54 protein-coding genes and 1 riboswitch (1 of these 55 running past the window's edge) are annotated in these 55,330 nt (G+C 73.1%); of the genes, 12 read left to right on the top strand and 42 right to left on the bottom strand.

The window, feature by feature from the left end:
• Nucleotides 1-505: the 5' portion of an SseB family protein gene (locus AC4BG9_RS06145; RefSeq protein ID WP_490570193.1), read on the bottom strand. It extends 14 nt beyond the left edge of the window; only the first 505 of its 519 coding nucleotides appear in the window; it begins with the start codon at nucleotides 503-505; the stop codon falls past the left edge of the window.
• Nucleotides 506-546: 41 nt separating this feature from the next.
• Here AC4BG9_RS06145 and AC4BG9_RS06140 point away from each other — a divergent pair, with 41 nt between their 5' ends.
• The 5 genes from AC4BG9_RS06140 (at nucleotide 547) to AC4BG9_RS06120 (ending at nucleotide 5,784) form a co-directional block, all read left to right on the top strand.
• Entirely contained in the window at nucleotides 547-1,020 is a 474-nt protein-coding gene (locus AC4BG9_RS06140) for a hypothetical protein (RefSeq protein ID WP_490570192.1), read from the top strand.
• A complete protein-coding gene (locus tag AC4BG9_RS06135; protein WP_490570191.1) occupies nucleotides 1,020-2,237 on the top strand; it encodes an amino acid deaminase/aldolase in 1,218 nt (405 codons plus the stop codon). Before AC4BG9_RS06140 ends, AC4BG9_RS06135 begins: the two co-directional genes overlap by 1 nt.
• An 11-nt stretch (nucleotides 2,238-2,248) precedes the next feature.
• Nucleotides 2,249-2,869 (top strand): nucleoside/nucleotide kinase family protein, encoded by a 621-nt coding sequence (locus AC4BG9_RS06130; RefSeq protein WP_490570190.1) that lies wholly within the window; start codon nucleotides 2,249-2,251, stop codon nucleotides 2,867-2,869.
• A gap of 69 nt (nucleotides 2,870-2,938) precedes the next feature.
• Entirely contained in the window at nucleotides 2,939-4,498 is a 1,560-nt protein-coding gene (locus tag AC4BG9_RS06125; protein WP_490570189.1) for a DUF1800 domain-containing protein, read from the top strand.
• 5 nt (nucleotides 4,499-4,503) lie between these two features.
• Complete coding sequence (locus AC4BG9_RS06120) at nucleotides 4,504-5,784, top strand: DUF1501 domain-containing protein (protein WP_490570188.1); 1,281 nt, start codon at nucleotides 4,504-4,506, stop codon at nucleotides 5,782-5,784.
• A 43-nt stretch (nucleotides 5,785-5,827) separates the two neighbouring features.
• Here AC4BG9_RS06120 and AC4BG9_RS06115 read toward each other — a convergent pair whose 3' ends face one another.
• The 8 genes from AC4BG9_RS06115 to ribD are packed head-to-tail and all read right to left on the bottom strand — an operon-like array spanning nucleotide 5,828 to nucleotide 11,617.
• The gene (locus AC4BG9_RS06115; RefSeq protein ID WP_490570187.1) at nucleotides 5,828-6,271 is read right to left on the bottom strand and encodes a PH domain-containing protein; all 444 of its coding nucleotides are present in this window, start codon (nucleotides 6,269-6,271) and stop codon (nucleotides 5,828-5,830) included.
• Nucleotides 6,255-7,121, bottom strand: coding sequence for an ATP phosphoribosyltransferase (gene hisG, locus AC4BG9_RS06110; RefSeq protein ID WP_490570186.1), 867 nt, complete (start codon nucleotides 7,119-7,121; stop codon nucleotides 6,255-6,257). Before hisG ends, AC4BG9_RS06115 begins: the two co-directional genes overlap by 17 nt.
• 12 nt (nucleotides 7,122-7,133) lie before the next feature.
• Nucleotides 7,134-7,397 carry a phosphoribosyl-ATP diphosphatase gene (locus AC4BG9_RS06105; RefSeq protein ID WP_490570185.1) on the bottom strand — a complete coding sequence of 88 codons (264 nt, stop codon included), beginning with the start codon at nucleotides 7,395-7,397 and terminating at the stop codon, nucleotides 7,134-7,136.
• Nucleotides 7,398-7,425: 28 nt separating this feature from the next.
• On the bottom strand, nucleotides 7,426-7,980 hold the full coding sequence (ribH, locus tag AC4BG9_RS06100) for a 6,7-dimethyl-8-ribityllumazine synthase (protein WP_490570184.1): 555 nt from the start codon (nucleotides 7,978-7,980) through the stop codon (nucleotides 7,426-7,428).
• Nucleotides 7,977-9,200 (bottom strand): bifunctional 3,4-dihydroxy-2-butanone-4-phosphate synthase/GTP cyclohydrolase II, encoded by a 1,224-nt coding sequence (locus tag AC4BG9_RS06095; protein WP_490570183.1) that lies wholly within the window; start codon nucleotides 9,198-9,200, stop codon nucleotides 7,977-7,979. The genes ribH and AC4BG9_RS06095 overlap by 4 nt, the downstream gene beginning before the upstream one ends.
• Nucleotides 9,197-9,919 (bottom strand): nicotinamide mononucleotide transporter family protein, encoded by a 723-nt coding sequence (locus AC4BG9_RS06090; RefSeq protein ID WP_490570182.1) that lies wholly within the window; start codon nucleotides 9,917-9,919, stop codon nucleotides 9,197-9,199. The genes AC4BG9_RS06095 and AC4BG9_RS06090 overlap by 4 nt, the downstream gene beginning before the upstream one ends.
• Nucleotides 9,916-10,548 (bottom strand): riboflavin synthase, encoded by a 633-nt coding sequence (locus AC4BG9_RS06085; RefSeq protein ID WP_490570181.1) that lies wholly within the window; start codon nucleotides 10,546-10,548, stop codon nucleotides 9,916-9,918. The genes AC4BG9_RS06090 and AC4BG9_RS06085 overlap by 4 nt, the downstream gene beginning before the upstream one ends.
• 1 nt (nucleotide 10,549) lies before the next feature.
• Entirely contained in the window at nucleotides 10,550-11,617 is a 1,068-nt protein-coding gene (ribD, locus tag AC4BG9_RS06080; RefSeq protein ID WP_490570180.1) for a bifunctional diaminohydroxyphosphoribosylaminopyrimidine deaminase/5-amino-6-(5-phosphoribosylamino)uracil reductase RibD, read from the bottom strand.
• 84 nt (nucleotides 11,618-11,701) lie between these two features.
• Nucleotides 11,702-11,856: riboswitch (FMN riboswitch) on the bottom strand.
• 148 nt (nucleotides 11,857-12,004) lie between these two features.
• On the opposite strand from ribD, the gene AC4BG9_RS06075 reads away from it, so the two are divergent.
• Nucleotides 12,005-13,375, top strand: coding sequence for a hypothetical protein (locus AC4BG9_RS06075; RefSeq protein ID WP_490570179.1), 1,371 nt, complete (start codon nucleotides 12,005-12,007; stop codon nucleotides 13,373-13,375).
• A gap of 25 nt (nucleotides 13,376-13,400) precedes the next feature.
• Here the strand turns inward: AC4BG9_RS06075 and rpe are convergent, their stop codons facing one another.
• Genes rpe through def form a run of 6 tightly spaced genes read right to left on the bottom strand, consistent with a single transcriptional unit; the run spans nucleotide 13,401 to nucleotide 18,499 of the window.
• Nucleotides 13,401-14,069, bottom strand: a complete 669-nt coding sequence (gene rpe, locus AC4BG9_RS06070) for a ribulose-phosphate 3-epimerase (RefSeq protein WP_490570178.1) — start codon at nucleotides 14,067-14,069, stop codon at nucleotides 13,401-13,403.
• A gap of 20 nt (nucleotides 14,070-14,089) precedes the next feature.
• Nucleotides 14,090-15,052, bottom strand: coding sequence for a non-homologous end-joining DNA ligase (gene ligD / locus AC4BG9_RS06065; protein WP_490570177.1), 963 nt, complete (start codon nucleotides 15,050-15,052; stop codon nucleotides 14,090-14,092).
• A gap of 38 nt (nucleotides 15,053-15,090) precedes the next feature.
• A complete protein-coding gene (locus tag AC4BG9_RS06060; RefSeq protein WP_490570176.1) occupies nucleotides 15,091-16,557 on the bottom strand; it encodes an RsmB/NOP family class I SAM-dependent RNA methyltransferase in 1,467 nt (488 codons plus the stop codon).
• Nucleotides 16,550-17,008, bottom strand: a complete 459-nt coding sequence (locus AC4BG9_RS06055; RefSeq protein ID WP_490570175.1) for an MmcQ/YjbR family DNA-binding protein — start codon at nucleotides 17,006-17,008, stop codon at nucleotides 16,550-16,552. Before AC4BG9_RS06055 ends, AC4BG9_RS06060 begins: the two co-directional genes overlap by 8 nt.
• 1 nt (nucleotide 17,009) lies before the next feature.
• Nucleotides 17,010-17,945 (bottom strand): methionyl-tRNA formyltransferase, encoded by a 936-nt coding sequence (fmt, locus tag AC4BG9_RS06050; RefSeq protein WP_490570174.1) that lies wholly within the window; start codon nucleotides 17,943-17,945, stop codon nucleotides 17,010-17,012.
• Nucleotides 17,946-17,947: 2 nt separating this feature from the next.
• Nucleotides 17,948-18,499, bottom strand: a complete 552-nt coding sequence (gene def / locus AC4BG9_RS06045; protein ID WP_490570173.1) for a peptide deformylase — start codon at nucleotides 18,497-18,499, stop codon at nucleotides 17,948-17,950.
• Between the two features lie 97 nt (nucleotides 18,500-18,596).
• Between def and AC4BG9_RS06040 the strand changes: the two genes are divergently transcribed.
• A complete protein-coding gene (locus tag AC4BG9_RS06040) occupies nucleotides 18,597-19,514 on the top strand; it encodes an ABC transporter ATP-binding protein (RefSeq protein WP_490570172.1) in 918 nt (305 codons plus the stop codon).
• Nucleotides 19,511-20,362: an ABC transporter permease gene (locus AC4BG9_RS06035; RefSeq protein WP_490570171.1), complete on the top strand. Its 852-nt coding sequence runs from the start codon at nucleotides 19,511-19,513 to the stop codon at nucleotides 20,360-20,362. The genes AC4BG9_RS06040 and AC4BG9_RS06035 overlap by 4 nt, the downstream gene beginning before the upstream one ends.
• 49 nt (nucleotides 20,363-20,411) lie before the next feature.
• Here AC4BG9_RS06035 and AC4BG9_RS06030 read toward each other — a convergent pair whose 3' ends face one another.
• The 18 genes from AC4BG9_RS06030 to AC4BG9_RS05945 form a co-directional block, all read right to left on the bottom strand.
• Complete coding sequence (locus AC4BG9_RS06030; RefSeq protein ID WP_490570170.1) at nucleotides 20,412-22,478, bottom strand: primosomal protein N'; 2,067 nt, start codon at nucleotides 22,476-22,478, stop codon at nucleotides 20,412-20,414.
• A gap of 61 nt (nucleotides 22,479-22,539) precedes the next feature.
• Complete coding sequence (gene metK / locus AC4BG9_RS06025; RefSeq protein ID WP_490570169.1) at nucleotides 22,540-23,733, bottom strand: methionine adenosyltransferase; 1,194 nt, start codon at nucleotides 23,731-23,733, stop codon at nucleotides 22,540-22,542.
• Between the two features lie 66 nt (nucleotides 23,734-23,799).
• Nucleotides 23,800-25,062: a bifunctional phosphopantothenoylcysteine decarboxylase/phosphopantothenate--cysteine ligase CoaBC gene (gene coaBC / locus AC4BG9_RS06020; RefSeq protein WP_490570168.1), complete on the bottom strand. Its 1,263-nt coding sequence runs from the start codon at nucleotides 25,060-25,062 to the stop codon at nucleotides 23,800-23,802.
• A gap of 9 nt (nucleotides 25,063-25,071) precedes the next feature.
• On the bottom strand, nucleotides 25,072-25,401 hold the full coding sequence (gene rpoZ / locus AC4BG9_RS06015) for a DNA-directed RNA polymerase subunit omega (RefSeq protein WP_490570167.1): 330 nt from the start codon (nucleotides 25,399-25,401) through the stop codon (nucleotides 25,072-25,074).
• A 33-nt stretch (nucleotides 25,402-25,434) separates the two neighbouring features.
• Nucleotides 25,435-26,049, bottom strand: coding sequence for a guanylate kinase (gene gmk / locus AC4BG9_RS06010; RefSeq protein ID WP_490570166.1), 615 nt, complete (start codon nucleotides 26,047-26,049; stop codon nucleotides 25,435-25,437).
• Entirely contained in the window at nucleotides 26,046-26,366 is a 321-nt protein-coding gene (gene mihF, locus AC4BG9_RS06005; RefSeq protein ID WP_490570165.1) for an integration host factor, actinobacterial type, read from the bottom strand. Before mihF ends, gmk begins: the two co-directional genes overlap by 4 nt.
• Nucleotides 26,367-26,551: 185 nt before the next feature.
• Nucleotides 26,552-27,379 (bottom strand): orotidine-5'-phosphate decarboxylase, encoded by an 828-nt coding sequence (gene pyrF / locus AC4BG9_RS06000; protein WP_490570164.1) that lies wholly within the window; start codon nucleotides 27,377-27,379, stop codon nucleotides 26,552-26,554.
• 20 nt (nucleotides 27,380-27,399) lie between these two features.
• Entirely contained in the window at nucleotides 27,400-28,218 is an 819-nt protein-coding gene (locus tag AC4BG9_RS05995; protein WP_490570163.1) for a tRNA-dihydrouridine synthase, read from the bottom strand.
• Nucleotides 28,215-29,033, bottom strand: coding sequence for an iron-sulfur cluster-binding protein (locus tag AC4BG9_RS05990; protein ID WP_490570162.1), 819 nt, complete (start codon nucleotides 29,031-29,033; stop codon nucleotides 28,215-28,217). Before AC4BG9_RS05990 ends, AC4BG9_RS05995 begins: the two co-directional genes overlap by 4 nt.
• Nucleotides 29,034-29,037: 4 nt before the next feature.
• A complete protein-coding gene (locus tag AC4BG9_RS05985; protein ID WP_490570161.1) occupies nucleotides 29,038-30,120 on the bottom strand; it encodes a quinone-dependent dihydroorotate dehydrogenase in 1,083 nt (360 codons plus the stop codon).
• On the bottom strand, nucleotides 30,093-33,398 hold the full coding sequence (gene carB, locus AC4BG9_RS05980) for a carbamoyl-phosphate synthase large subunit (protein ID WP_490570160.1): 3,306 nt from the start codon (nucleotides 33,396-33,398) through the stop codon (nucleotides 30,093-30,095). The genes AC4BG9_RS05985 and carB overlap by 28 nt, the downstream gene beginning before the upstream one ends.
• The gene (gene carA, locus AC4BG9_RS05975) at nucleotides 33,398-34,525 is read right to left on the bottom strand and encodes a glutamine-hydrolyzing carbamoyl-phosphate synthase small subunit (RefSeq protein WP_490570159.1); all 1,128 of its coding nucleotides are present in this window, start codon (nucleotides 34,523-34,525) and stop codon (nucleotides 33,398-33,400) included. The genes carB and carA overlap by 1 nt, the downstream gene beginning before the upstream one ends.
• 273 nt (nucleotides 34,526-34,798) lie before the next feature.
• Complete coding sequence (locus AC4BG9_RS05970) at nucleotides 34,799-34,957, bottom strand: VOC family protein (RefSeq protein ID WP_490570158.1); 159 nt, start codon at nucleotides 34,955-34,957, stop codon at nucleotides 34,799-34,801.
• 149 nt (nucleotides 34,958-35,106) lie between these two features.
• On the bottom strand, nucleotides 35,107-36,384 hold the full coding sequence (locus tag AC4BG9_RS05965) for a dihydroorotase (protein WP_490570157.1): 1,278 nt from the start codon (nucleotides 36,382-36,384) through the stop codon (nucleotides 35,107-35,109).
• On the bottom strand, nucleotides 36,384-37,310 hold the full coding sequence (locus AC4BG9_RS05960; protein ID WP_490570156.1) for an aspartate carbamoyltransferase catalytic subunit: 927 nt from the start codon (nucleotides 37,308-37,310) through the stop codon (nucleotides 36,384-36,386). The genes AC4BG9_RS05965 and AC4BG9_RS05960 overlap by 1 nt, the downstream gene beginning before the upstream one ends.
• Nucleotides 37,307-37,846 carry a bifunctional pyr operon transcriptional regulator/uracil phosphoribosyltransferase PyrR gene (pyrR, locus tag AC4BG9_RS05955; RefSeq protein ID WP_490570155.1) on the bottom strand — a complete coding sequence of 180 codons (540 nt, stop codon included), beginning with the start codon at nucleotides 37,844-37,846 and terminating at the stop codon, nucleotides 37,307-37,309. The genes AC4BG9_RS05960 and pyrR overlap by 4 nt, the downstream gene beginning before the upstream one ends.
• A gap of 87 nt (nucleotides 37,847-37,933) precedes the next feature.
• On the bottom strand, nucleotides 37,934-38,749 hold the full coding sequence (locus AC4BG9_RS05950; protein ID WP_490570154.1) for a DUF1206 domain-containing protein: 816 nt from the start codon (nucleotides 38,747-38,749) through the stop codon (nucleotides 37,934-37,936).
• A 40-nt stretch (nucleotides 38,750-38,789) separates the two neighbouring features.
• Nucleotides 38,790-40,079 carry an acetyl-CoA C-acetyltransferase gene (locus AC4BG9_RS05945; protein ID WP_490570153.1) on the bottom strand — a complete coding sequence of 430 codons (1,290 nt, stop codon included), beginning with the start codon at nucleotides 40,077-40,079 and terminating at the stop codon, nucleotides 38,790-38,792.
• A gap of 248 nt (nucleotides 40,080-40,327) precedes the next feature.
• On the opposite strand from AC4BG9_RS05945, the gene AC4BG9_RS05940 reads away from it, so the two are divergent.
• Both AC4BG9_RS05940 and AC4BG9_RS05935 read left to right on the top strand, forming a co-directional pair.
• Nucleotides 40,328-41,662 carry a 3-oxoacyl-ACP reductase gene (locus AC4BG9_RS05940; RefSeq protein WP_490570152.1) on the top strand — a complete coding sequence of 445 codons (1,335 nt, stop codon included), beginning with the start codon at nucleotides 40,328-40,330 and terminating at the stop codon, nucleotides 41,660-41,662.
• A gap of 1 nt (nucleotide 41,663) precedes the next feature.
• Nucleotides 41,664-42,512: a MaoC family dehydratase gene (locus AC4BG9_RS05935; protein ID WP_490570151.1), complete on the top strand. Its 849-nt coding sequence runs from the start codon at nucleotides 41,664-41,666 to the stop codon at nucleotides 42,510-42,512.
• A 30-nt stretch (nucleotides 42,513-42,542) separates the two neighbouring features.
• Here the strand turns inward: AC4BG9_RS05935 and AC4BG9_RS05930 are convergent, their stop codons facing one another.
• The 3 genes from AC4BG9_RS05930 to AC4BG9_RS05920 form a co-directional block, all read right to left on the bottom strand.
• Nucleotides 42,543-43,799 (bottom strand): peptidoglycan DD-metalloendopeptidase family protein, encoded by a 1,257-nt coding sequence (locus AC4BG9_RS05930; protein WP_490570150.1) that lies wholly within the window; start codon nucleotides 43,797-43,799, stop codon nucleotides 42,543-42,545.
• Between the two features lie 184 nt (nucleotides 43,800-43,983).
• A complete protein-coding gene (locus AC4BG9_RS05925) occupies nucleotides 43,984-44,841 on the bottom strand; it encodes an acyl-CoA thioesterase (RefSeq protein ID WP_490570149.1) in 858 nt (285 codons plus the stop codon).
• On the bottom strand, nucleotides 44,841-45,776 hold the full coding sequence (locus AC4BG9_RS05920) for a proteasome assembly chaperone family protein (RefSeq protein WP_490570148.1): 936 nt from the start codon (nucleotides 45,774-45,776) through the stop codon (nucleotides 44,841-44,843). Before AC4BG9_RS05920 ends, AC4BG9_RS05925 begins: the two co-directional genes overlap by 1 nt.
• Before the next feature lie 157 nt (nucleotides 45,777-45,933).
• Here AC4BG9_RS05920 and AC4BG9_RS05915 point away from each other — a divergent pair, with 157 nt between their 5' ends.
• Nucleotides 45,934-47,133, top strand: a complete 1,200-nt coding sequence (locus AC4BG9_RS05915; protein WP_490570147.1) for a thiolase family protein — start codon at nucleotides 45,934-45,936, stop codon at nucleotides 47,131-47,133.
• Nucleotides 47,133-49,220: a 3-hydroxyacyl-CoA dehydrogenase NAD-binding domain-containing protein gene (locus tag AC4BG9_RS05910; protein ID WP_490570146.1), complete on the top strand. Its 2,088-nt coding sequence runs from the start codon at nucleotides 47,133-47,135 to the stop codon at nucleotides 49,218-49,220. The genes AC4BG9_RS05915 and AC4BG9_RS05910 overlap by 1 nt, the downstream gene beginning before the upstream one ends.
• 95 nt (nucleotides 49,221-49,315) lie before the next feature.
• Here the strand turns inward: AC4BG9_RS05910 and AC4BG9_RS05905 are convergent, their stop codons facing one another.
• The 6 genes from AC4BG9_RS05905 to AC4BG9_RS05880 all read right to left on the bottom strand — a co-directional run bounded on the left by AC4BG9_RS05905 (nucleotide 49,316) and on the right by AC4BG9_RS05880 (nucleotide 55,297).
• Nucleotides 49,316-50,794 carry an amino acid permease gene (locus AC4BG9_RS05905; RefSeq protein WP_490570225.1) on the bottom strand — a complete coding sequence of 493 codons (1,479 nt, stop codon included), beginning with the start codon at nucleotides 50,792-50,794 and terminating at the stop codon, nucleotides 49,316-49,318.
• A gap of 69 nt (nucleotides 50,795-50,863) precedes the next feature.
• On the bottom strand, nucleotides 50,864-52,768 hold the full coding sequence (dxs, locus tag AC4BG9_RS05900) for a 1-deoxy-D-xylulose-5-phosphate synthase (protein WP_490570145.1): 1,905 nt from the start codon (nucleotides 52,766-52,768) through the stop codon (nucleotides 50,864-50,866).
• 102 nt (nucleotides 52,769-52,870) lie between these two features.
• Nucleotides 52,871-53,521, bottom strand: a complete 651-nt coding sequence (locus AC4BG9_RS05895) for a 4a-hydroxytetrahydrobiopterin dehydratase (RefSeq protein WP_490570144.1) — start codon at nucleotides 53,519-53,521, stop codon at nucleotides 52,871-52,873.
• A 28-nt stretch (nucleotides 53,522-53,549) separates the two neighbouring features.
• Complete coding sequence (locus AC4BG9_RS05890) at nucleotides 53,550-54,479, bottom strand: SMP-30/gluconolactonase/LRE family protein (RefSeq protein WP_490570143.1); 930 nt, start codon at nucleotides 54,477-54,479, stop codon at nucleotides 53,550-53,552.
• On the bottom strand, nucleotides 54,476-54,916 hold the full coding sequence (locus AC4BG9_RS05885; protein ID WP_490570142.1) for an NUDIX domain-containing protein: 441 nt from the start codon (nucleotides 54,914-54,916) through the stop codon (nucleotides 54,476-54,478). Before AC4BG9_RS05885 ends, AC4BG9_RS05890 begins: the two co-directional genes overlap by 4 nt.
• 9 nt (nucleotides 54,917-54,925) lie before the next feature.
• Nucleotides 54,926-55,297, bottom strand: coding sequence for a hypothetical protein (locus tag AC4BG9_RS05880; RefSeq protein WP_490570141.1), 372 nt, complete (start codon nucleotides 55,295-55,297; stop codon nucleotides 54,926-54,928).
• Nucleotides 55,298-55,330 lie beyond the last annotated feature (33 nt).

The following is a 55,330-nucleotide window of genomic DNA, read 5'->3' as shown; positions in this document are numbered from 1 at the left end:
GCAGCCAGCCGTAGCGGTCGCCCACCTGGGCCAGCTTCCAGCCCGCGGCGAACGCCTCGAGGTCCTGTCCCTCCAGCACGAAGGGGCTGGGACCCGCGACGTCGACGACCAGGGCGTCCGCCTGCTCCTGGACCGCGCTGAGCGCGGCCACCTCGGCGGTCACCGGCACCGGACGGGCCTGCGGGTCCCAGGCGGCGAGCGACTGGGTCGAGGTGAAGGCGAGCAGCGCCAGCCTGCCGTCTCCCCCGGTGAGCAGGACGGCGGCCATGTCGCTGGACTTGTCGTGGGCCAGGCCGGCCTCGTCGATCTCCACCTCCCCCAGCACCGCCACCACGGGGACCAGCAGGCGGCTGCCGGCCAGGGCGGAGACGGCCGCGGCGAAGGCGGCCGGCGTGCGGTCGAAGGAGGCCAGCGCCGAGACCACCGCGGGGTCCGCCTCTCCCGTGTCGCCGGGGAATCCGGGCTTGAGGATGCGGGCGCCGTCGAAGCGCGGGGAGTCGGCCATGATGTCGCCCAGCCTAGACAACGGTGTGGGACCCTGGGGCCGTGGACGAGGTGACCTGGAGCGCACTGACGCTGACCCTGACCCTGGTCGGAGCCATCTACACCTGGTGGGCGGCCCGCAACAGGGGCGCCGCCGCGGCCACTCGCGGCGCGGCCTTCACCCTGCTGCCGGCCGCGGCCTGGCTCACCGGCACGTTGGAGATGTTCACCGAGATCGGCGGCTCCGTCGCCGACTGGGCGACCCATCTGGTGCTGAGCCCCGTCGTCTGGTCCGGGGTCGGCCTGGCCGGTCTCTCGGTGCTGCTCTTCCTGGTCTCGGGCTACCTGCGCGGCCGTGAGCTGGCGCGCGGCCCCCGCAGCCGCGAGGAGCTGCCCCGCGCCGCCACCGGCCGGACCCTGCCCCCCGCCGCCGGTGGCAAGGAGACCGGGGGCAAGGGGAAGGGGCGCCGGGCCGAGCCGGTCGACGACGAGCTCGCCGACATCGAGGCCCTGCTGCGCAAGCGCGGCATCACCTGATGAACACCGCCCTGATGGAGCGCAGCCGGCTCTGGAGCCGGTTGCGGGAGGCCACCGCGACCCTGCCCGAGCCGCCCGCCACGCCGCTGGCGGTCGTCGACCTCGACGCCTTCGACGCCAATGCCGCCGACCTGGCGCGCCGCGCGGGGGACACCCCGATCCGGGTGGCGTCCAAGTCGCTGCGCGTCCCCGCACTGATCTCCCGGGCCCTGGCACGACCCGGCTTCCGCGGCGTGCTGGCCTACACCCTGCGCGAGGCGATCTGGCTGCACCGCGAGGGCATCACCGACGACGTGGTGGTGGCCTACCCCACGGTCGACCGGGCGGCCCTCGCGGAGCTCGTCGCCTCCCCGGCGACGGCCGCGGCGGTCTGCCTGATGGTCGACGACGTCGCCCACCTCGACGTGGTCGACTCGCTGCGCGCCTCCAAGGCGGTCCAGATCCGCGTGGCCCTCGACGTCGACGCCGGGCTGCGGGTCGCCGGTCAGCACGTCGGACCCAAGCGCTCCCCCCTGCACGACGCGGCCTCCGTCGCCGCCCTGGCCCACCAGGTGGCCGGGCGCGACGGCTTCCGGTTGGTGGGGGTGATGACCTACGAGGGCCAGGTCGCCGGGGTGCCGGACGACGTGCCGGGTGAGCGGGCCCGCTCCAGCGTGGTGCGCCGGATGAAGGCCGCCTCCGTGCGCCAGCTCGCCACCCGCCGCAGCGAGGTCGCCGACGCCCTCGCTCCCTACGGACCCCTGGAGTTCTGGAACTCCGGTGGCTCCGGCTCGGTGGAGACGAGCGCCGCGGACCCGCACGTCACCGAGGTGGCCGCGGGCTCCGGCCTGCTGGTCCCCGGCCTCTTCGACCACTACCGCTCGTTCCGACCGCGACCGGCGGCCTTCTTCGGCGTGCCGGTGACCCGTCGTCCCGGACCCGGCGTCGTCACGGTCCACGGCGGCGGGCTGATCGCCTCGGGACCTCCCGGCGCCGACCGCCAGCCCGTCCCCTGGTGCCCGCCCGGTCTCGAGCTCACCGGGCTGGAGGGAGCCGGGGAGGTCCAGACGCCGCTGACCGGCCACCCGGTCGGCGGGCTGGCGATCGGCGACCTCGTCTGGTTCCGGCACGCCAAGTCCGGCGAGCTCTTCGAGCACACCCCCACCGTCCACCTCCTGCACGGCGACCGGATCGTCGACTCGGCGCCCACCTACCGGGGCGCCGGCCAGGCCTTCTGAGGGATCGGACGGTGGAGTCGGCCGCCGCTCGCAGCGGCGCGGCAGGGACGGTCGGGACGGTCGACGCGGCGACGCCGCGGCGGGTCCTCGAGCTCGTCGACGCGGCCGCCGTGCGACCGCCCGTCCTCTGCGTGGACGGCCCGGCGGGCGCGGGGAAGACCACGCTCGCGGCCGCGGTGGCCGCGGCACGGACCGGCACCAGGGTGCTTCACCTCGACGACCTGCTCGCCGGGTGGGAAGGCGGCCTGGACCGGCTGGCCGCCGACCTGGTCGCCGACGTCCTGGCGCCCTGGCACGCCGGCCGCAGTGCCCGTCCTCGACGCTTCGACTGGCACGCCGGGCGCTTCGCGGAGCGGATGCTGCTGGCCCCGGCGCCCCTGCTGGTGGTGGAGGGGGTGGGCGCCGGGTCCCGGATCACCGCCCCCTACCGGAGCGCCCTGGTGTGGGTGGAGGCCCCGACGACGCTGCGACACGCCCGGGGGGTGGCCCGGGACGGTGACGACTTCGCGCCGCACTGGCACAGGTGGGCGGAGCGGGAGGAGCGGCACTTCGCTCGGGAGGGCACGCGGGCACGCGCGGACCTGCGGCTGTCCACCGCGGCGCCGGCCGCGGACCAGGTGGGCTCGCGCTGACCTCGGGCACGAGGAGGTCGTATCCGGGTTCGCGGGACATGTCGGCCCGCACCTCCTAGGCTCGCGGACATGTCGTCTCGGACCACCTCCCCCGGTCGTCGCGCCGTCCTGCGCGGAGGCACTCTGGCGGCCGGCGCCACGGTCGCCCTGGCGGCGCCCTCCGCCGCCGCTCCCCGCTACCGGCCGCGCACCTGGGCCGAGCGCCCCCTGCTGGAGAAGCAGGACCGCCACCTGGTGAGCCGGTTCAGCTACGGGATCACTCCCGAGCTGGCCAGGGAGGTACGCCGCAAGGGCGGCGCCCGTGCCTGGTTCGCCTGGCAGCTGAAGCCGTCAAAGGTCTCGGACAAGACCCACGCGCGCACCGCCACGTGGTGGCCGTTGCTCAACCACGGCCCCCTCGCCCTGTGGCAGAACCACTCCGACGGCATCCGCGGCGGCTGGCTGGTGATGGAGGACTACCAGCGCTGGGTGATGGCACGGCGCATGCACTCCCGGCGCCAGGTCCAGGAGACCATGGCCCAGTTCTGGGAGAACCACCTCAACGTGCCGACCAACGGCGAGCAGTGGTTCCTCTACCGCCGCGACTACGGCGAGACGATCCGCCGCAAGGCGCTGGGCCGCTTCGACGACCTGCTGGTCGCCGCCATCACGCACCCGGCCATGCTCATCTACCTCGACAACGCCAGCTCGACCGCCACCCGCCCGAACGAGAACCTCGGCCGCGAGCTGCTCGAGCTGCACACGGTGGGCCGGGGCAACTTCGACGAGGACGACGTCAAGGCGTCGGCCCGCATCCTGACGGGCTGGCACGTCGACATGTGGCGCAGCTGGGAGGCGTCCTACCGGTCGGACCTGCACGCCACCGGGCGGGTCCGGGTCAAGGGGTTCTCCGACCCCAACGCCGCCGCCGACGGGCGGGCCGTCACCCGTGCCTACCTGCGCTACCTCGCCCACCATCCCGACACCGCGGAGCGCATCGCGCGCAAGCTGGCCACCAAGTTCGTCGCCGACGACCCGCCGGCGCGCCTGGTCGCCCGGCTCGCCAAGGTCTACCGCGACCACGACACCGAGATCAGGCCGGTGCTCGAGGCGCTCGTCGACTCCCGCGAGTTCCGGCGCTCCATCGGCGACAAGCTCCGTGACCCCGCCGAGGACGTGGTGGCCACCTACCGCGCCCTGCGGGTGCGGGTCCGGCCGCCCTCCGCCTCGGACTCCGCGGCCAACGCGATGCTGTGGCAGGCCCAGACGGTGGGGGCCATGCCCTTCTCCTGGCCCCGCCCGGACGGCACCCCCCTGACGAACGCGGCCTGGTCGTCCACCTCCCGACTGCTGGCGTCGCTGCGGATGCACTACTCCATGGCCGGCGGCTGGTGGCCCACCAAGGACATCTCCTACCGCCCGGCCAAGGCGTGGGTGCCGAAGTCCGGGATGCGCTTCGACGAGCTCGTCGACCACCTCTCCCGCGAGCTGCTGCACCAGCCTTCGACCGCCTCCCTGCTCAAGGCCTGCTGCGAGGCCACCAACCTGCGCCCGAGCGAGAAGATCACCCACGACCACCCCCTGGTCCGGTGGAGCATGGCCAGGCTGCTCACCACCTTCCTCGACTCCCCGGAATTCTTCGTCAGGTGACCGCCATGACCTCCTCCCCCGACCTCCCCCCGGGCCGCGACGCCTCCTGCTGCGCCGAGTTCTCCGAGATGACCCGGGCCTCGCGCCGCGCCTTCCTGGGCGGCGCACTGGCCGCCGGGGTGGCCACGACGTTCGGCACCGCCGTCGTCCAGCCGGCCGCGGTCGCCGCCTCCGGCAAGGCCCGCGGGGTGGTGGTGGTGCTCTCGCTGCGCGGTGCCGCCGACGGGCTCTCGCTGGTCGTCCCGCACGGCGACCCGGTCTACGCCCAGGCCCGTCCCCGGCTGGCCGTGCCGGCCGCGTCGCTGATCGCCGCGGACGGGTTCTACGGCCTCCACCCCGCCCTCTCGCCGCTGCTGCCGCTGTGGGAGGCCGGAGCGATGGCGTGCGTGCACGCCGCCGGCCTGCCGGCGCGCAACCGGTCCCACTTCGCCGCCATGGAGGAGCTCGAGGACGCCGCCCCCGGCGCCGCGACCCGCACCGGCTGGCTCAACCGGCTGGTCGGCGCGCAGCCGCTCGGCACCCCGCTCCAGGCCATGCACCTGGGCGGCAGCTCACCCGCCTCGCTCTACGGGCCGGCACCCCACCTGACCACCCGGAGCATCGCCGACGTGGGCATCGCCGGAGCCGACCAGTGGGACGTCCACGGCGGCCGGGTGAAGTCGCTGCACACCCTGTGGGACAAGCGGCAGACGCACCTCGCGAGGTCGATGCGCGCCACGTTCACCGCGGTGGGCGACTTCGCGCCGGTCAAGCAGGCCGAGAAGACGCCACAGAACGGGGTCACCTACCCCACCCACGACCTCGGTCGCGCCCTCGGCGAGGTGGCGCGCATCGTGCGCAGCGACGTCGGCGTCGAGGTGGTCACCGTCGATCACGGGGACTGGGACATGCACACGGGCGTCGGCACCGTCGCCAGCGGCGCGATGAAGAGCAACGCCGAGCAGCTGGCCGGCGCCCTCGCCGCCTTCTTCGCCGATCTCGGCGACCTCGGCCAGGGGGTCACCGTCGTCTGCGTCAGCGAGTTCGGCCGCCGGGTGCGGGAGAACGCCAACTGGGGACTCGACCACGGCTACGGGACCGTGATGCTCCTGCTCGGCGCCGGGGTGCGGGGCGGGTACCACGGCACCTGGCCGGGACTGGTCGACGGACCCGACTCCGACCTGCTGGTCACCACCGACTACCGCAGCGTCCTCGCCGAGGTGGTCTCGGTCCGGTTCGGGGCGAGCATCGCCCAGGTGTTCCCCGGCTTCACCCCCGCCCGGGTGGGAGCGATGCTCGGCCGCTGAGCGAGCCGCCACCCGGCCTCACCCGGCGCCGCCGGGACGGGGCTCAGCGGTCCAGGCAGGAGCGCAGCTCGCGCAGCGCCTTCCTGGCGCGGTCCCCGTCGGAGCCCTGGATCGCCATCAGCGGCACGGTCGTGCCGTCGCTGAGGTCGATCGTCGCCCAGGGCGACCCCGGCGGCATCCGGACCGCGACGACCTGCGCCCAGCCCAGCTCGCGGCGCCGGTACCCGTTGACGACCACCAGACCCTCGGCCCGGGCGACCACACGGGAACGGGCCAGCGCGTGACCGACGGAGAGCGCCATCAGCGCCAGGACGAGCATCGTGCTCTTCTGGAACAGCGTGAACCGGGCGCGGATCGACTCGTCGAAGCCGAACCAGGCCGCGGCACAGACCACCAGCAGCATCACGGCGCACGCGGTGGCGGCCAGGCGGACGCCGAGCGGGCGCCAGGTGTGCGGGAGCCGCGGCGGCTCAGAGACGACAGGCATGGACATCGGTGAGCAGGATGCCACGAGCACCCAAGTCGTAGAGCTGGTCCATCAGGCGCTGCGCGCCCTCCCGCGGGACCATGGCGCGGACCGCGACCCAGCCCTCCCGGTGCAGGGGGGAGACCGTCGGGCTCTCGATCCCGGGAGTCAGCGCGACCGCGTCGGTGACCTGCTCGGTGCGGATGTCGTAGTCCATCATCACGTAGCTGCGGGCGACCAGCACGCCCTCGATGCGGCGGCGGAAGACCTCCAGCCCGCTGTGGGGCGTGCCCCGGCGGGCGATCAGCACCGCCTCGGAGGAGAGGATCACCTCCCCGAAGACGGCCAGGCCGGCGGCGCGCAGCGTGGAGCCGGTCTCGACCACGTCGGCGATCACGTCGGCGACGCCGAGCTGGATGCTCGTCTCGACCGCGCCGTCGAGCCGGAGCACCGTGGCCTCGATCCCCTGCTCGTCGAGGAAACGCTGCACCACGCCCACGTAGGAGGTGGCGATGCGCTTGCCCGCCAGGTCGGCCAGGTCGGCGTACCGGCCGGCCGGACCGGCGAAGTGGAACCGCGAGCGCCCGAAGCCCAGGCCACGCACCTCGTCGGCCTGGGCGCCGGAGTCGAGCAGCAGGTCACGCCCGGTGATCCCGACGTCGAGGGTGCCCTCGCCGACGTACAGGGCGATGTCGCGCGGCCTCAGGTAGAAGAACTCGACCCCGTTCTCGGGGTCGACCAGCGCGAGCTCCTTGGTGTCGCTGCGCTGCCGGTAGCCGGCCTCGCGCAGGATCTCCGAGGCGGCGTGGGAGAGGGCGCCCTTGTTGGGCACCGCGACGCGCAGCAGCGCGCCGTCGTGGATCTCGGTCATCGGGTCAGAGCCTCACAGGTGTGCGTAGACGTCGTCGAGGCTGATGCCGCTGGCCAGCATCAGGACCTGGGCGTGGTACAGGAGCTGGCTGATCTCCTCGGCGGCCCGGTCCTTGCCCTCGTGCTCGGCGGCCATCCAGGACTCGGCGGCCTCCTCGACCAGCTTCTTGCCGATCGTATGCACCCCGGCATCCAGGGCTCGCACGGTGCCGGAACCATCGGGACGGGTCCGGGCGAGCTCGTTGAGCTCGTCCCACAGACCTTCGAACGTCTTCACACGCCCAGCCTAGGTGGTGGTCCGGGCGTCAACGACGCCGGTCCACTCCGGCGGCCGGCTCGTCGCCCGCGTCCCGGTGCAGGTCCCGGTGCAGGTCCCGGTGCAGGTCCCGGTGCAGGTCCTTGAGCAGGCGCGCGGTGGCCAGCGCCGCCGAGGCGGCCTCGAGGCCCTTGTCCTCCGAGGACCCGGGCAGTCCCGCGCGGTCCAGGGCCTGCTCCTCGGTGTCGCAGGTCAGGACGCCGAAGCCCACCGCGACGCCGTGGTCGAGGGCGACCCGGGAGAGGCCGTCGGTGGCGGCCGAGCAGACGTACTCGAAGTGCGGGGTGCCGCCCCGGATGACGACCCCCAGGGCCACGACCGCGTCGTACCCCCGGGCGCCCAGCGCCGCCGCGACGACCGGCAGCTCGAAGGTGCCGGGCACCCGCAGCTCCAGCGGCGCCTCCACGCCGGAGTCGGCCAGCGCGCGCCGGGCGCCGGCCAGCAGGCCGTCCATCACCTGGGTGTGCCAGCTGGCGGCGACCACCGCCACCTTCAGGTCACTGCCGTCGACCGGCTCGTGGGTGGGTGCTCCTGCGCCGCTCATGCCTGCTCCTCGAGGTCGGGAAGGTGATGGCCCATCCGGTCCCGCTTGGTCAGCAGGTAGGCCAGGTTGTGGTCGTTGGGGTGCGGGGTGAGCGGCACCCGCTCGGCCACCCGGATCCCGAAGTCCTCGAGGCTGCGGGTCTTCTCGGGGTTGTTGGTCATCAGCCGCACCGCGCCGACGCCCAGGTCACGGAGCACCTGGGTGGCAGCGCCGTAGTGGCGCGCGTCGGCGGGCAGCCCCAGGTCGAGGTTGGCGTCGACGGTGTCCCGGCCGCCGTCCTGGAGCTGGTAGGCCTGCAGCTTGCCCACCAGGCCGATCCCGCGCCCCTCGTGGCCGCGCAGGTAGACCACCACGCCACGACCCTCCTCGGCGATCCGGGCCATCGCCTCGTCGAGCTGCGGTCCGCAGTCGCAGCGCCGGCTGCCGAAGACGTCACCGGTCAGGCACTCCGAGTGGACACGGGTCAGCACCGGCTCGTCCCCGCTGATGTCGCCGCGGACCAGGGCGACGTGCTCGGAGTCGTCGATGGTGATCCGGTAGCCGTGGGCGACGAAGTCGCCGTGCCGGGTGGGCAGCAGGGTCTCGGCCACCCGGTCGACGTGCATCTCGTGGCGGCGCCGGTAGCGGACCAGATCCTCGATGGAGATCATCGCCAGCCCGTGCTTGTCGGCGAACTCGCGCAGCTCGGGGCCGCGCTTCATGGTGCCGTCGTCGTTGACGACCTCCACCAGCACCCCGGCGGGGGTGAGACCGGCCAGCCGGGCCAGGTCGACCGCCGCCTCGGTGTGACCCCGCCTGACCAGCACGCCGCCCTCCCGGTAGCGCAGCGGGAAGACGTGGCCGGGCCGCGTCAGCTCCCACGGCTCCGTCGCCGAGTCGGCGAGCACCTTGGCGGTGTGCGCCCGGTCGGCGGCGGAGATGCCGGTGGAGACGCCGTCACGGGCGTCGACCGAGATCGTGTAGGCGGTGCGCAGCTTGTCCTTGTTGTGCGGCGTCATCAGCGGGATCTCCAGCCGGTCCAGCATCTCGGCCGGCATCGGCACGCAGATCACCCCGCTGGAGTGCCGGATGGTGAACGCCATCAGCTCCGGGGTCGCCTTGCTGGCGGCGAAGATGATGTCGCCCTCGTTCTCGCGGTCCTCGTCGTCGACGACGATCACCGCCTTGCCGGCCGCGATGTCGGCGACCGCCCGCTCGACACTGTCCAGTCGGATGCTCACGCGTGCGCTCCTTCTCCTGCTGCCGGCTCCGGCAGCGAACCGTCCCGGTTCCGGGACTCCTCGTGGTCCTCCGCCCGCCGGGCGGCCCGCCACCAGACGGCGAAGCCGACCACCACGAAGGCGGCGTAGACCAGGTACATGACGGCGGTCGGGTAGTAGCCGGCCTGCATCAGGGTGGTGACCCCGACGACGTCGACCAGCACCCAGACCAGCCAGAACTCCACCCATCCCCGGGCCATCCCCCAGGTCGCCAGCATCGAGCCGGCCAGGATCCAGGCCTCCGTCGCCGGGCCCCAGGAGCCGAGCCGGGTCAGCGCCCAGTACGCCGCGGCGTAGCCGACGAGGCCGACCACGAGCAGCTGGCCGCGCTCGCCCCAGGTCGCCCAGCGCGGGGTGATCGCCCCGCCGTCCGCGGCGCCACCGGCCCGGTGGGCCCGGCTCCAGCGGACCCAGCCGTAGAGACTGACCGCGGCGAAGAACACCTGGCGCCCGGCCTGCCCCCACAGCGGCTCGGAGACCACGTTGCTCAGCTCGCCGGTGGCGAAGACCCCGAAGAGCAGGACGTTGCCGACCAGCCCCACGGGCCAGGCCCAGACGTAGCGACGCATCCCCAGGACGGCGCTCATCAGCCCGAAGACGTTGCCGATCACCTCCGGCGCGCTCAGGCTGCCCCCGGGGACCGGGATGGTGCCGTGGACGAGCCACTCCAGGATGATCATGGCCTCTCCCCCGCCGGCAGGTAGGCGCGGACGAGCTTGGCCACGTGCTTGGCGATCATGTCGGTCTCCAGGTTGACCCGGTCACCGGGCTGCCGGAAGCCGAGCGTGGTGCGGGCGAGCGTCTCGGGGATCAGGCTGACGGTGAAGCTGGACTCGCCGACGTCGACCAGCGTGAGGCTGACCCCGTCGACCGCGATCGATCCCTTCTCCACCAGGAAGGGCGCGAGCTCGGCGGGCAGCGAGACCTCGACCACCTCCCAGTGCTCGCTGGGGGTGCGGGAGAGGACCTCCCCCACCCCGTCGACGTGGCCCTGCACGAGGTGACCGCCCAAGCGGGTGGCCGCGGTGACGGCACGCTCCAGGTTGACCCGGTCGCCGGGCGCCACGCCGGCCAGGCTGGTGCGGTCCAGCGTCTCCTGCATCAGGTCGGCGGTCCACAGGTCGACGGCGCCGCCGGGTCCGCTGGACCCGGTCTCGCTGACGGTGAGGCAGCAGCCGTTGACGGCGATGGAGTCGCCCAGGTGCACGTCGTCGAGCACCGTCGCCGCGGCGATGGTCAGGCGCAGGGCGTCGCCCTGGTCGAGCACGGCGTGCACGGTGCCGAGCTCCTCGACGATTCCGGTGAACATCTCAGGAGTCCTCTCGGGCGGGGTCCCGGGGAGCCGGGACCTCTCGCGGGGTCATGGTGAGGCGGAGGTTGGTCTCGGGGCCTTCCCCGAGGACGGTGACGTCGAGGACGTCGAGGTGGAGCGCGTCACCGATCGTGGTGATGCCCAGGTCGCCCAACGCGCAGCGTCCGGCGCCGAGCAGCATCGGGGCCACGTAGGTGACGACCTCGTCGACCAGGCCGGCCGCCAGGAAGGCGGCGGCCAGGGTGGGACCCCCCTCGAGGAAGACGTGCTGGCGGTCGAGGGCCCGCAGCCGGGCGAGCGCCTCGTGCGGGTCCCGGGTGCGGAGCCGGACCGTCTCGGCCGCGTCGTCGAAGACCCGGCGATCCTCCGGCAGGTCGCGCAGGCCCATCACGGCGCGGAGCAGCTGGCGGGGCAGTGGCCGGTCGTGCTCGTCGCGGACGGTCAGCTGCGGGTCGTCCACGGCGACGGTGCTGGTCCCGACCAGGATGGTGTCGCAGAGCGCACGGAGCCGGTGGGTGTCGACCCGGGCGGCGGGCGAGCTGACCCAGCGGCTGGTGCCGTCGGCGGCGGCGCTCCGGCCGTCCAGGGTGGTGGCGAACTTCCAGGTCACGAAGGGTCGACCGTGCTCCACGGCGAAGCTCCACACCCGGTTGACCGCGCGGGACTCCTCGGCGAGCACGCCGCCGAGCACCTCGACGCCGGCCGTCCGCAGCGTCTCGGCGCCGCCGCCCGCCACCGGATTGGGGTCGGCCTGGGCGTAGACGACGCGGCGCACGCCCGCCTCGACCAGTGCCTGGGCGCAGGGGCCGGTCCGACCGGTGTGGTTGCAGGGCTCCAGGGTGACCACGGCCGTGGACCCGCGCGCCGACTCCCCTGCCCGGTCCAGGGCATCGGCCTCGGCGTGCGCGGTGCCCGCGCCACGGTGGAAGCCCTCGGCCACGACACCGCCGCCCCCGTCGAGCAGCACGCACCCGACGCGGGGGTTCGGTCCCAGCGGGACGCCGGGGGTGACGGCGAGCGCGAGCGCGCGCTGCATCGCCCGCTGCTCAGCTGCTGTCGCCCTCATTCGCCTCTCCCAGGTCCGTCACGGACATCTGGGGGCGCGGTCTCACGGAGGCTCCCCCGACGAAGGGGGTCTGCTCTGCGAGACCTGCGTGCGTCTTCTCATCCGGACTTTGACCGTCGGTCCAGGAATCTCACCTGGTCAACCGGCCACTGGCAGTGGCCGGGTCGCGGACTTCCGGACGAGGCGCACCTCGTCCAGTCACCGCCGGTGCGGAGTTTCACCGCCCCCAGAGCACGCGAGCTCTCATTCTTGCTCTTGCGGACCCAACTGTGCCACACACCCGGAGCGGCGAGGCGCGCGCGTCCAGGGCTGCGGGGCGAACGGACGCGTGACCGGGGCGCGGACCGCTACCGTTCAGGCTCGCTGCACGACCACCCTGGGGGACCCATGCGCCGTACGCCCGTCCTGCTGACCGCCGCGCTCGTCGCCACGACGCTGCTGGCCCCGACCGCCGGCACCGCAGCCGACGGCGCAGTCGGCGGCGCAGTCGGCAGGACCTGCCGCGGACTGCCCGTGACGATCTACGCCACCACCGGGACCGTGCGGGGCACCGAAGGTCCCGACGTGGTGCTCGTCGACGGTGCCAGGGACGTGGAGACCTACGGCGGCGACGACGTGATCTGCGTGATCGGCCGCGACCGCTACGAAGAACGCCTCCGGGGAGACCTCGTCTCCGTCGACGCCGGACCGGGCGACGACGTGGTGGACGGCACCGGCGCTCCGGGCCGCAACATCTCCGCGTCGCTCGGGGAGGGCACCGACCGCTTCGAGGGAGGGCCCGGCAGGGACATCGTCTCCGGGGGCGCCTGGATCCTCGAGGCGGGCGAGTACATCGCCGTCGACACCGAACCGGACGTGATCTCCGGCGGGGGCGGCCAGGACCAGGTCAACAGCGGCAGCCCGGGGCAGCCCAACGCGGACGTCGTCGACCTCGGGGCGGGAGCCGACAGGCTCGTTCACGCAGGGACGTGGGCGGCGGGTGGCTCGATCGTCGGTGGTCGGGGCGACGACCTGTTCCTCCGCGACCTGGCGGCGGGCGCGACGATCCTCGACCATGCCGCCGGGCAGCTCGTGGAGGCGGGGAGCCTCGTCGCCGCGTGGAGCGACCTCGACCGCTTCCACCTCGCCACCGACGACGCCACGCCGCGCGAGCTGACCTTGGTGGGCTCGGCCGGCGACGACTCCGTCAGCTACCTCGGGGAGAACGTCCTGGTCACCGGCGGGCTCGGCGACGGCGACGACACGTTGAGCGTCGCGGGCTGGCTCCCGGCCCAGGGCAGCGTCGTCGACGCCGGTCCCGGACGGGACCTCTTCGACGTGCGGCTCTACTCCCCCGGCTCGTTCGTCTGGGACATGCGGGCCGGCGGCTACCGGGCCACGGGGACCACGACGTCCGAGGGCGAGCTGAACGGCTTCGAGGACGCCTTCGCCCTCGGCGACCACGTCGAGCTCGCCGGGACAGACCGGGCGAACGACCTGTACATGGGCGCTTGCTCGGGCGCCCTGACGGGACGCAGCGGCGGGGATCGGCTCAAGGCGGCCAAGTCCGGGGAGTTCCGGTGGTTCTCCTCGTGCGACCGGAACACCTTCAGCCTGCTCGGCGGACCCGGCAACGACCGTCTCGAAGGGGGCCCGCGGAAGGACCGGCTCGTCGGCGGACCGGGTCACGACGTGGCCGACGGCGGCGCGAGGCGGGACCGATGCTCCGCCGAGGTGCTCAAGCGGTGCGAGACCGGGCCACGGCCCGGCCGAGCATGACCGGACCGGCTCTGTGCGGGTCGCCTCAGGGGCGCCCGGAGGCTGCCGTCGCGCGAGCCTTCAGCTCCTGGACCATCCGGTCGGGGTCCGCGGCGGAGTAGACGGCGGAGCCGGCCACGAAGACGTCCGCCCCCGCCTCGGCACACCGCTCGATCGTCTCCAGGCTGACGCCGCCGTCGACCTGGAGCCAGGTCTCGACGCCATGCTTGTCCATGAGGGCTCGCGCCGCGCGGATCTTGGGGAGGCACAGGTCCAGGAACTTCTGTCCCCCGAACCCCGGCTCCACCGTCATGATCAGCAGCATGTCCAGCTCGGGCAGCAGGGCCTCGTAGGGCTCGACCGGGGTGGCGGGCTTGAGCGCCATGCTGGCCCGGGCGCCCTGCGCCCGGATCTCGCGGGCCAGACGCACCGGGGCCTTCGCCGCCTCGACGTGGAAGGTGACCGAGCCGCAGCCGGCCTCGGCGTACGCCGGCGCCCAGCGGTCCGGGTCCTCGATCATCAGGTGCGCGTCGAGGGGCAGCTCGGTGTGCTTGGCCAGGCTCTCGACCACGGGCAGCCCGAGGGTCAGGTTGGGGACGAAGTGGTTGTCCATCACGTCCACGTGCACCCAGTCGGCGCTGCCGATGCGGCCCACCTCCGCTCCCAGGGCGGCGAGGTCGGCGTTGAGGATGCTCGGCGTAATCTGGATACCCACGCGCCCATCGTAGGTGCGGCTCAGTCCGGTTCCGCGGGTGGCTCCGCACCCGCCGCCTCATCCCGGTCGGCCCACTCCAGCAGCGGGGCGATGTCGAAGACCTCCTCATCGATCGAGGCGTGCAGGTCGCCGATCTCGGCGAACCGGGCGGGCACGGTGAAGATCGTGAAGTCGTCCGGCTCCGCGTCGTCGACCTCGTCCCAGCGGATCGGTGCCGAGACCCGGGCCTCGGGCACCCCGCGCACCGAGTAGGCGGCGGCGATGGTGTGGTCGCGGGCGTTCTGGTTGTAGTCCACGAAGAGGGCGCCGGGGTCCCGGTCCTTGCGCCACCAGGCGGTCGTCACGTCCTGGGGCGCGCGGCGCTCGACCTCGCGGGCGAACGCCAGGGCGGCCCGCCGCACGTCGGCGAAGCCGTGGTCGGGGGTGATCCGCACGTAGACGTGCATCCCGCTGCCGCCGCTGGTCTTCGGGAAGCCGGTCGCACCGAGCTCGTCGAGCACCTCGTGGGCGACGTGCGCCACCCGGCGCACCTGGGCCCAGTCGGAGGCGGGGCCCGGGTCCAGGTCGATCCGCCACTCGTCCGGCTTCTCGGTGTCGGCGCGGCGGCTGTTCCACGGGTGAAACTCCACCGTCGACATCTGCACCGCCCAGATCACCTGGGCCAGCTCGGTGACGCACAGCTCGTCGGCGGTCCGCTTCCACCGGGGGAAGTAGAGCTCGACGGTCTCCACCCAGGGCGGCGCCCCGGCGGGCAGCCGCTTCTGGTGCACCTTGTCGCCCGCCAGGCCCTTGGGGAAGCGGTGCAGCATGCACGGCCGCTCCTCGAGCGCGCTGACGATGCCGGGGCCCACGCTGAGGTAGTACTCGACGAGGTCGAGCTTGGTGGCTCCGCTGGCGGGGAAGTAGACCCGGTCGGGGTTGCTGATCCGGACAGTGCGGTCGTCGACCTCGAGCTCGACGGCGGGCGGCTTTCCAGGGGGCACGCCCAGCAGGCTAGCGCGGCGGCGCCCTCCCGGCAGGCTCAGTGAGTCCGCTCCAGCAGCGCCATGAACATCGCGTCCGTGCGGTGCCGGTGCGGCCACAGCTGCACGCTCCCCGGCAGCGGGCCGACCCCGTCGCTCACCTCCGGCAGCAGCGGGGCCAGGTCGCCCAGCCGTACGTCGTCACGTTGCTCCAGCACCGACTCGACCACCCCCGCGGTCTCGGCGAGCACCGGGGAGCAGGTGGAGTAGAGCACCACCCCGCCCGGCCGTACCGCCTCCACGGCCCGGTCGAGCAGGGCGCGCTGGAGCTCGACCAGCCCGTCGAGATCGGCGGCACGGCGGCGCCAGCGAGACTCCGGCCGCCGGCGCAGGGCACCCAGGCCGGTGCAGGGCACGTCGACCTGGACCCGGTCGAAAGAGCCGGGGCGCCAGGCCGGCACGGTCCCGTCCGCGGTGAGCACCCCGAGGGACCCCTCGGCACCGTCGAGGGCCCGGCGCACCAGGCGGGCCCGGTGCTGCTGGCGCTCCACCGACAGCAGCCGGGCGGGCACGGCCGCGGGGTCGCCACCGGCCCGGGTCGCGGCGAGCGCGGCGAGCAGGGCGGACTTGCCGCCGGGCCCCGCGCAGAGGTCGAGCCACCGCTCCTGCGCCACCGGTGCGGCGTCGAGCCGCGCCCGGGAGAGGGCGAGCGCGACCAGCTGCGAGCCCTCGTCCTGGACCCCGGCCCGTCCTTGCGCCACCGCCGGCACCTCCCCGGGGTCGCCACCGTCCAGCACCACGCCGTACGGCGAGAGCGGGGTCGGTGTGCCGGGGAGCTCGGCCCGGTCGGCGCGCCCGGGCCGGGCCACCAGGCAGACGGCCGGCGCCTCGTTGTCGGCCGCCAGCAGCGCCTGGAGCTCGTCCGCGGTGGTGGTCGCCGCCTCGGTGCGCGGGCTGCGGGCCAGCGCCTCGCCGAGCGCGTCGACCACCCAGCGGGGGTGCGAGTACGCGACCGAGGCGAAGCCGTGCGGGTCGCGCACCGGGTCGGGAGCGACCTGGCGGACCCAGGCGGACAGGTCGTGCTCGGCGACGCGGCGCAGCACGGCGTTGGCGAAGCCCGCCGCCCCTTGGCCGGCGGAGTCACGGACCAGGTCGACGGTGCTGCTGATCGCGGCGTGGGACGGCACCCGCATCGAGAGCAGCTGGTGGGCGCCGAGGCGGAGCGCGTCGAGCACCTTCGCCTGCACCTTGGCCAGCGGCCGGTCCAGGCAGGCCGCCAGGACGGCGTCGTAGGTGCCCCGGCGGCGCAGGGTCCCGGAGACCAGCTCGGTGGTGAAGGCGGCGTCGCGGCCGGTGAGCCCGTGGCTCCGCAGCACCGAGGGCAGGACGAGGTTGGTGTAGGCGTCGTCGACGCGGACGGCGGTGAGGACCGCCAGCGCCGCCCGGCGGGCCGGGTCGGCGGACTTCCCGGCGCGCGGCGGACGGCCACCGGGACGTCGTCCGCGGCCCTGACGGGGGTCAGCCATCCAGCTGCTCCCCGGCGCGCAGGGCGTTGACCAGGCGCCGCGGGGCGCGGCACGCCCAGGCCTCGGTCAGGATCTCGCGCAGCTCGGCGAGGGTGAGCTCGCAGAGCCTGGACTGCTGGACCAGCACGGCGTTGGTGCTCCTGAAGTGCTCGATGGTGAAGAACGGGTTGGCGGGATCCTCGACCAGCGCGGCCTTCTCCCCCGCGTCCGCGGTGACGACGACCAGGAGGTCGTCGTACATCTCCCCGGTCTCCGGGTCGATGGCGGAGTGGTGCGGACGGCGGTAGAGCACGAAGCCGCGCCCCTTGTCGCCGCGCGGCACCTTCCAGCTCGGCACGTCCACCCAGGTGATGCCGAGCTCGGTCTGCGGCAGTGCCGCGCAGATCTCGTCGACGTCCTCGGGACGCGCCGGTCGTCCGGCGTCGGTCCCGGGCACGTCCGCAGAGGTCATGTCAGACAGGATCGCCCAGACGGAACCCGGAGTCGAGCCGCGCGCCGCGCGCCCAGTCCGCGGCCGCCATCTCCTTCTTGCCGAACGGCTTGACCCGGTCCAGCTGCACCGGGTCGGTCGCCGTGCCGACGAAGAGGGCCTGCCTGGTCACCTCGACCACGCCGGGCGCCAGCGGCTCGCGACCCGAGGTCGGGCGGACCGGACCCAGCTTGATCCGCTCCCCCTCGTGGGTGCTCCAGGCGCCGGGACCGGGCGTGCACGCCCGGATCCGGCGGTCGACGGCGACGGCGGGCTCGGTCCAGTCGACCCGGGCGTCCTCGACGGTGATCTTGGGGGCGAAGGTCACGCCCTCGGCCTGCTGCGGGCGAGCCTCGAGCTCGCCGGACTCGATGCCGTCCAGGGTGCGCACCAGCAGCCCGGCACCGCCCTCGGCGAGCCTGGCCAGCAGGTCGCCGGCGGTGTCGTCGTCACGGATCCGCTCGGTCATCACCCCGAAGACGGGGCCGGCGTCCAGCTCCTTGACGATCCGGAACGTGGTCGCGCCGGTGACCTCGTCGCCGCCCCAGATGGCGTGCTGGACCGGGGCCGCACCCCGCCAGGACGGCAGCACCGAGAAGTGCAGGTTGATCCAGCCGTGCGGCACCAGGTCGAGCGCGGACTGCGGCAGCAGCGCGCCGTAGGCCACCACGGGGCAGCAGTCGGGTCGCAGCGCCCGCAGCTCCTCCTGGAACTCCGGGTCGCGCGGGTGGGCGGGCTTGAGCACCGGAAGACCGAGCTCCTCGGCGCGCTGCGCGACCGGGCTCGCCACGAGCTTGCGTCCCCGGCCCGCGGGCGCGTCGGGACGGGTGACGACGCCGACGACCTCGTGGTCCGACGCGACCAGGGCTTCCAGGGCGGGGACGGCGACCTCGGGGGTGCCGGCGAAGACGAGGCGCATGCTCAGAAACCGAATCCGTTCGTGGGATGGGGTGAGACCTTGACGACGGGCTGCTCGAGGCCGAACCAGTCGGACTCGCGGATCGCCCGCATGGCGGCCTTGCGGGCCTCGGCGTCCAGGCGGTCGATGAACAGGACGCCGTCGAGGTGGTCCGTCTCGTGCTGGATGGCGCGGGCCAGGAGGTCTGAGCCCTCGACGCGCACCGGCTCGCCGTGCATGTCGAAGCCCTGCGCCACCACCCGCAGCGCGCGGCGGCAGTCGAAGGTCAGGTCGGGCAGGGAGAGACAGCCCTCGGGGCCGTCCTGGATCTCCTCGGACAGGCTCAGGGTGGGATTGATCAGGTGGCCCACCTCGCCCTCGACGTTCCAGGTGAAGACGCGCAACCCGACCCCGATCTGGGGAGCGGCGAGGCCCGCGCCGGGAGCGGCGAGCATCGTGTCGGTCAGGTCCTTGACCAGCGTCCGGATCTCCTTGTCGAAGGCGTCGACCTCCAGGGCGGGCCGGCGCAGGACCGGGTCACCGAACAGGCGGATGGGCTGGACTGCCACGGACATGCGCTCCTCGGGTGGGGGAAGCCCCCAGTCTACGAACGACGCCGGGGGCGGTGTCCCATCGGTGCAAGACTGTGCCCGGCTTCAGGGAGGGAGCGAGATGGCGACGGTGATCGACGTCCGGGACCTGCGGATGCGTTACGGCGACCACGACGTGCTGGCGGGCGTGGACTTCACCGTGCACGCCGGCGAGGTGGTCTGCCTGCTGGGGCCCAACGGAGCCGGGAAGACCACGACGATCGAGATCCTCGAGGGGTTCCGCCTCCGCTCCGCGGGCGAGGTCCGGGTGCTGGGGCACGACCCGGCGACCGCCCCGGAGGACTGGCGTGCCCGCACCGGCGTGGTGCTGCAGTCCTGGCGCGACCACCCGCGGTGGACCCCGCGTCGGCTGCTGACGCACCTGGGTCGCTTCTACGCGCCCTTCTCCCGGCCGGACCGCCCGAGGCCCCACGACACCGAGCTGCTGCTGGAGACGGTGGGCCTGAGCGAGCACGCGGACCGCAAGCTGAGCACCCTCTCCGGTGGCCAGCGCCGGCGCCTGGACGTCGCGGCCGCCATCGTGGGCCGACCCGAGCTGCTCTTCCTGGACGAGCCCACCACGGGCTTCGACCCCCAGGCCCGCCGCGACTTCCACGACCTGATCCAGCGTCTCGCCGCCGCGGAGGGCACCACCATCCTGCTCACCACCCACGACCTCGCCGAGGCGGAGAAGCTGGCCACCCGGGTCCTGGTGCTGGCCGGGGGCCGCATCGCCGCCGACGACACCGTCGACGGGCTGGCCCGCCGCGCGGCGGACGAGGCGACCGTGCGGTGGCGGGTCGACGGGGTCGCGGGCAGCGCCGCGGTGAGCGACGCCACCGCCTACGTGCGCGCCCTCCTCGCCGAGCACGGCGACCGGCTGACCGACCTCGAGGTGCGCCGGGCCAGCCTCGAGGAGGCCTACCTGGCGCTCGTCCACCGCCACGAGTCGGGCCAGCAGGCCGCCGCCGCCCAGCTCTTCGCGCAGGTGGCCCGGTGAGCCCCTCGTTGCACGCCTACCGTCTCGGGCTCCGACGCGGGTGGGTCGAGTTCGTGCAGAGCCTGCGCAGCACCCAGGACCAGGGGTTCTACCTCTTCAGCGCCGTGGCCACGGTGGGCTACCTCTTCACCCAGCGCGACGAGCAGGTGGCCGGCACCGACCTCCTGGCTCCCACCGTGCTGCTGCCCAGCCTGCTGGGGGCACTGATCTGCTTCGGGATGGTGATCGGCCCCGCCGGCAGCCTGGCGATGGAGAAGGAGGACGGCACCCTGCTGCGCCACAAGGCGGTGCCGCACGGCCTGCGGGGCTACTTCGCCGGTCAGCTGCTCTTCCACTCCCTCGGGCTGGTGCCCCAGATGCTCGTCATCCTGGTGCCGAGCTTCCTGCTCTTCGAAGGACTGATGAGCGACCCGGCCGGCTGGCTGACGGTGGGCTGGGTGGTCCTGCTGGGGCTGGCGGCCACCCTGCCGCTCGGCATGATCCTGGGCGGCCTGGTGCCCAGCCCCCAGAAGCTCGGGACCTGGGGGATGCTGCCGGTCCTGCTGCTGATCGGGATCTCGGGGGTGCTCTACCCCCTCGACTCCCTCTGGGGCTGGGTGCAGGTGGTGGCCCAGGTCTTCCCGGTCTACTGGATCGCGCTCGGGCTGCGCTCCGCCTTCCTGCCGGACTCGGCGGCGCAGCTGGAGGTCGCCGAGAGCTGGCGCACCCTGGAGTCGGTCGCCGTCCTCGGGACCTGGGCCGTGGTGGGCGCCCTGCTCACCCCGGTGGTGCTGCGCCGGATGGCCCGCCGCCAGACCGGCTCGCAGGTGGAGGCCGCCCGGGAGGCCAGCATGCAGTGGATCAAGTGAGCGGAGCCCGAGCGGGAGGAGCCCTGGGCGTCGGCGCCCCGGGACGCGCTCAGAGCTCGTGCGGGTCGACCTGGACGCGCACCGCCTGGAGCTTGCGGGCCGAGCGCACCCGCTGAAGCTCACCCAGCGCCTCGGAGAGCTCAGCCCCGAGAGCCCGCGGCACGCGCACCACGAGCCGGACCTCGGTCGACGCCGCGGCCCGCTCGGCGCCCGGAGAGGCGCCCACGGGGGCCGGCACCGGCGCCGGCCCCAGCACCTCGGCCACCTCGGGGAGCGACAGCAGGGTGAGGGCGTCGTCCACCGCCCCGGGCTCGCCGGTGATCGTGGCGAGCCGGACGACGGGCGGCAGGTGGGCCTGGGCCCGGGTCTCCAGCTCACGGTCGGCGAAGCCGGCCGGATCCCAGCGCACGAGCGCCTGGAGGGCCGGGTGGGCGGGGTCGCCCACGGCCATCACGTGGCCGCCCGGGCGGACCAGGCCGGCGGCCGCCATCCAGCGGCGCAGCGCCTCCTCGTCGGTGCGCAGGTCGGTGCGGCCCAGCGGCATCCAGGTGTCCAGGAGCAGCACCCCGGCGTAGCCGTCGGCGGCCGGCGGCTCCGCACCCGGGGTGGCGACCACGACCTCGGGACGTGAGCCGACGCCCGCCAGCACCCGGTCTCCCCCGGAGCTGCGGATCGTCGCGCCGGGCAGGCTGCGCCCGAGCTCCTCGGCCGTGCGGTCGCGACCGACGACCGGTGCCCGCAGCCCACGGTGACCGCACTCGCCGCAGGACCAGCGCTCCTCCCGCCGCGCGCACCAGCGGCAGCGCGGGGCCTGGGTGCTGCCCGCCAGCTCCAGCGGCCCCCGGCACGCCGCGCACCGGGCCGGGGTCCGGCACCGCTCGCAGGCCAGCGACGGCGCCCAGCCGGCGCGAGGCACCTGGACCAGGACGGGCCCCGAAGCCAGGGCGCGCCGCAGCATCGCCTGCGCGACGCCGGGGATCCGGGCGGGCACTCCCCGCTCCTCTGCCGGCACCACGTCGACCCGGGCCGCGGCGCGGACCGTCTCCCGGGCCGGGACCAGCGGCCGCGCCCAGCCGGTGCGCAGTAGGTACTCGGCCTCGCAGGTGCGGGCGAACCCGCCGACCAGCGCCCCGGCGCCCTCCAGCTCGGCCCTGGTCAGCAGCACCTCGCGGGTGTGCGGGTAGGGGGCGCGCGGCTCGGCGTGGAGGTCGTCGCCGTCGTCCCAGATGACGACGAGGCCGAGGTCGCGCACCGGCGCGAAGGCGGCGGAGCGGGTGCCGACCACGACCCGGCGCTCGCCCCTGGCCACCGACAGGAACGCCGCGTAGCGGCGCGCCGGCCCCCCGTCGGCGGTGAGGACCGCATGCCGGCCCTCCCCCAGCGCAGCGGTGAGCGCGTCGGAGACCCGGGCCACGTCGCGGTGGTCGGGGACGCAGACCAGCACCCCACGCCCGGCCGACAGGGTCACCGCGGCGGCCTCGGCCACCAACCGTGGCCACGCGGTGCCGGGCGCGGCCTGCCACACGACACGAGGCGCCTTCGCCTGGGCCAGGGCCTCCAGGACGTGCCGATGCCCGTGACCCTGCCCCGACCACGCCTCGAGGGCGCGCGGGAGGTCCAGCGGGGGCGGCGGCGACGGTGGGGACGACGGGGCCTTCTCGGTGGTGGCGTGCCGAGGAGGCACGGCGAGGCGCAGCACGTCGACCCGGGCGCCCGCATAGCGGTGGGCGAGGCGGGCGGTTAGCTCGGCCACCTCACGGCTGAGCACCGGCTCCGCGCTCACCACCCGGCGCAGCGGGGCGAGCCGGCCGGGATGCTCGCTGGAGGCGGCCCGCTCGACCACGAAGCCGTCGACGTCCTGACCGGCGAACCGCACCTTGACCCGGGCACCCGGCACCGCGGTCTCGGCCATCGCCACCGGGACCGAGTAGTCGAAGGGCCGGTCGAGATGGGCGAGCGGGACGTCGACGAGGACCTTGGCCACCGGGTCGACCTCGGCCGGCGCGGCCTCCGCGGCCCGGCGCCGCCCGTCGGCCCGGGTGCGGGCGCGCGCCTCGGCCACGGACGCACGGAGGCCGGGCAGCATCTCCGGCTGCCCGGCCTCGCGCTCGCTCATGAGCGAATGTCTATCAGGCACCACCCACGGTCCCGGTCGCCCGGGCGTGCGGGCTGTCGCCTCAGAGACCGACCGCCGCCCGCAGGGCGTCGGCGCGGTCGGTGACCTCCCAGGTGAAGCCGGGGAGCTCGCGACCGAAGTGCCCGTAGGCGGCGGTCTGCGCGTACTTCGGCTTGAGCAGGTCCAGGTCGCGGATGATGGCGGCGGGCCGCAGGTCGAAGACCTCGAGCACGGCCTGCTGGATCCTCTCGTCGTCCACGACACCGGTGCCGAAGGTCTCGATGAAGACCCCGACCGGGGCCGCCTTGCCGATCGCGTAGGCGACCTGCGCCTCGCAGCGACGCGCCAGGCCGGCCGCGACGACGTTCTTGGCCACCCACCGCATGGCGTAGGCGGCCGAGCGGTCCACCTTGGAGGGGTCCTTGCCGGAGAAGGCTCCTCCGCCGTGGCGGGCCATCCCCCCGTAGGTGTCGATGATGATCTTGCGCCCGGTCAGCCCGGCGTCGCCCATCGGCCCGCCGATGACGAACCGGCCGGTGGGGTTGACCAGCATCCGGTAGCCCTCGGACGGGATGTCGAAGCCCGCGAGGACGGGGTCGATGACGTGCTGCTGGATCTCGCGCTCCAGCTTGCTGAGGTCGGTGTCCTCCGAGTGCTGGGTGGAGAGCACCACCGTGTCGACCCGCACCGGGCGGTTGTCGACGTCGTACTCGATGGTGACCTGGGTCTTGCCGTCGGGACGCAGGTGCGGGAGCGTCCCGTCCTTGCGCACCGTGGAGAGACGCTCGGCGAGCCGCTGCGCGATGGTGATGGGCAGCGGCATCAGCTCGGGGGTGTCGTCGCAGGCGTAGCCGAACATCAGCCCCTGGTCCCCGGCGCCCTGACGGTCCAGCTCGTCGGTCGACTGGTCGTGGCGCTCCTCGTAGGCGTCGTCGACGCCCTGGGCGATGTCGGGCGACTGCGAGCCGATCGCCACCTGGACCCCGCAGGAGCGGCCGTCGAACCCCTTGTCGGAGCTGTCGTAGCCGATCGCCAGCACCCGGTCGCGGACCAGCTGGGCGACGGGAGCGTAGGCCTTGGTGGTGACCTCCCCGGCGACCACGACGAGACCGGTGGTCAGCAGCGTCTCGACGGCGACCCGGCTCTCCGGGTCGTGCTCGAGCAGGTAGTCGAGCACCGAGTCGCTGATCTGGTCAGCGATCTTGTCCGGATGACCCTCGGTCACCGACTCGGACGTGAAAAGTCGTCCAGCCACGAAGTCACTCTCCCTTGAGGTTGATGCGGCAACACTAGAGGCGGCCCAGCATGCAAGACGGCTGTCTCACACGGTGAATCGCCGGACGACCTCGTCCCAGATCGCATGGGCCACGTCGGTCTTGGAGGAGCGCTCCACCGGTCGCGCGGAGCCGTCGGACCCGAGGATCACGACCTCGTTCTCGGCGCTCCCGAAGACCGACCCCCCGCTGACGTCGTTGACCACCAGCAGGTCGCAGCCCTTGCGGGCCAGCTTGGCCCGGCCGAGGTCCAGCACCGAACCCGTGCTGTCGCCGGTCTCGGCGGCGAAGCCGACGACCACCGACTCGGGCCGGGCGCGCCGGGTCGCGAGCTCGTGGAGGATGTCGGGGTTCTGCTCCAGCACGAGCTGGAGCGAGGAGCCGTCGGCGGCCTTCTTGATCTTCTGGCTGGTGCGGCTCGCCGGCCGGAAGTCGGCCGGGGCCGCGGCCATCACCAGCACGTCGGCGGACTTGCTCTCCTCGAGCATCGCCGTCCGCAGCTCCTCGGTGCTGGAGACGTGCACCACGCGGGCGCCGGCCGGATCGGCCAGCGCCACGTTGGCGCTGACCAGCGTCACCTCGGCCCCGCGGGCCAGGGCCGCGCGCGCGAGCGCGTAGCCCTGCAGACCCGAGGAGCTGTTGCCCAGGAACCGGACCGGGTCGAGGTGCTCGCGGGTCCCGCCGGCGGAGACCACCACCCGCCGCCCGGCCAGGTCCGGGGCCAGGTCGGGGCGGGCCAGCACCTGGGTGGCCACCTCGAAGATCTCCGCCGGATCCGGCAGCCGGCCCTTGCCGGTGTCCCGGCCGGTCAGCCGGCCCTCGGCCGGCTCCAGCACCAGGGCGCCGCGCGAGCGCAGGGTGGCCACGTTGGCCTGCGTGGCGGGGTGCTCCCACATCTCGGTGTGCATGGCGGGCGCGAAGACCACCGGGCACCGCGCGGTGAGCAGGGTGTTGGTGAGCAGGTCGTCGGCGAGCCCGTGGGCGGCGCGGGCGAGCACGTCGGCGGTGGCCGGGGCCACCACCACCAGGTCGGCCTGCTGGCCCAGACGCACGTGCGGCACCTCGTGGACCCGGGTCCACACGTCGGCGGCGACCGGCTTCCCGGAGAGCGCCGCCCAGGTGGGGGCGCCCACGAACTCCAGCGCCGCCCTGGTCGGCACCACCGTCACGTCGTGACCGGTCTCGCTCAGCCGGCGCAGCAGCTCGCACGCCTTGTAGGCGGCGATGCCGCCGCTGACCCCGAGCACGACACGAGGCCGCGCCCGCGTGAGCGGGGCGGCGTCGTCGGCCGGGTCGGCCTGGTCAGTCACCGGGACGGGTCAGGCGGTGGGGGTGCCGGTGTCGGCCTGGGCGGCGGCCTGGGCCGCCTCCTGCGCCGCGAGCTCGGCCGGGTCGACGTGCTCGCAGGTGAGCAGGTCCTCGTTGATCTCGCGCAGGGCGATCGAGAGCGGCTTCTCCTGCACGTGGGTGTCGACGAGGGGGCCGACGTACTCCAGGAGACCCTCGCCCAGCTGGGAGTAGTAGGCGTTGATCTGCCGGGCGCGCTTGGCGCTGTAGAGCACCAGCTGGTACTTGCTGTCGGTCTTGGTGAGCAGGTCGTCGATCGAGGGGTTGGTCACGCCCTCGGCGGCGATGTGGGGGGCAGACACGCGTGAGCCTCACAAAGGAAGTCGGAGAAAAGATCAGGACTCGGGACCGAGCCCCATCAACGTTACCAACTCCTCCACCGCCTCGTGAACTTCCCGGTTGACGATGGTGACGTCGAACTCACTCTCGGCGGCCAGTTCCTCGCGTGCGGTGGTCAGCCTGCGCTCCCGTTCGGCCTCGGTCTCGGTGCCGCGACCGACCAGGCGACGCACCAGCTCGTCCCACGACGGGGGCTTGAGGAAGACGAAGAGCGCCTCGGGCATCGACCGGCGCACCTGGCGGGCACCCTGCAGGTCGATCTCCAGCATCGCGGGCCTCCCCGCGGCCAGCGCCTCGTCGACCGGTCCTCGCGGCGTCCCGTAGCGCGCCGTGCGGTGCACCGTGGCCCACTCCAGGAGCTCGTGGTCCTCGACCATCCGGTCGAACTCGGCGTCGGAGACGAAGTGGTAGTGCACACCGTCGATCTCGCCGGGGCGCGGTGCCCGGGTCGTCGCGGAGACCGAGATCCACACCTCCGGGTGGAACTCGCGGACGGCGGCGGCCACCGTCCCCTTGCCGACGGCGGTGGGACCGGCCAGCACCACCAGGCGGGAACGACGCACCCCCGAGGAGCCGGCCTCGTCGGGGGCCACCTGCATGGACGCGCTCATTCCTCGGTGGCGAACTCGCGCTCGAGGGCCGCCACCTGCTTGGTGCCGAGGCCTCGCACACGACGGCTCTCGGCGATGCCGAGCCGCTCCATCAGCTGACGGGCCCGCACCTTGCCCAGTCCCGGCATCGCCTGGAGCAGGTCGACGACGCGCATCTTGCCGACGACCTCGTTCTCCTGCCCCTCACGGATGACCTCGATGATCGAGGCACCCGAGTTCTTGAGGCGGTTCTTCACCTCGGCCCGCTCCCTACGGGAGGCGGCGGCCTTGTCGAGCGCCGCCTGGCGCTGTTCGGGGGTGAGCGGGGGCAGGGCCACGTGTCGGTCCTCGTCGTCGTAGGGAAGTCGGGCGGAGTCGCGGGAGCGGTCCTCAGGCGTGGCCGCGGTGGTGGGACCGCGGGCGCACCGATCACGTCAATCTAGCCACGTCGCCGTCGGGGCGGCAATCGCAGGGGTCGGGGAGGGGCCCGTCGACGTGCGACAACCCACACCCCGGGAGCGGCTCACCCGCCCAGGGCCGCGACGTCGTCGTTGCCGCGTCGCGCCGCGTCACGCAGTCGCACCGGGTCGGGGCCCGCACCCAGGACGCCGCGCGAGGTGCTGGGGAGCACCCGGGGGGCCGCGGCGCCGAAGATCCGCCGCAGGTCCGCGACCGTCCCGCCCTGGACCCCGAAGCCGGGCGCCAGCAGCGGTCCGTTGATGTCCAGGGACTCCGCCGGGCGGTCCAGGGTCGCCCCCACCACGGCTCCGAAGTCGCCGAGCGGGGTGACGTCGCGGTTGAGCTCCCGCAGGTGCTCGAGCACGCCCCCGGCCACGGTCGTGTCCCCGGCCCGCGCCTGCTGCACCTCGGCCCCCTCCTTGTTGGAGGTCAGGGCCAGCACGAAGAGGCCGGCCCCGTGCCGGCGGGCCGTCTGCACCATCGGCTCCAGCGAGCCGAACCCCAGGAAGGGGCTGGCGGTGATGGCGTCCGCCGCCAGCGGCGAGGCGGGGTCGAGGTAGGCGTCGGCGTAGGCCTGGCTGGTGGAGCCGATGTCTCCGCGCTTCACGTCCAGCAGCACCAGCGCGCCGGCCTCGCGGGACTCCCGGAGGACCCGCTCGAGGACGGCGACGCCGCGGCTGCCGAAGCGCTCGAAGAACGCGCTCTGCGGCTTGACCACCGACACCACCGGGGCGAGGGCCGCCACCGCGGTGAGGGCGAACCGCTCGAGCCCCGCGACGTCGTCGGACAGGCCCCAGTCGGCCATCAGGCCGGCGTGCGGGTCGATCCCGACGCAGAGGCGCCCTCGGGCCCGTACGGCCTCGTGCAGGCGGCTGCCGAACGGCTCGGTCATGGTCTCTCCTCCGTCGTGGGTCATGGGGTCTCGCGCAGGTCGGCCAGGGTGCGTGCCAGGCAGGTGGGGTCGTGCAGCAGCGCGGTGCCGACCTGCACGGCCACGGCGCCGGCGGACCGGAAACGGCGCACGTCGTCGGCGTCACTGATCCCGCCCACCCCGATCACCGGCACATCGGGCAGCGCCGCGCTCACCTCGCGGACGCAGCGCAGGGCCACGGGGCGCACGGCCGGCCCACCCAGACCCCCCGGCCGGCCGTCCTGGAGGGCCGCGGGCAGCGAGTTGCCCAGCACCACCGCGGTGGCTCCGGCCTCGGCGACGGCGCGGCTCGTCTCCACCACCCGGGAGACGTCGGTGCGCAGCTTGGCCAGCACCGGGAGGTCACGCGGCACCTCCCGGCGCACGGCGCTGACGACGGAGCCGGCGTGGAAGGGCTCGCGGGCGTCGAAGAGACCGGTGCCGGCCGGGTCGGGCACCGAGATGTTGATCTCCACCCCCGCGAGTCCCGGTGCCTTCGCCGCCCGCCGCGCCAGCTCGGCGTACTCCCCCAGCGACGAGCCCACCAGCGACACGTAGACCCGCACCCCGGCGCGGACCAGCCAGGGCAGCTCCTCGGCCAGGAACCTGGACATGCCCGGGTTGCGGGTCCCGAGGCGGTGCACGAGACCGCTGGGCGTCTCCTCCAGCAGCGGGCCGGGCCCGCCGTCGCGGGCGTCGAGGGTGAGGCTGCGGGTGACGAAGGCGAGGCCGTCGAGCTCGACGTACGGCGCCAGCTCGCGGCCGGTCCCCCCGCACCCCGCCGCGACCATCACCGGCGCGCCCAGCCGAAGCCGGCTCACCTTCCTCCTCCGTGGGTCTCGAGACGGTCCCAGCAGACGCGGTCGGCGCGCATCGCGGGCCCGTCGACGCAGGCCCGGGCCCAGTGCGTCTCCCCCGCCGCGTCCTGCACCGCCACCTGGCAGGAGCCGCACAGCCCGGTGGCGCAGGGCATCGGCGGGGTCAGGGCCACCTGCGCGGAGATCTGCCGGTCCGCGGCGACCTCGGCCACCGCCCGGAGCAGCAGGGGGCTGCCGGAGGCGTAGACGACGCCCGCGTCGGTGCCGGCCAGCACCTCGCGCACCACCGACTCCGGTCGGCCCCTGGTCCCGACGGACCCGTCGGCCGTCACCACCGTCACCGACCTGGCCAGCCGCCGCGCCTCCAGGGCCGAGAGCAGGTGCGCCTCGTCCTGGGCGGCGACCAGCATGCTGACCGGGCACTCACGCTCGCGGAGCCGCTCGGCCAGGGTGAAGAGCGGCGCGGCAGCCACGCCCTCCCCGACGAGCAGGCAGGCCACCGGCTCGCGGGGCAGCGCGAAGGGCCGGCCCAGCGGCCCCGTCACCGGCACCCGCGAGCCCGGTCGCAGCTGCGAGAGCCAGGTGCCGCCGACTCCGTGCGGCTCGACCACCACGTCGAGGGTGGCGCCGTGGGTGCCGCTCTCACGCACCCGGTGGATCCACAGCTGGCGCCGGGCCAGCCGTCCCTCCCCCAGGGAGACCGCGACGAACATCCCGGGCCGGAAGCCCTGGGCCACGCCGGGGGCGGCGAGGGAGAGGACCCGGTGGGCTCCGGCACGCTTGTTGGCGAGCACCTCCGCGGTCACGTGCACCGGCACCGGGTCAGCCCTTCGCCAGGCCGCGGACCAGTCGTCGCGGCCACATCGGTCCCTCGTAGACGAAGGCCGTGTAGCCCTGCAGGAGCGTCGCGCCGGCCGCCAGCCGGGCGCGCGCGTCGTCGACGGTGGTGATCCCGCCGACCCCGATCAGGGTGAGCTCGGGGCCCACGCGCTCGCGCAGCAGCCGGGTCACCGCCAGGGCGCGCTCGCGCAACGGTGCCCCCGAGAGCCCGCCCGCCCCGATCTCCTCGACCTCGGCGGCCGGGGTGGTCAGGCCCTCGCGGGCGATGGTGGTGTTGGTGGCGATGATGCCGTCCAGCTCCACGGCGAGGGCGAGGTCCGCGACCGCCGCGACGTCCTCGTCGCTGAGGTCGGGTGCGATCTTGACCAGGAGCGGGACCCGTCGAGCGGTCACCACCTCGTCGGCGCGCCGGCGCACCGCCCGCAGCAGCGGCTCCAGCCGCTCCACGGCCTGCAGGTCGCGCAGGCCCGGGGTGTTGGGCGAGGAGACGTTGACGACCAGGTAGTCGGCGTAGGGCGCCAGCAGGCCGGCGCTCTTGCGGTAGTCGGTGATCGCCTCGTCCTCCGGCACCACCTTGGTCTTGCCGATGTTGACCCCGAGGACCACGCCCCCGGCGCCGGAGGTCTCGTTTCCCGCGAGCCGCGCGGCCCGGCGGGCGAGCCGCGCCGCGACCGCGGCGGCACCCTCGTTGTTGAAGCCCATCCGGTTGACGACCGCCCGGTCGGCGGGGAGCCGGAAGAGCCGGGGCCGGGGGTTGCCCGGCTGGGGCTCCCCGGTCACCGTGCCGATCTCCACGTGCCCGAACCCGAGCCCGGCCAGGGCGTCGATCCCCCGGCCGTCCTTGTCGAAGCCGGCCGCCAGGCCCAGCGGGTGGGGGAAGCGGATCCCCATCGCCTCCACGGCCAGCGAGTCGGGGACCCCTCGGGCCAGCACCCTCCCGGCCACCGGGCCGCCGGCCAGGATCGCCCGGAACGCCGCCTCGTGGGCGCGCTCCGGGTCGATCCTGGTCAGCACCCGGTCGAACAGCTGGTCGTACATCAGGGCCGCCCGGCGGCGGCGTTCCACTCCTGCAGGCTGCGCACCCCGATGTCTCCGCGGTGCAGCGCCTCGATCCCCTGCACGGCCGCCCCCAGCCCCTGCACCGTGGTGATGCAGGGGATGTTGGCCAGCACGGCGGCGGTGCGGATCTCGTAGCCGTCCGTTCGCCCGGTCTTGCCGGTGGAGTACGGGGTGTTGATGACCAGGTCGATCTGCCCGTCGCGGATCATCTTGACCGTGGTGGGCTGACCCTCGGGGCCGTCGCCCTCGTGGTGCTTGCGCACGGTGGTGACCGCGACGCCGTTGCGCCGCAGCACCTCGGCGGTGCCCTGGGTGGCGAGGATCTCGTAGCCCTTCTCGGCCAGCACCTTGATCGGGAAGATCATGTTGCGCTTGTCCCGGTTGGCCACCGAGACGAAGACCCGGCCCGAGAGCGGGAGCGAGCCGTAGGCCGCGGTCTGGGACTTGGCGAAGGCCTTGCCGAAGTCGCTGTCGAAGCCCATCACCTCGCCCGTCGACTTCATCTCCGGGCCCAGCACCGTGTCGACGTGGGCGCCCTCGGCGGTGCGGAACCGGTTGAAGGGCAGGACCGCCTCCTTGACGGCGATGGGCGCGTCGGCCGGCAGCGTCCCGCCGTCCCCGGTGGCCGGCAGGACGCCGGCGGCCCTCAGGTCGGCGATCGACTCGCCCAGCATCACCCGGGCGGCGGCCTTGGCCAGTGGCGTCGCGGTCGCCTTGGAGACGAACGGGACCGTCCGCGAGGCCCGCGGGTTCGCCTCCAGCACGTAGAGCACGTCGGAGCTGAGGGCGAACTGGATGTTGAGCAGGCCGCGCACCCCGACGCCCCGGGCGATGGCCTCGGTGGCCCGCCGGATCCGCTTGATCTCGTAGGTGCCGAGGGTGATCGGCGGCAGGGCGCACGAGGAGTCGCCGGAGTGGATCCCGGCCTCCTCGATGTGCTCCATCACGCCGCCGAGGAAGAGCTCCTCACCGTCGAAGAGGGCGTCGACGTCGATCTCGACCGCGTCGTCGATGAAGCGGTCGACCAGCACCGGGTGCTCCGGGCTGATCTCGGTGGCCCGCTCGATGTAGCCGCGCAGGGAGGGGTCGTCGTAGACGATCTCCATGCCGCGGCCGCCCAGGACGTAGGAGGGCCGGACCAGGACCGGGTAGCCGATCCCCTCGGCGATCTCCTTGGCGTCCTCGTAGGAGGTCGCCATCCCGAAGCGCGGTGCCGGGAGCCCGGCGTCGGCCAGCACCTGACCGAACGCCCCGCGCTCCTCGGCGAGGTGGATCGCCTCGGGGGCGGTGCCGACGATCGGCACCCCCGCGTCGGCCAGCCCCTGGGCCAGGCCCAGCGGGGTCTGGCCGCCGAGCTGGCAGACGACGCCGACCACGGGGCCGGCCTGCTGCTCGGCGTGGACGATCTCCAGCACGTCCTCCAGGGTGAGCGGCTCGAAGTAGAGCCGGTCGGAGGTGTCGTAGTCGGTGGAGACGGTCTCGGGGTTGCAGTTGACCATCACGGTCTCGTAGCCGACCTCGCTGAGCGCGAGGGAGGCGTGCACGCAGGAGTAGTCGAACTCGATGCCCTGGCCGATCCGGTTGGGACCGGACCCGAGGATGATCACCGCCGGCCGCTCGCGCGGGGCGACCTCGGTCTCCTCGTCGTAGGAGGAGTAGTGGTACGGCGTGGCCGCCGCGAACTCCGCAGCGCAGGTGTCGACGGTCTTGTAGACGGGGCGCAGCCCGATCGCGTGCCGGACCGCCCGGACCTCCTCCTCGGTCATCTGGCGGATGCCGGCGACCTGGGCGTCACTGAAGCCGTGCCGCTTGGCCAGCCGCAGCGTGGCCTCGTCGAGCTGGTCGGCGGCGCCGACCCGCTCGGCGACCTCGCGGAGCAGGAAGAGCTGGTCGACGAACCACGGGTCGATCCGGGTGTGCTCGAAGACCTGCTCGGGGGTGGCCCCGGCCAGGATGGCGTCCATCACGGTGCGCAGCCGCCCGTCGGTGGGCACCCGGGACTTCTCCAGCAGCGCCTCGACGTCGCCGGCGGGTGCGGCGAAGTCGAAGATCGCCTGCTTGCTCTCCAGGCTGCGCAGCGCCTTCTGGAGCGACTCGGTGAAGTTGCGGCCGATCGCCATCGCCTCGCCGACGCTCTTCATGTGCGTGGTCAGGGTCTGGTCGGCGCCGGGGAACTTCTCGAACGCGAACCGCGGCACCTTCACCACGACGTAGTCCAGCGTCGGCTCGAAGGCCGCCGGGGTGCTCTGCCCGTCAGGGCGGGTGGTGATGTCGTTGGGGATCTCGTCCAGGGTGTAGCCGATGGCCACCTTGGCCGCGATCTTGGCGATCGGGAAGCCGGTCGCCTTGGAGGCCAGCGCGCTGGAGCGCGAGACGCGGGGGTTCATCTCGATCACGATCAGCCGGCCGTCGGCCGGGTTGACGGCGTACTGGATGTTGCAGCCGCCGGTGTCGACGCCGACCGAGCGGATGATGCCGATCGCCATGTCGCGCATCTTCTGGTACTCGCGGTCGGTCAGCGTCAGCGCGGGCGCCACGGTGATCGAGTCGCCGGTGTGCACGCCCATCGGGTCGAGGTTCTCGATCGAGCAGATGATCACCACGTTGTCGGCCGTGTCGCGCATGACCTCGAGCTCGTACTCCTTCCAGCCGAGGATCGACTCCTCCAGGAGCACCTCGGTGGTCGGGGAGGCCGCCAGTCCGGCGCCGCCGATGCGGCGCAGGTCGGCCTCGTCGTAGGCGAAGCCGGAGCCGGTCCCGCCCATGGTGAAGGAGGGGCGGACCACCAGCGGGTAGCCGAGCTCGTCGGCGCCGGCCAGGAGGTCGTCGATCGTGTGGCAGACCACCGAGCGGGCGGACTCACCGCCCAGCTCCTCGACGATCTTCTTGAACGTCTCGCGGTTCTCGCCGCGGTTGATCGCCTCGATGCTGGCGCCGATCAGCTCGACGTCGTACTTCTCCAGCACCCCGGCCGCGTCGAGCTGCATCGCGCAGTTGAGCGCGGTCTGCCCGCCGAGGGTGGCGAGCAAGGCGTCGGGGCGCTCCTTGGCGATCACCTTCTCCACGTACTCGGGGGTGATCGGCTCGATGTAGGTGGCGTCGGCGAACTCCGGGTCGGTCATGATCGTCGCCGGGTTGGAGTTGACCAGGACGACCCGCAGGCCCTCCTCCTTGAGCACCCGGCAGGCCTGGGTGCCGGAGTAGTCGAACTCGCAGGCCTGGCCAATGATGATGGGCCCGGAGCCGATCACCAGGACGGACTTGATGTCCTCGCGCTTGGGCATCAGGCCCTCGCCTCCATGAGGTCGCAGAAACGGTCGAAGAGGTAGGCCGCGTCGTGCGGGCCGGCCGCGGCCTCCGGGTGGTACTGGACGGAGAAGCTCTTGAGCGACCCGTCCGGGTCGCGGAGCTCGAGACCTTCCACCACGTCGTCGTTGAGGCACACGTGGGAGACGCTCGCCTCGCCGTAGGGCGTCGTGGTCGGGCCGGTGAGCGGAGCGTCGACGGCGAACCCGTGGTTGTGCGCGGTCACCTCGACCTTGCCGGTGGTGCGGTCCATCACGGGCTGGTTGATGCCCCGGTGGCCGTAGGTGAGCTTGTAGGTGTCGAAGCCGAGGGCCCGGCCGAAGAGCTGGTTGCCGAAGCAGATGCCGAAGTACGGCAGCTCCTGGGCGAGGGCGCCCTGGAGGAGCTCGATCTGGTCGGTGGTGGCCGCCGGGTCGCCGGGGCCGTTGGAGAAGAAGAGGCCGTCGGGCGCGACGGCGTTGACCTCGGCCAGCGTGGCGGTCGCCGGGAGCACGTGCACCTCGATGCCGCGCTCGCTCATCATCCGCGGGGTGTTGGCCTTGATGCCGAGGTCGAGGGCGGCCACGGTGAACCGCTTCTCCCCCACCGCCGGCACCACGTAGGCCTCCGGCGTGGAGACGGCAGCGCTCAGGTTGGCGCCCGTCATCTCCCCGGTCTCGCGGACCCGGACGAGGAGCCGCTCGGGGTCGGTCTCGGTGGTGGAGATGCCCACCCGCATCGCACCGCGCTCACGGATGTGGCGGGTGAGTGCCCGCGTGTCGACACCGGAGATGCCGACCACTCCCTGCGCCCGGAGCTCGTCGTCGAGGGTGCGCACGCTGCGCCAGTTGGACGGGATGCGCGCCGGGTCGCGGACGACGTAGCCGGCGACCCAGATGCGGCGGGACTCCGGGTCCTCGTCGTTCATCCCGGTGTTGCCGACGTGGGGGGCCGTCATCACGACGACCTGCCGGTGGTAGCTGGGGTCGGTCAGCGTCTCCTGGTAGCCGGACATGCCGGTCGAGAAGACGATCTCACCGAAGGTCTCGCCCTCGGCACCGAGGGACTCACCGCGAAAGGTGCGCCCGTCCTCGAGGACCATGAGCGCAGGGGCAGGCAGAGCCATGCCGCACCTCCTTCTCCGCCTCACAGGACGGACCGTTAAAGGATGTTCGAACGTCCGGTGACCCTATCAGCGCAGGACCCGGGCCCCGTGACCGGCACCGCCACGTGGGCAACCGGGTCGACGACCCCGCGCGGCGCGACGGGTCGGGAACGAGACGGCGAGACGACGGACTGGCTGCCCGTGCGCCCGACGCCTGGATTGACCGGGGGCCCTTGAGGTCACCTGAGTCCCGATGCTCCGGGAGTCCGTGGGAGACCGGGGGCCGGCCTGTTCTCAGGCCACGAAGAGGCAGAACGGATGGCCGGCTGGATCCGCGAGGACGTAGAGCGGCTCCTCCTCGTCGGCCGACCTGTCCAGCAGCAGCTCCGCCCCCAGCCCCAGCAGCGCTCGCCAGAACTCGGCCTCGCGCCTGGTCTCGACCGCGTCCAGCACCGTGTGCAGCAGCTGCGCCTGGTCTCGACCGCGTCCAGCACCGTGTGCAGCAGCTGTGCCCGGCCCATCAGCCGAGCCCCGAGCGGTGGTTCTCCATGACCGGAGAGGCTAGTGGCCCCAAGCGGGCTGGGCGACGGCCGCCGCGGCTCTCAGCCGGCCAGTGCCCCGTCGCGCACGGTCACCCGGCCTGCGTAGACCGTGTGCACCACCCGCGACGCCAGCTCCCGGCCGTGCCAGGGGTTGTTGCGCGACAGCGAGGCGGAGGAGTCGCGGTCGACCGTGACCACCGCAGCCGGGTCGACGAGGACGACGTGCCCGGGGGCGCCGGCCGCCAGCGGCCGGCCCTGCGACTCCAGGCCGGCGATCGCGGCGGGGTTGCTCGACATCACCCGCGCCACGTCGCCCCACGACAGCTCCGGCAGGGCGGTGCGGACCACGCCGAGAGCGGTCTCCAGGCCCAGCATCCCGAAGGCGGCGTCGACGAAGGCGTGCTCCTTGTCGTGGCGCGCGTGCGGGGCGTGGTCGGTGGCCACGGCGTCGATGGTGCCGTCGAGCAGGCCGGCCCGCAGCGCCTCCACGTCCTCCTGGGGGCGCAGGGGCGGGTTCACCTTGTAGGTCGGGTCGTAGCCGGTCAGCAGGTCGGTGGTCAGCAGCAGGTGGTGCGGGGTCACCTCCGCGGTGACGCCGATCCCCTGGGCCTTCGCCCAGCGGATCACCTCCACCGAGCCTGCGGTGGAGACGTGGGCGACGTGGACCCGTGACCCGGTGTGCCGGGCGAGCATGACGTCGCGGGCCACGATCACCTCCTCGGCGATGCCCGGCCAGCCGGCGAGCCCGAGCCGCCCCGAGAGCTCGCCCTCGTGGCAGCAGGCGGTGGGCCCGGCGAGCGTCGGGTCCTGGGAGTGCTGGGAGACCACGCCGCCGAAGGCCTTGACGTACTCCAGGGCGCGACGCATGACGCGGGCGTCGTGCACGCACTTCCCGTCGTCGGAGAAGACCCGGACCCGGGCCTTCGAACGGGCCATCAGGCCGAGCTCGGCCAGCTCCTCGCCCGCCAGCCCGCGGGTGACCGCGCCGACCGGCTGGACGTCGACGAGACCGGCCTCCCGGCCCAGCTCCCAGACCCGCAGGGCCGCCTCGGCGGTGTCGGTGACCGGCGAGGTGTTGGCCATGGCCAGCACCGCGGTGTAGCCGCCCAGTGCTGCGGCCTGCGAGCCGGTCAGGATGGTCTCGGCGTCCTCGCGGCCCGGCTCGCGCAGGTGGGTGTGGAGGTCGACCAGACCGGGCAGTGCCACCAGCCCGTCGGCGTCCAGCACCTCGTGGCCGGCGTGGTCGACGGTGCCGACCTCGGCGATCACCCCGTCGACGACGAGCAGGTCGGCCGGGGTCTCGCCGAGCAGCGAGGCCCCCTTGATCACGAGCGCCATCAGTCTTCCTCTCCGGCGAGCAGGTGGTAGAGCACGGACATCCGCACGGCCAGGCCGCTGGAGACCTGCTCCAGGACGACCGACTGAGCGGCGTCGGCGGCGTCGGCCGCGATCTCGAGCCCGCGGTTCATCGGGCCGGGGTGGCAGATGGGCACGTCGGGCCGCAGCAGCGCGAGCCGGTTGCGGGTGAGCCCGTAGCCGACCGTGTACTCGCGGGCGCTCGGGAAGAAGGCCCCCGACATCCGCTCGCGCTGGACCCGCAGCATCATCACCGCGTCGGCGGTGGGCAGCACGGCGTCCAGGTCGTAGGAGGTCTCGAAGCCGGCCGCGCGCGACCAGGCCTCGATGCCCGAGGGCATCAGGGTCGGCGGCGCCACGACCGTCACCCGGGCCCCGAGCTTGGTCAGGCACAGCACGTTGGAGCGGAAGACCCGGCTGTGGGTCAGGTCGCCGACCAGCACGACGTGGCGGCCCTCCAGGGAGCCCAGCCGGCGCTGCAGGGTGTAGGCGTCGAGCAGGGCCTGCGTGGGGTGCTCGTGCATGCCGTCCCCGGCGTTGACGACCACCGCGTCGACCCACTGGCTCACCTGGTGCGCGGCGCCGCTGGCCGGGTGCCGGATGACGAGGCCGTCGACACCCATGGCGCAGACCGTCAGCACCGTGTCGCGCAGGCTCTCGCCCTTGGAGGCGCTGGAGCCCTTCCCGCTGATGTTGATGACGTCGGCGGAGAGCCACTTGCCTGCGATCTCGAAGGAGGAGCGGGTGCGGGTGGAGTCCTCGAAGAACATGTTGACGACCGTCCGGCCGCGCAGCGCGGGCAGCTTCTTGACCTCGCGGTGCTGCACGTCGTGCATCTCGGCCGCGGTCTCGAAGATCGCCTCGATCTGGTCGACGGAGACGTCGTCGATGGAGAGCAGGTGCTTCACGAGATGGTCACCTCGTCGGTCCCGTCGGTCTCGGCCAGTCGCACGCTGACCCGCTCGGAGCGAGCACTGGGCAGGTTCTTGCCGACGTGGTCGGCGCGGATCGGCAGCTCACGGTGCCCGCGGTCGACCAGTACGGCGAGCCGCACCGCGGCGGGTCGGCCGAGGTCGGCGAGCGCGTCGAGCGCCGCGCGGATGGTGCGACCGGAGAAGAGGACGTCGTCGACGAGCACGACCACCTTGCCGTCGATGCCCCCGGCCGGCAGCTGCGTCTTGTGCGCGCGCCGGGTCGGCTGGGAGCGGAGGTCGTCGCGGTACATCGTCACGTCGAGCTCGCCCACGGCGACCGGCGTGCCTTCGACGGCGGCGATGCCGTCGGCGATCCGGTGGGCCAGCGGCACACCGCGGGTGTGCAGCCCGAGCAGGATGAGATCGTTCGCGCCCTTGTTGCGCTCGAGGATCTCGTGGGAGATGCGGGTCATCGCCCGGGCGATGTCTCGCCCGTCGAGGACGGTGCGGCCTGGTGCGGGGGCAGGCATAGGTGGCCTGGACCTCCTTCTCCGCCTCACGGGACGGCTCGTTAAAGGATGTCGTTCAGGCCGGATGCTAACAGCCGGCGGTCGTGCTCAGCGGTCGAGGTGCCGGGCGCGGACGAAGCAGAAGAGGCCGTAGCAGGCGATGCCGAGCGCGATCACGCTCAGCAGCCAGGGGCCGAACGGCTGTTCGAGCACCTCCGCCAGCGCGTCGTCGAGTCCTTGGTCCTTGCCCTCGTGGGTCCAGCCGGCGTGGGTGACCAGGATCCCGACCAGGCCGATCGAGACGCCCTTGGCGACGTAGCCCGCGGTGCCGAACCAGCGGTAGGCCCGGCCCACCTCGCCCATCCGCCCGGACTGGTCGAGGTGGTCGAGGAACTTCTGCGACACCCCCCGGTAGACCTGCCACCCGCCGTAGCCGACGACGCAGAGCCCGGCGAGGACGACCAGCCACTGGCCCGCGGGCCAGGACATCACCTGTGCAGTCAGCGGCTTCCCGCCGCCTCCGCCGCTGCCGAGCAGCGTGCGGAAGGCGGTGAACGCCAGGGCACCGTAGAGGGCCGCCTTGAGCAGGGAGCCCCCGGCCTTGAGCCAGCGCTCGGCACCGTCCTCGTCCTCGTGACCGAAGGCGGCCTCCAGGAGACGCCACAGCACCAGCAGCACCAGGCCGATCGCGACGCCCCACAGCACCGCGGTGCCGAGGCCGCTGGAGGTCAGCTGCCGGAAGGCCCCCTGGCTGGAGGCCTTCTCCGAGGAGGAGCCGCCCCAGGCGAGCTGGAGCGCCACCCAGGCGATGAGCAGGTGCGTGATGCCGTAGGCCACGAGCCCGACGCGGATGAGCACGTCGAGCCAGGGGCTGTCCTCGGCACGGTCGCCCGCCTGGCGGGCCTTGCTGGAGATGTCGACCACGGATCTGGGGTGCCCAGCCGAGGCCCGTGGCATGCGCCGACTACGACGCGGGCTTCTCCAGGATCGCGACGACGCCCTGGCCGCCGGCCGCGCAGATCGAGATGAGACCGCGGCCGGAGCCCTTGGCGTCGAGCAGCTTGGCGAGCACCGGGACGATGCGGCCGCCGGTGGCGGCGAAGGGGTGGGCGGCGGCCAGCGAGGAGCCGTTGACGTTGAGCTTGTCGCGGTCGATGGAGCCCAGCGGGGCGTCCAGGCCCAGGCGCTCCTTGCAGAAGACCGGGTCCTCCCAGGCCTTGAGCGTGGAGAGGACCTGGGAGGCGAACGCCTCGTGGATCTCGTAGTAGTCGAAGTCCTGCAGGGTCAGGCCCTCGCGCTCCAGCATCCGGGCGACCGCGTAGGCGGGCGCCATCAGCAGCCCCTCGTGGCCGTGCATGTAGTCGACCGCCGCGGTCTCGTGGGCCGTGAGGTAGGCCAGCACCGGGAGCCCGCGCTCCTTCGCCCACTCCTCGGAGGCCAGGAGGACCGCCGAGGCGCCGTCGCTGAGCGGGGTGGAGTTGCCCGCGGTCATCGTCGCCGCAGCACCCTTGCCGAAGACCGGCTTGAGCTTCGCGAGCTTCTCGGGGGTCGAGTCGGCCCGCATGTTGGTGTCGCGCTCGACGCCGCGGAAGGGCGTGACCAGGTCGTCCTGGAACCCCTCGTCGTAGGAGCGGGCGAGGTTCTGGTGGGAGCGCGCGGCAAGCTCGTCCTGCTCCTCGCGACCCACCCGCCACTCCAGCGCGGTGAGGGCCGCGTGCTCGCCCATCGACTTGCCGGTCCGAGGCTCGCCGTTCTGCGGGATGTCGAGGCCGATGTCGCCGGGCCGGATCTGGCCGAGCGCGGTGAGCCGCCCCTTCAGGTCCTTGGCGGAGTTCACCTTCATCAGCTTCTTGCGGAGCTTGTCGCTGATCGCCACCGGCGCGTCGGAGGTGGTGTCGGAGCCACCGGCGATGCCCACGTCGATCTGCCCCAGGGCGATCTTGTTGGCGACCTGGATGACCGCCTGCAGGCCGGTGCCGCAGGCCTGCTGGATGTCGGTGGCGGGGGTGCCCGGGTCCAGCTTGGAGCCCAGCACGCACTCGCGCGTCAGGTTGAAGTCGCGGGCGTGCTTGAGCACGGCACCGGCCACCACCTCGCCGACCCGCTGGCCCTCCAGGCCGAAGCGGGTGACCAGGCCGTCGATCGCGGCGGTGAGCATCTCCTGGTTGGAGACGTCGGCGTAGACGCCGTTGGAACGCGCGAAGGGGATCCGGTTGCCGCCGATGACGGCGACGCGGCGGGTCTGGGCCTGCATCTGGTGCTCCTGGAGTTGGCGTGGAGTGGTGCGGGGTTGGCGGGTCGGGGTCGCGGAACCTGCGTGGTGCGGTGACTCGCGGCGTCCCATCCTTCCGCCTGCCGGCCCGGGCCGGAACCCGATGAGGGCAAGGTCACGAAATCTGGACGCAGAGTTACACCTGGAGTTACATGTGAGGCAGTCTATCCACGGCGCCGGTGACCGCGGCTGCCCACCGATGCGTCCCACCACCGAAAGGCACTCGCGACATGAGCGACCGTTACCAGGGCTTCGTCTCCACCCCCTTCGGCAAGCTGCTCGTCAAGAACCTCGGCCTCCCCAGCCCGGCCAGGCTGGAGCGGTGGACCGAGGGCGCCCCGCTGGTGGACGGCACCGTGCTCGTCGGAGGCCGCGGCCGGCTGGCAGACCAGCTGCCCAAGCTGCTGGACGGCCTGGGCGTCGCCACGCTCTCCCAGGACCAGGAGGGGACGACGTACAAGGGCCTGGTCTTCGACGCGACCGGGCTCACCGAGCCGGGCGACCTCGTGGCCCTGCGCGACTTCTTCACCCCCCTGATGCGACGCCTCGCCTCCTGCCCGCGGGTGGTGGTGCTCGGCACCCCTCCGGAGGAGCTCGAGGGCAGCGAGCGGGTGACGCAGCGCGCCCTGGAGGGGTTCACCCGCTCCCTGGGCAAGGAGATCGGGCGCGGCGGCACCTCCCAGCTGGTCTACGTGTCGCCGGGCGCGGAGGCCGCGACCGAGTCCACGCTGGCGTTCCTGCTCTCCCCCAAGTCGGCCTACGTCTCGGGCCAGGTGGTGCGGATCGGCGCCCACGGCAGCAAGGACGCCGCCCCGGTTCCCGACTGGGAGAAGCCGTTGGCCGGCAAGGTCGCCCTGGTCACCGGCGCCAGCCGGGGCATCGGCGAGCAGATCGCCAGGGTCCTGCACCGCGACGGTGCCACCGTCGTCGGCGTCGACGTGCCCCAGGCCGCGAGCGACCTGCAGACCCTGATGGCCGAGCTCGGCGGTGACCACCTCAGCCTCGACATCACCCACTCCGACGCCCCGCAGCGGATCGCCCACCACCTGCGCGAGCAGCACGGCGGGGTGGACGTCGTGGTGCACAACGCCGGCATCACCCGCGACAAGAAATTGGCCAACATGGCCGCGGACCGCTGGGAGAGCGTGATCGCGGTCAACCTGCTGGCCCCCGAGCTCATCACCCGGGAGCTGCTCGAGCAGGGCGTGGTCAACGACAACGGGCGGATCATCGGCGTCGCCTCCATCGCCGGGATCGCCGGCAACGTCGGGCAGACCAACTACGCCGCCTCCAAGGCCGGCGTGATCGGCCTCGTCGACAGCCTCGCCGACGAGCTCGAGGACGGGATCACCGTCAACGCGGTGGCGCCCGGCTTCATCGTCACCCAGATGACCGCGGCCGTCCCCTTCGCCACCCGCGAGGTCGGTCAGCGGCTCAACGCCATGAGCCAGGGCGGCCTGCCGGTCGACGTCGCCGAGACGATCGCGTGGTTCGCCTCCCCGGCCTCGACCGCGGTCAACGGCAACGTGGTGCGGGTCTGCGGCCAGATGATGCTGGGGGCCTGAGGTGTCCGGCGTGCTCAGCCTGGCCAGGGTCGCCCTGCCCGCCGTGCCGGGCGTCAACCAGCTGCCGGGGGTCCGCAAGGCCCCTGTCGACTCCTTCGACGGGATGGCCCGCACCGGTCCGGTGCGGGCCCTGGACCCCGACCACGTGGCGGCGTACGCGCGGGTCTGCGGCTTCCCGCGGCGCGACACCGTGCCGCTCACCTACCCGCACCTGCTCGCCTTCGACCTGCACATGGAGATCATGAGCAGCCCGGAGTTCCCGTGGCCAGCCATCGGCACGGTGCACCTGGAGAACACCATCACCTCGCACCGCCCGATCGGCCACGGGGAGCTGCTGGGCGCCACCACCTCGGTGCGCCCGCCCCGCCCGCACCCCAAGGGCACCCTGCTGGACTTCGTGACGTCCGTGAGCTCCGGCGACGACGTGGTGTGGGAGTCGGTCTCCACCTACCTGCGCCGCGGGCGCGGCCAGGAGGACGCGGCCCGGGGACTCGACCTGCCCCGGGTGCCGCAGGGGCGCGCCGGGTGGAACCTCCCCGCAGACCTGGGCCGCCGGTACGCGGCCGTCTCGGGCGACCTCAACCCGATCCACCTCTACCCCCTCACCGCCCGCGCGCTCGGCTTCAAGCGGCAGATCGCCCACGGCATGTGGTCCAAGGCCCGGAGCCTGGCTGCCATCGAGAACCGGCTGCCCGACGCCGTGCGGGTCGAGGTCTCGTTCCGCAAGCCGATCTTCCTGCCCGGCCAGGTCGCCTTCGGCCTGGAGGGCGACCGCTCGGAGTGGAGCTTCTCGCTGATGAGCACCCGTGACTCCGCACCCCACCTGGTGGGCCGGGCCGTCGCCCTCTGAGGTCCGGTCCGAGAGCCGACCGGGGCTGACTCAGCGGGGCTGCCCGAACTGCACCGTGGACACGGTGCGGGCCGCGGCGGCGTCGAGGGGCGTCTGGGCGAGGTTGAAGACGGCCGTCGACGGGGTCCACGAGCCGACGTCGGTCACGCCATTGCCGTCCCAGTCCCCCGTCACCGGAAGGTCTCCCGGGTAGCCGAACGGCACCGAGGCGGCGACCGGCGTCCCGGTGGCGTCCGGGTGTCGCAGGGTGAAGAGCAGCAGACCGCGGTCGTAGACGCCCACGTCGGTGCGCCCGTCGCCGTTCCAGTCACCGGTCACCGGCAGGTCGTCGCGGTCGCCCCACGCGATCGTCTCGACCTCCCCGGTGGCGTGGCGCAGGAAGAAGGCAGCCGCGCTCGGCCGGAAGACGCCCACGTCGGAGCGCCCGTCGCCGTCCCAGTCCCCCACCACCGGCCGGTCGCCGCGGACGCCGAACCGGAACTGCGTGGTCCCGGCCGGGCCGCCCAGCTTGAACATCCGCCCCCGGGGGTTCCACACCCCCGGCTCCGCGGTCCCGTTGCCGTCCCAGTCGCCGAGGAGCGGTTCGTCGGTGCCGGCACCGAAGCGCAGCACCAGGGGGGCGAGGCCGTCGGGCTGGTGGACCACGAAGTCGCTCTTGGCGGTCCGCCGGAAGACCGCGAGCTCCGCCGGGCGCTCCCCGGTCAGGTTGGCGGACATCGGGACGTCGACGCAGTTGGTCGAGGCGACGGTGCCGTAGCCGAGCGGGATGCCGGTGAAGTGTGCCGGGACGACGTCGCGGCCGACCTTCTGCTCGAAGTGCAGGTGCGGCCCGGTGCTGTTCCCGGTGCTGCCGACGGCGCCGATCAAGGTGCCCTGGTCGACGCTGGAGCCGACGGTGACGAAGACGTTGCGCAGGTGGGCGTAGGTCGTGGTCTCGAAGTTCCCGTGGTCGATCACGACGTGCTTGCCGTAGCCGCGGGCGTTGCGCTGGTTGGCGATGGTCACCCGGCCGGGCGCCGCGGCCACCACCGCCTTGCCCAGGTCCTTGCTCCGGTTGAAGTCCACCGCGTGCTGGCTCGGCGAGTGCCGGGCGCGGGTGCCCGCGCTCCACTCCTGGGCGCAGGTGAACGGCATCCGGAAGGACGTCACCGGGACGGCGAGCCGCTTGCTCGGCTCCGAGATCTGGGCGGAGGCCGCCAGCCCGGCGGAGGAGACCACCAGCGCGGCCAGCGCGGCCAGGGCGACGGCAGAGCGGGCACGACGGCTGGGACGCGAGGAGAGGAGCACAGGTGACCGCCTTGGACGTAGGGGGAGCGTCCGCGGTGAGGCACTCACCGACACTCGAGTCCCACGGGACCCGCATGCCACGCAAGGGCTCAACTGCCACGGAAGCGCACACAGATAAACACGCGTTCGGCGTGTCTGTCGCCTCTTCCCACGAATTACATCGATGTGATGGTAATGGCCGCGGCTAGCGTAGGCGGCGGATCAGCCCTTCCTGGGCGACGGTCGCCAGCAGCGTCCCGTCCTCGGCGAAGACGCTGGCCAGGGCCAGGCCGCGCCCGCCCGACGCGGAGGGCGAGTGCTGGTCGTAGAGCCACCACCGGTCGGCACGGCCGGGCCGGTGGAACCACACCGTGTGGTCGAGCGAGGCCGGCCGGAGGTCGGCGGAGTCGATGTTGACGCCGTGGGGCATCAGGGTGACTCCGAGCAGCGTGAGGTCGGTGCCGTAGAGCAGCGCGGCCTGCTGGATGAAGGGGACGTCGGGCAGCTCGCCGTCGACCCGGACCCAGGCGCGCGCCACCGCCGGCCGGCTGGGGTCGGGCTCGAGCCCGCGCCGGGAGGTCCCGACGTAGCGCACGTCCAGGGCGGCCCACTCGCGGCGCCACTCCTCGGCCTGCTCGTCGCCCCGGCGGCCCATCAGCGACGCCAGCGGGACCGCCTCCGCGGGCGGCGGGACCGCAGGCATGGCCTCCTGGTGGTCGAAGCCCTCCTCGGGCACCTGGAAGCTGCAGGTCTGGTAGTAGATCGGGCGCCCGTGCTGGCGGGCCACCACCCGGCGGGAGACGAAGGTGCGGCCGTCGCGGATGCGCTCGACGTCGTAGAGGATCGGCACCGCCGTGTCGCCGGGGCGCAGGAAGTAGGAGTGCAGGGAGTGCAGCGCGAAGGGCGCCTCCACGCTGCGAGATCCGGCCAGCAGCGCCTGGGCGGCGACCTGGCCACCGAAGACCCGCTGTCGCCGGGTGTCGGGCTGGCGCCCGCGGAAGAGGTCGACGTCGAGATGCTCCAGGTCCAGGAGCTCCAGCAGCTCCGCCGCGGACCCGGGCACTAGGCCTGCCCCGGGTCGCTGTCGGGGTGGTCCAGACCGGCCAGGAACTGCTCGAACTGCTGCCCTAGGTCCTCCGCGGTGGGCAGCGGCTCGTTCGCGGCCAGCAGCGAGGCGCCCGACTCCTCGGCGCGCTGGAAGGAGTCGTACTGCTGCTCGAGCGCCACGACGACGTCGCGCACCTCCTCGTGGCTGCTCAGGTAGCGCGCGATCTCCTCCTCGCACTCCTCCGCGGCCCGGCGCACCGAAGTCAGGTCGATGGTCAGCCGGCCGCCGATCTCCAGGTTCTCCAGGAGGGTCAGCGAGGCCGGCGGGTACTCCATCTGGGCCAGGTAGTGCGGCACGTGGGCGACGTACCCCAGGGCGGGGTGCTGCCACTCCCCCAGGCGGACCTCGAGCAGCGCCTGGGCACTCGAGGGCACCCGCAGCTCGCCGCGCCACGGGCTCCGCCCGGTCAGCAGGCCCGGCTCGTTGGCGTGGTGGGTGACGGCGATGGGACGCGTGTGCGGCACCGCCATCGGCACCGAGCCCAGGCTCACCACCCGGGTGACGCCCAGCCGGGTGACGACCTCGCGGACGGCCAGCGCGAAGCCCTCCCACCGGATGTCGGGCTCCGGCCCGGACAGCAGGAGGAAGGGTGTCTGGCCGGAGTCCCGCATCAGCCGCACCGAGAGCCGGGGGGCCTCGAAGCCCTCGTAGTGGTCCTCGACGAAGGCGATCGGGGGGCGCCGGGCGCGGTAGTCGTGGAGCTGGTCGACGTCGAAGGTGGCCACCACCGGGCCCTCGCCCAGCTCACGCAGGTGCTGCACGGCCACCTCGGCCGACTGCCCCGCATCGAGGAACCCGGAGAGCACCACGACCATGGTGAGCTCGTGGACCCCCTCGAGCTCCGGCACGTCGTCGACGATGTGCACCAGGCGGTTCGGGGCGTCAGGCATGGCGTCAGCCTATGCTGCCCCGCGGCCCGGCGTCGCGGGCAGCGCGAGACGACGTGATCACGGGCACACGGGGGGACCCCCTGCCCAATTTGTTACCGGGAGGTAACATTACTTCGCCCGGACTACGACCGGGACACCCACACCACTAGGAGACTTCGTGCCCCGACAGTTGCGAGAGGTCGTCTTCGTCGACGGCGTGCGCACGCCGTTCGGCAAGGCCAAGGGCCAGTACGCCGAGACCCGTGCCGACGACCTCGTCATCAAGTGCATCCGCGAGCTCATGCGGCGCAACCCCTCGCTCCCCCCGGAGCGGGTCGACGAGGTCGCCATCGCGGCCACCACGCAGATCGGCGACCAGGGCCTGACGATGGGGCGCACCGCCGCCTTGCTGGCCGGCCTGCCCAACACCACCCCCGGCTACTCCATCGACCGCATGTGCGCCGGTGCGATGACCGCGGTGACGACCACCGCCGGCGGCATCGCCTTCGGCTCCTACGACGTGGTGATCGCCGGCGGTGTCGAGCACATGGGCCGCCACCCCATGGGTGAGGGCGTCGACCCCAACCCGCGGATCATCTCCGAGAAGATCGTCGACCCCGACGCGCTGGTGATGGGCAAGACCGCCGAGAACCTGCACGACCGCTACCCCGCGATCACCAAGGAGCGCGCCGACGCGTTCGCCGTGCGGAGCCAGCAGCGCACCGCCGAGGCCTACGCCGCAGGCAAGATCCAGCCCGACCTGGTGCCGGTCGCCACGCGCTCGGCCGAGGAGGGCTGGGGCCTGGCCCTGGCCGACGAGGCGCCGCGCCCGCAGACCTCCATGGAGACCCTCGCGGGCCTCAAGACCCCGTTCCGCGCGCACGGCAACGTGACCGCCGGCAACGCCTCGGGCATCAACGACGGCGCCACCGCGGCGATCCTCGCCGACGAGGAGACCGCCAAGGAGCTGGGCCTGCCGGTCAAGATGCGCCTGGTCTCCTACTCCTTCGTGGGCGTCGAGCCCGAGGTGATGGGCGCGGGCCCGATCCCGTCGACGGAGAAGGCGCTCAAGCAGGCGGGCCTGACCATCGACGACATCGACGCCTTCGAGATCAACGAGGCGTTCGCCGTCCAGGTCCTCGCGCTGCTCGACCACTACGGCATCGCCGACGACGACCCGCGCGTCAACCCCTACGGCGGTGCGATCGCCATGGGTCACCCGCTCGCCTCCTCCGGCGTGCGCCTGATGAACCAGCTCGCAGCTGCGTTCGAGGAGCGCCCCGAGGCCCGCTACGGCATCACGACCATGTGCGTCGGCATCGGCATGGGCGGGACCATCGTCTGGGAGAACCCGCACTGGAACGGAGAGAAGGCCTGATGTCCGACCTGAGCACCCTGATCGAGAAGGCCGCGTCCCTCGCCCCCGAGAACGAGGTCGTGACGCACGCCAAGCTCCGCAAGGTCACCCTGCCGGGTGACGCCGGCGTCCTGGGCCTGATCACCCTGGACAACGGGCTGGACCACACCCGGCCCAACACGTTCGGCTTCAAGAGCCTGATCTCGCTCAACGAGGCGATCGACGCGGCGCTGGGCGACGACGAGATCACCGCGCTGGGCGTGACCGGCAAGCCGTTCATCCTCGCGGCCGGGGCCGACCTCTCCGGGATCTCCGCCGGTGGCCCCGACGGCGTCCGCCTGATCGCCGAGCTCGGCCACGGCGTCTTCCGCAAGCTGGGCGAGGGCGGCAAGCCCTCCTTCGGCTTCATCAACGGCCTCGCCCTCGGCGGTGGCCTCGAGGTGGCGCTGCACTGCACCTACCGCACCGTGATGGACTCCGCGCCGGCCCTCGGCCTGCCCGAGGTCATGCTCGGCCTGGTCCCCGGCTGGGGCGGCGCGTGGCTGCTGCCCAACCTGATCGGGGCCGACAACGCCGTCACCGTGATGGTGGAGAACCCGCTCAACAACGGCAAGGTCGTCGGCGGCAAGAAGGCCTACGAGCTCGGCATCGCCGACGCGGTCTTCTCCGGCGCCGACTACCTGGAGCAGTCGATGCTCTGGGCCGCGGACGTGCTCACCGGCAAGGTGGTCGTGGAGCGTCCCGAGGTCGACCGCGGCGCCGGCTGGGACGCCGCCGTCGCGCGGGCCAAGGGCATCGTGCTCGCCAAGACGGGCGGTGCCTCCCCGGCGGCGCAGCGCGTGGTCGAGCTGCTCGAGGCGGCTCGCACCTCGACCCGCGAGGAGGGATTCGCGGCCGAGGACCAGGGCCTGGAGGACATGTCCAGGACGCCCGAGCTGCTGGCCAGCCTCTACTCCTTCGACCTGGTGCAGAAGCGGGCCAAGCGTCCCGCGGGGGCGCCGGACAAGTCCCTGGCCCGCAAGGTCACCAAGGTCGGCATCGTCGGCGCGGGCCTGATGGCCTCGCAGATGGCGCTGCTCTTCGCCCGCCGCCTCGAGGTGCCGGTGGTCCTCACCGACCTGGACGAGGAGCGGGCGCAGAAGGGCGTCGACTACGTCACCGCCGAGATCGACAAGCTGCTGGGCAAGGGCCGGATCAGCCAGGACAAGGCCAACCGGCTCAAGTCGCTGGTCTCGGGCTCGGCCGACAAGGAGACCGCCTTCGCCGGCGCCGACTTCGTGATCGAGGCCGTCTTCGAGGAGATGTCGGTCAAGAAGTCGGTCTTCGCCGACGTGGAGAAGGTCGTCTCCCCCGAGTGCGTGCTGGCGACCAACACCTCGTCGCTGTCCATCACCGAGATGGCCGCCGAGCTGCAGCACCCCGAGCGGGTCGTGGGCTTCCACTTCTTCAACCCGGTCGCGATCATGCCGCTGCTCGAGATCGTCAAGGGCGACGCCACCGACGACGCCACCCTGGCGACGGCCTTCGCCACCGGCAAGGGCCTGAAGAAGACCTGCATCCTGGTCAAGGACAGCCCGTCGTTCATCGTCAACCGCCTCCTCGGCCGCTTCCTGGGCGAGGTCGCCAAGGCGGTCGACGCCGGCACCCCGATCGAGACCGCGGACGCCGCGTTCGCCGGCATCGCCCCGATGCCGCCGTTCATGCTGCTCGGCCTCGTCGGCCCGGCGATCGCGCTCCACAACAACGAGACCCTGGTCAAGGCGTTCCCCGACCGGTTCTACGTCTCGCCGCTGCTGGAGCGGGTCGTGGCGGAGAAGAAGTCCTCGTTCTACCTGCCCGACCTCTCCATCGACCCGGAGATCAAGGCGCTGCAGGAGAAGCCGGAGAACCCGGTCGAGCTGAGCAAGGAGGAGCTGCGCGAGGCTGCGCTCTCCGGGCTGGCCGAGGAGGCCCGCCTGATGCTCGACGAGGGTGTCGCCGTGGCTCCCGAGGACCTGGACCTGGCGATGATCACCGGCGCCGGCTTCTCGTTCTGGAACGGCGGCCTGACCATGCTGCTCGACTCCTCCGGCATCTCGGAGAAGGTCAACGGCAAGCGTTTCCACTGAGCGGTACCGCCGGCGTCAGCCGGCGCTGAGCACGAGGGCGTCCGACCTGCGGGTCGGACGCCCTCGTCGTTCCTGTGGCACTCCTCCGGGGCGTCTCAGCCGGCGTGCTCGGCCGCGGCGCGGGCCAGGCGGGAGTGGGTCCGCCCGTAGAGGAGGTAGACGACCAGGCCCAGCGCCATCCAGGCCAGGAACCGCACCCACGTGGCCCCGGTCAGGTTGAGCATCAGGTAGGCGCACAGCAGCACCGAGGCCGGGCTCACCACGTAGACCAGCGGCGTCCGGAAGGCCCGGGGCAGGTCCGGCCGCTGACGCCGCAGCAGCACCACGCCCAGGCTCACCAGCACGAAGGCGAAGAGGGCGCCGATGCTGACCAGGTTGACCAGGGTGTCCAGCTCGACGAAGCCGCTGATCCCGGCGACCGCCACGCCGGTGATCGCGGTGAAGACGTACGGCGTGCCGAAGGACGGGTGCACCTTGGCCAGGACGCCGGGCAGCAGGCCGTCACGGGCCATCGCGAAGCCGACCCGGGTCTGTCCGAGCATCAGGATCATCACCACCACGATGAGGCCGATGCAGGCACCGATGGCGATCAGCCGGCCCATCCACTCCATCCCGACGGCGTCGAAGGCGGTGGCGAGTGGCGCGGCGTCGTTCTCGTCGATCTGCTCGTAGGGCTGCATCCCGGTGACCACCAGGCTGACGGCGATGTAGAGGACGGTCACGATCACCAGGGAGCCGATGATCCCGCGCGGGATGTCCCGCTGCGGGTTGCGCGTCTCCTCCGCGGTGGTCGCGACGATGTCGAAGCCGAGGAAGGCGAAGAAGACGATCGCGGCGCCGGCGATCACCCCCGCGAGCCCGTAGACCGCCGGCTCGGCGCCCGTGAGGGTGCTGATCAGCGTGCTGTCGAGGAAGCCCCCGCTGCCCGCAGGCGCCGGCTTCGACTCGGGGATGAACGGGACGTAGTTGGAGGCCTTGATGTGGGAGAAGCCGAAGATCAGCACGGCCGCGACGACCAGCAGCTTGATGGCCACCACGACCTGGTTGACCCGGCTGGAGAACTTGATGCCGAGGATCAGCACGACCGTGACCACCAGCGAGATCACCACGGCCGGGAGGTCGACGAACCCCTCGGCGGCGGAGGCGACCCCGGTGGGCACCTCCAGGAAGCTGCCGGCCACCACCTCCTGGTAGTAGCCGGAGAAGCTCGTCGCCAGCGCCGCCGCCCCGATGGTGAACTCCAGCGCCAGGTCCCATCCGATGATCCAGGCCACCAGCTCGCCGAAGGTGGCGTAGCTGAACGTGTAGGCACTGCCGGCGACCGGGACGGTCGAGGCGAACTCCGCGTAGCAGAGGGCGGCCAGACCGCAGGCCAGCCCGGCGATGAGGAAGGACAAGGTGATCGCGGGACCGCTGTTGGTCTTGGCGACCGTGCCGGTCACCACGAAGATCCCGGCGCCGATGATCACGCCGACCCCGAAGACCATCAGGTCCAGGGCGCTCAGGTTCTTCTTCAGCCGGTGCTCCGGCTCCTCGGTCTCCGCGATGGACTGCTCCACCGGCTTGCGGCGCATGACTCCCACGCTTCGACGCTAGGGGTTACGCGCCGGTAGGTCGATGGTCCCACCGCGGCGCCGGGGCGTTCAGGGGGTGTTGTCGGCCTCCACCAGCGAGCCCTCCGGATCGGTGGCCGTGACCTCCTCCACGATCGACCGGGCGAGCGACTGCGCGTCCAGCCCGATCCGGGAGAGGATCACCGCGCGCTTGGCGTGGTCCAGGAACTCCTGCGGGATGCCGTGCAACCGCACGGGAGTCGTGACGCCCTCGGCGTTGAGGGTCTGCAGCAGGACCGAGCCGCAGCCGCCCACCACGCCGTTGTCCTCGACGCTGACCACCAGGCCATGCTCCCGGGCGAGCTGGACGATCGCCGGGTCGACGGGCTTGACCCAGCGCGGGTCCACCACGGTGACGCCGATGCCCTGGGCGACCAGCCGGTCCGCCACGTCGACCGCCACCTCGACCATCGAGCCCACGGCGACCACCAGCACGTCCTTGGTGCCCTTGCGGACCATCAGGTCGGCGCCGCCGGCCTTGCCGACCGCCTCCAGGTCCGCCGGCGGCGGCCCCTTGGGAAAGCGGACCACGGTGGGCGCGTCCTTGACGTCGATGGCCTCGTTGAGCAGCTCGCGCAGGCGGGCGGCGTCCCGCGGCGCGGCCAGCCGCAGGCCCGGGACGACCTGCAGGATCGACATGTCCCACATGCCGTTGTGGCTGGCGCCGTCGTCGCCGGTGACCCCGCTGCGGTCCAGCGCGAAGGTGACGCCGCACCGGTGCAGCGCCACGTCCATCAGCACTTGGTCGAAGGCACGGTTGAGGAAGGTCGCGTAGACGGCGAAGACCGGGTGCAGGCCACCCATCGCCAGCCCGGCGGCCGAGGTGACCGCGTGCTGCTCGGCGATGCCGACGTCGAAGGTCCGCTCGGGGAAGCGGCGCTCGAAGTGGTCGAGCCCGACGGGGTGCATCATCGCCGCGGTCAGCGCGACCACGTCGCTGCGCCGCTCGCCGATGCGGACCATCTCCTCGGCGAAGTGGTCGGTCCAGATGCGGCCGGTGGGGTGCTCCTCGCCGGTCTCCACGTCGAAGGGGCGAGGGGCGTGGAACTGGTCGGCCTCGTGCGCCATCGCGGCCTGGTAGCCGAACCCCTTCTTGGTCAGCGCGTGCACGATGACCGGGCCGTTGAACTTCTTGGCCTGGCTCAGCGCCTGCTCCACCGCGGCCCGGTCGTGCCCGTCGATGGGGCCGACGTACTTGAGGCCGAGGTCCTCGAAGAGGCCCTGGGGCGCCAGGGCGTCCTTCATGCCCTTCTTCATCGCGTGCAGGGCGTCGTAGGCGGCCGGGCCCACGCCCTTGACGGCGGTGAGACGGCGCTTGACCAGGTCGAGGACCTGCTCGTAGCGGGGGTTGGTGCGCAGGCTCGTGAGCGCGGTGGCCAGCCCGCCGATGGTCGGGGTGTAGGAGCGCTCGTTGTCGTTGACCACGATCACCAGCCGGCTGTCCTGGGCGATGGCGATGTTGTTGAGGGCCTCCCAGGCCATCCCGCCGGTCAGGGCGCCGTCGCCGATCACCGCCACGACGTGCCGGTCCTCGCCGCGGATCCGGTAGGCCTTGGCCAGCCCGTCGGCATAGCTGAGCGCCGTGGAGGCGTGGGAGTTCTCCACGATGTCGTGCTCGGACTCGGCGCGACTCGGGTAGCCGCTGAGCCCGCCCTCCTGGCGCAGCTTGTCGAAGCCCGCGACCCGTCCGGTGAGCAGCTTGTGCACGTAGGTCTGGTGGCCGGTGTCGAAGACGACACGGTCGCGGGGACTGTCGAAGACCCGGTGGATGGCCATGGTCAGCTCCACCACGCCGAGGTTGGGGCCCAGGTGGCCACCGGTCCGGGAGCAGGTGGCGACCAGGAAGTCGCGGATCTCGGAGGCCAGCTCGGCGAGCTCGGCGTCGTCGAGGTCCCGGAGATCCCGCGGTGTGGAGATCGACTCCAGGTGGGCCATGGTCCTTCGCTTCCTGACGGGGGTGCTGCGGTGGTCTGGACCGGTGCTGGTGGAGTCCACCGGTCCGAGGATCGAGTCTAGGGGAAGACCCCAGCAGGGCCGTCAGCCGTCGCGACCCTCCATCGTGCACACGCACACCCGGTTCCCCTCGGGGTCGGCCAGCACCGTGAAGGTGGGGGCGTTCCCGTCGTCGACCAGCACGCCACCGGCCGCCAGCGCGGCCTCGATCCGGGCCCGGGCCTGCTCGGCCGGGACCATCACGTCCAGGTGGAACCGCTGCCGGGGCTCCTCTCCCCCGCTGGCCTGGAACCACAGCCGCGGCAGGTCGGCGGAGTCGTCGCGGACCTCGTCGTCGTCCGACGGGCTGGTCATCGCCAGCACCGCTCGCCAGAACGGCGCGACCGCCTCCCGGTCCGGGGTGTCGAGGCCCACCTCGACCGCGGAGAGACGGTGGGGCGCCGCGCCGGCCCCGTGGGCGGCCGCGAGCTCGCTGATCCGCCGGGCCAGGCGCACGTCACGCCCGGTGACCCCGCCGGCGTCGTGGCTGTGGAGCCGCACGTTGAGGTGGCCGTACCGCAGGTCCAGGTCGGGATGGTGGTCGGCCTCCTCGGCAGCGCGCCCGATGTCGGCCACCAGGGCAAGCCCGGTGGCGTAGTCGCCGGTCAGGTACCGCGTCTGGAGGGCGTGGAAGAGCATCCGCCAGTCCGCGAGACCGGCGGCCTCGACGTCGGCGGGACTCAGGGTCTGCGACATGTGTTCCTCCTGGGGGTCGCGGCGTGCGTCAGGTGGTCAGGTCCAGGACGGCGACCGCCGGCTCGTGCAGGCTGCCCAGCCAGACCCGGCCGAGGTGCTCGCGGACGCCGGTGACCATGTGGAAGCCGGGGTGGTCCACGTCCAGGTCGTGCACTAGCCGCCCCTGGTCGTCGTAGGCCTGCATCCGGATGGTCCGGCGCGGCTTCGGCTGGAGCCGCTCGGGCACCCGGGTGACGAGGCGGCGTACGGCGACCGGGCCACGCTGCAGCCGTTCGACCAGGGGGTCGCGCGGGCTGGCGATCGTCACCCAGATGAGGCCGTCGCTGCCGCGGGAGATGTTGTCGGGGTAGCCCGGCAGGTCGGGGCAGAGCAGGTCGCGCTCGCCCGCCCGCGAGCCGCTGAGCCAGTGCCTCACCACCGTCCGGGCCCCCGTCTCCGCGACGGCGACGAACTCCTCGCCCCGAGCCAGCGCCACCCCGTTGGCGAAGGCGAGTCCGTCCAGCACCACCTCCACCCTCCCGTCCGGGTCCCGGCGCAGCAGCCGTCCGGTGCGGGTGGCCTGGACGAAGTCGTCCTTCCACCGCTCGATGCCGTAGTGCTGCGAGGAGTCGCTGAACCAGATCGTGCCGTCGGCCTGCACCGCGGCGTTGTTGCAGAAGCGCAGAGGTATGCCGCCCACCTCGGCGGCGAGCACCTCGACCCGGCCGCCGGCGCCGACCACCATCAGGCCGCGCCGCGCGTCGCAGACCAGCAGGTCACCGTCGGGCATCAGCTCCAGGCCCAGCGGGCGCCCGCCCGTCGTCGCGACCCGGTCCAGACGGGCGCCGTCCGGCGACAGCCGCCAGACGACACCGTCCTCGGTGCCGGTGAGGACGTCCCCCTCCGGGGTGACCAGGACGTCCTCGGCACCCTGCCCGGGGACGGGGTGGACGGTGAGGCGGGGGTCGGCTGCGCTCATGGGCTCATGCTGGCGTAGACGGGCGAGGAGAGGAAGGCCGGGAGGATCACCGCCGCGGCCGCCGTCAGGGGCAGGTCCCGGGCCCGGGACGGCTCCACGAAGACGATCCGCCGGCCCTCCCGGCACTCGACGTCCTCGTCGCCGAGGCCGGTGCGGGCGACGAAGACCTGCATCGCGTCGAAGGTGCCGTAGGCGTGCCGGTGGTCGACGCTGAACTCCCGCCAGAAGGCCAGTGCGCCGTCGGGAAGCTCGATCCCGGTCTCCTCGGCCAGCTCGCGGTGCGCCGCGGCGAGGTACTCCTCGCCGGGCTCCACGTGGCCGCCGGGCAGCCCCCAGCGCTCGGGGTCGATCACCGGGTGCTCGTCGCGCTCCTGCAGCAGCAGCCAGCCGCGCGGGTCGACGAGCAGCGCGCCGGCGAAGCGGCGGGGGGACGGCATGGCGCGAACCTACAGGCGGGCCACGAAGCGCCGCCCGCGCAGCGCCTCCTCGACCAGCCCCACCGCCCGCCGGACGCCGAGCAGCCGCGCCTCCTCGGCCTGCCAGGTCGCGACCGCCGCCTCCACGGTGTCGAGGTCGGCCACGTCGCGCAGGTCGGCCCGCGCCTCGCTGAGCCCGCGACGACAGGCAGCCTGCTGCGCCTCGACCTGCAGCACCGCGAACCTGGCCAGGACGACGACGTGCCGGCGCAGCGCCTGGTGGGCGCGGTACTCGGGGGGACAGATGTCGAAGAGCCAGTTGACCGCCGTGCGCTCCCAGTCGGGCGCGTCCGGCGGCCTGACCTGGGAGGGCCAGCCGGGCGGGGCGACGTAGGTGGGCACCCGGTCATCGTACGTCGAACAGGTGTTCGATGC

Source organism: Nocardioides sp. Z40_12 (genome assembly GCF_058215795.1).
This window is presented reverse-complemented; position numbering and strand designations above follow the sequence as displayed.

What these genes read in the sequence shown, in the direction of transcription:
- AC4BG9_RS06135 (WP_490570191.1), top strand. Translation starts at nt 1,020, where the DNA reads ATGAACACCGCCCTGATGGAGCGCAGCCGGCTCTGGAGCCGGTTGCGG.
- AC4BG9_RS06125 (WP_490570189.1), top strand. Translation starts at nt 2,939, where the DNA reads ATGTCGTCTCGGACCACCTCCCCCGGTCGTCGCGCCGTCCTGCGCGGA.
- AC4BG9_RS06120 (WP_490570188.1), top strand. Translation starts at nt 4,504, where the DNA reads ATGACCTCCTCCCCCGACCTCCCCCCGGGCCGCGACGCCTCCTGCTGC.
- AC4BG9_RS06115 (WP_490570187.1), bottom strand. Translation starts at nt 6,271, where the DNA reads ATGCCTGTCGTCTCTGAGCCGCCGCGGCTCCCGCACACCTGGCGCCCG.
- hisG (WP_490570186.1), bottom strand. Translation starts at nt 7,121, where the DNA reads ATGACCGAGATCCACGACGGCGCGCTGCTGCGCGTCGCGGTGCCCAAC.
- ribH (WP_490570184.1), bottom strand. Translation starts at nt 7,980, where the DNA reads ATGAGCGGCGCAGGAGCACCCACCCACGAGCCGGTCGACGGCAGTGAC.
- AC4BG9_RS06090 (WP_490570182.1), bottom strand. Translation starts at nt 9,919, where the DNA reads ATGATCATCCTGGAGTGGCTCGTCCACGGCACCATCCCGGTCCCCGGG.
- AC4BG9_RS06085 (WP_490570181.1), bottom strand. Translation starts at nt 10,548, where the DNA reads ATGTTCACCGGAATCGTCGAGGAGCTCGGCACCGTGCACGCCGTGCTC.
- ribD (WP_490570180.1), bottom strand. Translation starts at nt 11,617, where the DNA reads ATGAGGGCGACAGCAGCTGAGCAGCGGGCGATGCAGCGCGCGCTCGCG.
- AC4BG9_RS06075 (WP_490570179.1), top strand. Translation starts at nt 12,005, where the DNA reads ATGCGCCGTACGCCCGTCCTGCTGACCGCCGCGCTCGTCGCCACGACG.
- AC4BG9_RS06060 (WP_490570176.1), bottom strand. Translation starts at nt 16,557, where the DNA reads ATGGCTGACCCCCGTCAGGGCCGCGGACGACGTCCCGGTGGCCGTCCG.
- AC4BG9_RS06055 (WP_490570175.1), bottom strand. Translation starts at nt 17,008, where the DNA reads ATGACCTCTGCGGACGTGCCCGGGACCGACGCCGGACGACCGGCGCGT.
- fmt (WP_490570174.1), bottom strand. Translation starts at nt 17,945, where the DNA reads ATGCGCCTCGTCTTCGCCGGCACCCCCGAGGTCGCCGTCCCCGCCCTG.
- def (WP_490570173.1), bottom strand. Translation starts at nt 18,499, where the DNA reads ATGTCCGTGGCAGTCCAGCCCATCCGCCTGTTCGGTGACCCGGTCCTG.
- AC4BG9_RS06040 (WP_490570172.1), top strand. Translation starts at nt 18,597, where the DNA reads ATGGCGACGGTGATCGACGTCCGGGACCTGCGGATGCGTTACGGCGAC.
- AC4BG9_RS06030 (WP_490570170.1), bottom strand. Translation starts at nt 22,478, where the DNA reads ATGAGCGAGCGCGAGGCCGGGCAGCCGGAGATGCTGCCCGGCCTCCGT.
- gmk (WP_490570166.1), bottom strand. Translation starts at nt 26,049, where the DNA reads ATGAGCGCGTCCATGCAGGTGGCCCCCGACGAGGCCGGCTCCTCGGGG.
- pyrF (WP_490570164.1), bottom strand. Translation starts at nt 27,379, where the DNA reads ATGACCGAGCCGTTCGGCAGCCGCCTGCACGAGGCCGTACGGGCCCGA.
- carB (WP_490570160.1), bottom strand. Translation starts at nt 33,398, where the DNA reads ATGCCCAAGCGCGAGGACATCAAGTCCGTCCTGGTGATCGGCTCCGGG.
- carA (WP_490570159.1), bottom strand. Translation starts at nt 34,525, where the DNA reads ATGGCTCTGCCTGCCCCTGCGCTCATGGTCCTCGAGGACGGGCGCACC.
- AC4BG9_RS05965 (WP_490570157.1), bottom strand. Translation starts at nt 36,384, where the DNA reads ATGGCGCTCGTGATCAAGGGGGCCTCGCTGCTCGGCGAGACCCCGGCC.
- pyrR (WP_490570155.1), bottom strand. Translation starts at nt 37,846, where the DNA reads ATGCCTGCCCCCGCACCAGGCCGCACCGTCCTCGACGGGCGAGACATC.
- AC4BG9_RS05945 (WP_490570153.1), bottom strand. Translation starts at nt 40,079, where the DNA reads ATGCAGGCCCAGACCCGCCGCGTCGCCGTCATCGGCGGCAACCGGATC.
- AC4BG9_RS05940 (WP_490570152.1), top strand. Translation starts at nt 40,328, where the DNA reads ATGAGCGACCGTTACCAGGGCTTCGTCTCCACCCCCTTCGGCAAGCTG.
- AC4BG9_RS05920 (WP_490570148.1), bottom strand. Translation starts at nt 45,776, where the DNA reads ATGCCTGACGCCCCGAACCGCCTGGTGCACATCGTCGACGACGTGCCG.
- AC4BG9_RS05910 (WP_490570146.1), top strand. Translation starts at nt 47,133, where the DNA reads ATGTCCGACCTGAGCACCCTGATCGAGAAGGCCGCGTCCCTCGCCCCC.
- AC4BG9_RS05905 (WP_490570225.1), bottom strand. Translation starts at nt 50,794, where the DNA reads ATGCGCCGCAAGCCGGTGGAGCAGTCCATCGCGGAGACCGAGGAGCCG.
- dxs (WP_490570145.1), bottom strand. Translation starts at nt 52,768, where the DNA reads ATGGCCCACCTGGAGTCGATCTCCACACCGCGGGATCTCCGGGACCTC.
- AC4BG9_RS05895 (WP_490570144.1), bottom strand. Translation starts at nt 53,521, where the DNA reads ATGTCGCAGACCCTGAGTCCCGCCGACGTCGAGGCCGCCGGTCTCGCG.
- AC4BG9_RS05890 (WP_490570143.1), bottom strand. Translation starts at nt 54,479, where the DNA reads ATGAGCGCAGCCGACCCCCGCCTCACCGTCCACCCCGTCCCCGGGCAG.
- AC4BG9_RS05885 (WP_490570142.1), bottom strand. Translation starts at nt 54,916, where the DNA reads ATGCCGTCCCCCCGCCGCTTCGCCGGCGCGCTGCTCGTCGACCCGCGC.